The 55,492-nt window shown below is 70.2% G+C and carries 61 protein-coding genes and 1 riboswitch (1 of these 62 cut by a window edge); of the genes, 12 read left to right on the top strand and 49 right to left on the bottom strand.

What is annotated here, in order from left to right:
• Together ABNF93_RS29975 and serB are read left to right on the top strand one after the other, a co-directional pair.
• Nucleotides 1-458, top strand: the 3' portion of a protein-coding gene (locus tag ABNF93_RS29975) for an anthrone oxygenase family protein (protein ID WP_349331592.1). Its footprint begins 49 nt before the window's first position; only the last 458 of its 507 coding nucleotides appear in the window; its start codon lies beyond the left edge, outside the window; it ends in the stop codon at nt 456-458.
• Nucleotides 459-496: 38 nt separating this feature from the next.
• On the top strand, nt 497-1,735 hold the full coding sequence (gene serB / locus ABNF93_RS29970; protein ID WP_349331591.1) for a phosphoserine phosphatase SerB: 1,239 nt from the start codon (nt 497-499) through the stop codon (nt 1,733-1,735).
• On the opposite strand, the gene ABNF93_RS29965 is transcribed toward serB, so the two are convergent.
• Nucleotides 1,736-2,242 (bottom strand): SixA phosphatase family protein, encoded by a 507-nt coding sequence (locus tag ABNF93_RS29965; protein ID WP_349331590.1) that lies wholly within the window; start codon nt 2,240-2,242, stop codon nt 1,736-1,738.
• Between the two features lie 145 nt (nt 2,243-2,387).
• Between ABNF93_RS29965 and ABNF93_RS29960 the strand changes: the two genes are divergently transcribed.
• Complete coding sequence (locus ABNF93_RS29960) at nt 2,388-2,954, top strand: pyridoxamine 5'-phosphate oxidase family protein (RefSeq protein WP_349331589.1); 567 nt, start codon at nt 2,388-2,390, stop codon at nt 2,952-2,954.
• Between the two features lie 30 nt (nt 2,955-2,984).
• On the opposite strand, the gene ribH is transcribed toward ABNF93_RS29960, so the two are convergent.
• The 10 genes from ribH to ABNF93_RS29910 form a co-directional block, all read right to left on the bottom strand.
• Nucleotides 2,985-3,470, bottom strand: coding sequence for a 6,7-dimethyl-8-ribityllumazine synthase (gene ribH, locus ABNF93_RS29955; protein ID WP_349331588.1), 486 nt, complete (start codon nt 3,468-3,470; stop codon nt 2,985-2,987).
• Entirely contained in the window at nt 3,467-4,732 is a 1,266-nt protein-coding gene (locus ABNF93_RS29950) for a bifunctional 3,4-dihydroxy-2-butanone-4-phosphate synthase/GTP cyclohydrolase II (RefSeq protein WP_349331587.1), read from the bottom strand. The genes ribH and ABNF93_RS29950 overlap by 4 nt, the downstream gene beginning before the upstream one ends.
• Nucleotides 4,729-5,433, bottom strand: coding sequence for a nicotinamide riboside transporter PnuC (gene pnuC / locus ABNF93_RS29945; protein WP_349331586.1), 705 nt, complete (start codon nt 5,431-5,433; stop codon nt 4,729-4,731). The genes ABNF93_RS29950 and pnuC overlap by 4 nt, the downstream gene beginning before the upstream one ends.
• Nucleotides 5,430-6,059: a riboflavin synthase gene (locus ABNF93_RS29940; protein ID WP_349331585.1), complete on the bottom strand. Its 630-nt coding sequence runs from the start codon at nt 6,057-6,059 to the stop codon at nt 5,430-5,432. The genes pnuC and ABNF93_RS29940 overlap by 4 nt, the downstream gene beginning before the upstream one ends.
• A gap of 127 nt (nt 6,060-6,186) precedes the next feature.
• Nucleotides 6,187-6,333, bottom strand: a riboswitch (FMN riboswitch).
• Nucleotides 6,334-6,485: 152 nt separating this feature from the next.
• Nucleotides 6,486-6,863, bottom strand: a complete 378-nt coding sequence (locus ABNF93_RS29935) for an NIPSNAP family protein (RefSeq protein ID WP_349331584.1) — start codon at nt 6,861-6,863, stop codon at nt 6,486-6,488.
• Nucleotides 6,863-7,549: a ribulose-phosphate 3-epimerase gene (rpe, locus tag ABNF93_RS29930; RefSeq protein WP_349331583.1), complete on the bottom strand. Its 687-nt coding sequence runs from the start codon at nt 7,547-7,549 to the stop codon at nt 6,863-6,865. Before rpe ends, ABNF93_RS29935 begins: the two co-directional genes overlap by 1 nt.
• A gap of 44 nt (nt 7,550-7,593) precedes the next feature.
• Complete coding sequence (locus tag ABNF93_RS29925) at nt 7,594-8,997, bottom strand: RsmB/NOP family class I SAM-dependent RNA methyltransferase (RefSeq protein ID WP_349331582.1); 1,404 nt, start codon at nt 8,995-8,997, stop codon at nt 7,594-7,596.
• Nucleotides 8,997-9,923 carry a methionyl-tRNA formyltransferase gene (fmt, locus tag ABNF93_RS29920; RefSeq protein ID WP_349331581.1) on the bottom strand — a complete coding sequence of 309 codons (927 nt, stop codon included), beginning with the start codon at nt 9,921-9,923 and terminating at the stop codon, nt 8,997-8,999. Before fmt ends, ABNF93_RS29925 begins: the two co-directional genes overlap by 1 nt.
• 26 nt (nt 9,924-9,949) lie before the next feature.
• On the bottom strand, nt 9,950-10,495 hold the full coding sequence (gene def / locus ABNF93_RS29915) for a peptide deformylase (protein ID WP_349331580.1): 546 nt from the start codon (nt 10,493-10,495) through the stop codon (nt 9,950-9,952).
• Between the two features lie 41 nt (nt 10,496-10,536).
• Nucleotides 10,537-11,166 (bottom strand): exonuclease, encoded by a 630-nt coding sequence (locus tag ABNF93_RS29910; RefSeq protein ID WP_349331579.1) that lies wholly within the window; start codon nt 11,164-11,166, stop codon nt 10,537-10,539.
• A gap of 37 nt (nt 11,167-11,203) precedes the next feature.
• On the opposite strand from ABNF93_RS29910, the gene ABNF93_RS29905 reads away from it, so the two are divergent.
• The gene (locus tag ABNF93_RS29905; RefSeq protein ID WP_349331578.1) at nt 11,204-11,743 is read left to right on the top strand and encodes an NUDIX hydrolase; all 540 of its coding nucleotides are present in this window, start codon (nt 11,204-11,206) and stop codon (nt 11,741-11,743) included.
• Between the two features lie 6 nt (nt 11,744-11,749).
• Here the strand turns inward: ABNF93_RS29905 and ABNF93_RS29900 are convergent, their stop codons facing one another.
• The 4 genes from ABNF93_RS29900 to ABNF93_RS29885 all read right to left on the bottom strand — a co-directional run bounded on the left by ABNF93_RS29900 (nt 11,750) and on the right by ABNF93_RS29885 (nt 17,058).
• Complete coding sequence (locus ABNF93_RS29900) at nt 11,750-12,490, bottom strand: HAD family hydrolase (protein WP_349331577.1); 741 nt, start codon at nt 12,488-12,490, stop codon at nt 11,750-11,752.
• 21 nt (nt 12,491-12,511) lie between these two features.
• On the bottom strand, nt 12,512-14,680 hold the full coding sequence (locus tag ABNF93_RS29895) for a primosomal protein N' (protein ID WP_349331576.1): 2,169 nt from the start codon (nt 14,678-14,680) through the stop codon (nt 12,512-12,514).
• 42 nt (nt 14,681-14,722) lie between these two features.
• On the bottom strand, nt 14,723-15,919 hold the full coding sequence (gene metK / locus ABNF93_RS29890; RefSeq protein WP_349331575.1) for a methionine adenosyltransferase: 1,197 nt from the start codon (nt 15,917-15,919) through the stop codon (nt 14,723-14,725).
• Between the two features lie 425 nt (nt 15,920-16,344).
• The gene (locus ABNF93_RS29885; protein ID WP_349331574.1) at nt 16,345-17,058 is read right to left on the bottom strand and encodes a 4a-hydroxytetrahydrobiopterin dehydratase family protein; all 714 of its coding nucleotides are present in this window, start codon (nt 17,056-17,058) and stop codon (nt 16,345-16,347) included.
• 127 nt (nt 17,059-17,185) lie between these two features.
• Between ABNF93_RS29885 and ABNF93_RS29880 the strand changes: the two genes are divergently transcribed.
• The gene (locus ABNF93_RS29880; protein ID WP_349331573.1) at nt 17,186-18,343 is read left to right on the top strand and encodes an Rv2578c family radical SAM protein; all 1,158 of its coding nucleotides are present in this window, start codon (nt 17,186-17,188) and stop codon (nt 18,341-18,343) included.
• A 46-nt stretch (nt 18,344-18,389) separates the two neighbouring features.
• Here ABNF93_RS29880 and ABNF93_RS29875 read toward each other — a convergent pair whose 3' ends face one another.
• The 13 genes from ABNF93_RS29875 to pyrR all read right to left on the bottom strand — a co-directional run bounded on the left by ABNF93_RS29875 (nt 18,390) and on the right by pyrR (nt 31,159).
• A complete protein-coding gene (locus ABNF93_RS29875) occupies nt 18,390-18,665 on the bottom strand; it encodes a hypothetical protein (protein WP_349331572.1) in 276 nt (91 codons plus the stop codon).
• A 72-nt stretch (nt 18,666-18,737) separates the two neighbouring features.
• Nucleotides 18,738-19,985 (bottom strand): bifunctional phosphopantothenoylcysteine decarboxylase/phosphopantothenate--cysteine ligase CoaBC, encoded by a 1,248-nt coding sequence (gene coaBC / locus ABNF93_RS29870; RefSeq protein WP_349331571.1) that lies wholly within the window; start codon nt 19,983-19,985, stop codon nt 18,738-18,740.
• 10 nt (nt 19,986-19,995) lie between these two features.
• Entirely contained in the window at nt 19,996-20,286 is a 291-nt protein-coding gene (rpoZ, locus tag ABNF93_RS29865) for a DNA-directed RNA polymerase subunit omega (RefSeq protein WP_349331614.1), read from the bottom strand.
• A gap of 2 nt (nt 20,287-20,288) precedes the next feature.
• Nucleotides 20,289-20,858 carry a guanylate kinase gene (gmk, locus tag ABNF93_RS29860; RefSeq protein ID WP_349331570.1) on the bottom strand — a complete coding sequence of 190 codons (570 nt, stop codon included), beginning with the start codon at nt 20,856-20,858 and terminating at the stop codon, nt 20,289-20,291.
• A 46-nt stretch (nt 20,859-20,904) separates the two neighbouring features.
• Nucleotides 20,905-21,225, bottom strand: a complete 321-nt coding sequence (mihF, locus tag ABNF93_RS29855; protein WP_349331569.1) for an integration host factor, actinobacterial type — start codon at nt 21,223-21,225, stop codon at nt 20,905-20,907.
• Between the two features lie 207 nt (nt 21,226-21,432).
• Nucleotides 21,433-21,804 (bottom strand): hypothetical protein, encoded by a 372-nt coding sequence (locus ABNF93_RS29850; RefSeq protein ID WP_349331568.1) that lies wholly within the window; start codon nt 21,802-21,804, stop codon nt 21,433-21,435.
• Nucleotides 21,805-21,906: 102 nt separating this feature from the next.
• A complete protein-coding gene (cysQ, locus tag ABNF93_RS29845; protein WP_349331567.1) occupies nt 21,907-22,683 on the bottom strand; it encodes a 3'(2'),5'-bisphosphate nucleotidase CysQ in 777 nt (258 codons plus the stop codon).
• Nucleotides 22,684-22,765: 82 nt separating this feature from the next.
• Nucleotides 22,766-23,641 carry an orotidine-5'-phosphate decarboxylase gene (gene pyrF / locus ABNF93_RS29840; RefSeq protein WP_349331566.1) on the bottom strand — a complete coding sequence of 292 codons (876 nt, stop codon included), beginning with the start codon at nt 23,639-23,641 and terminating at the stop codon, nt 22,766-22,768.
• The gene (carB, locus tag ABNF93_RS29835; RefSeq protein WP_349331565.1) at nt 23,638-26,970 is read right to left on the bottom strand and encodes a carbamoyl-phosphate synthase large subunit; all 3,333 of its coding nucleotides are present in this window, start codon (nt 26,968-26,970) and stop codon (nt 23,638-23,640) included. Before carB ends, pyrF begins: the two co-directional genes overlap by 4 nt.
• Nucleotides 26,970-28,142, bottom strand: coding sequence for a glutamine-hydrolyzing carbamoyl-phosphate synthase small subunit (carA, locus tag ABNF93_RS29830; RefSeq protein ID WP_349331564.1), 1,173 nt, complete (start codon nt 28,140-28,142; stop codon nt 26,970-26,972). The genes carB and carA overlap by 1 nt, the downstream gene beginning before the upstream one ends.
• Nucleotides 28,139-29,452 (bottom strand): dihydroorotase, encoded by a 1,314-nt coding sequence (locus ABNF93_RS29825; protein WP_349331563.1) that lies wholly within the window; start codon nt 29,450-29,452, stop codon nt 28,139-28,141. Before ABNF93_RS29825 ends, carA begins: the two co-directional genes overlap by 4 nt.
• 85 nt (nt 29,453-29,537) lie before the next feature.
• Nucleotides 29,538-30,536, bottom strand: coding sequence for an aspartate carbamoyltransferase catalytic subunit (locus tag ABNF93_RS29820; protein ID WP_349331562.1), 999 nt, complete (start codon nt 30,534-30,536; stop codon nt 29,538-29,540).
• Complete coding sequence (gene pyrR / locus ABNF93_RS29815; protein ID WP_349331561.1) at nt 30,533-31,159, bottom strand: bifunctional pyr operon transcriptional regulator/uracil phosphoribosyltransferase PyrR; 627 nt, start codon at nt 31,157-31,159, stop codon at nt 30,533-30,535. Before pyrR ends, ABNF93_RS29820 begins: the two co-directional genes overlap by 4 nt.
• Nucleotides 31,160-31,411: 252 nt before the next feature.
• On the opposite strand from pyrR, the gene bldD reads away from it, so the two are divergent.
• Entirely contained in the window at nt 31,412-31,915 is a 504-nt protein-coding gene (gene bldD, locus ABNF93_RS29810) for a transcriptional regulator BldD (RefSeq protein WP_349331560.1), read from the top strand.
• Between the two features lie 125 nt (nt 31,916-32,040).
• Here the strand turns inward: bldD and nusB are convergent, their stop codons facing one another.
• The 4 genes from nusB to aroQ all read right to left on the bottom strand — a co-directional run bounded on the left by nusB (nt 32,041) and on the right by aroQ (nt 34,670).
• A complete protein-coding gene (gene nusB, locus ABNF93_RS29805; RefSeq protein ID WP_349331559.1) occupies nt 32,041-32,451 on the bottom strand; it encodes a transcription antitermination factor NusB in 411 nt (136 codons plus the stop codon).
• Between the two features lie 4 nt (nt 32,452-32,455).
• Nucleotides 32,456-33,013, bottom strand: a complete 558-nt coding sequence (gene efp / locus ABNF93_RS29800; protein ID WP_349331558.1) for an elongation factor P — start codon at nt 33,011-33,013, stop codon at nt 32,456-32,458.
• An 85-nt stretch (nt 33,014-33,098) separates the two neighbouring features.
• Complete coding sequence (locus ABNF93_RS29795) at nt 33,099-34,184, bottom strand: aminopeptidase P family protein (RefSeq protein WP_349331557.1); 1,086 nt, start codon at nt 34,182-34,184, stop codon at nt 33,099-33,101.
• Nucleotides 34,185-34,229: 45 nt separating this feature from the next.
• Nucleotides 34,230-34,670 carry a type II 3-dehydroquinate dehydratase gene (gene aroQ / locus ABNF93_RS29790; RefSeq protein ID WP_349331556.1) on the bottom strand — a complete coding sequence of 147 codons (441 nt, stop codon included), beginning with the start codon at nt 34,668-34,670 and terminating at the stop codon, nt 34,230-34,232.
• Between the two features lie 176 nt (nt 34,671-34,846).
• On the opposite strand from aroQ, the gene ABNF93_RS29785 reads away from it, so the two are divergent.
• Nucleotides 34,847-35,335, top strand: coding sequence for a hypothetical protein (locus ABNF93_RS29785; RefSeq protein ID WP_349331555.1), 489 nt, complete (start codon nt 34,847-34,849; stop codon nt 35,333-35,335).
• A gap of 141 nt (nt 35,336-35,476) precedes the next feature.
• Nucleotides 35,477-35,737, top strand: a complete 261-nt coding sequence (locus ABNF93_RS29780) for a metallothionein (RefSeq protein ID WP_349331554.1) — start codon at nt 35,477-35,479, stop codon at nt 35,735-35,737.
• Between the two features lie 125 nt (nt 35,738-35,862).
• Here the strand turns inward: ABNF93_RS29780 and aroB are convergent, their stop codons facing one another.
• The 8 genes from aroB to ABNF93_RS29740 form a co-directional block, all read right to left on the bottom strand.
• Entirely contained in the window at nt 35,863-36,999 is a 1,137-nt protein-coding gene (aroB, locus tag ABNF93_RS29775) for a 3-dehydroquinate synthase (RefSeq protein ID WP_349331553.1), read from the bottom strand.
• Nucleotides 36,996-37,496 (bottom strand): shikimate kinase, encoded by a 501-nt coding sequence (locus ABNF93_RS29770; RefSeq protein ID WP_349331552.1) that lies wholly within the window; start codon nt 37,494-37,496, stop codon nt 36,996-36,998. The genes aroB and ABNF93_RS29770 overlap by 4 nt, the downstream gene beginning before the upstream one ends.
• Nucleotides 37,496-38,677 carry a chorismate synthase gene (gene aroC, locus ABNF93_RS29765; RefSeq protein WP_349331551.1) on the bottom strand — a complete coding sequence of 394 codons (1,182 nt, stop codon included), beginning with the start codon at nt 38,675-38,677 and terminating at the stop codon, nt 37,496-37,498. The genes ABNF93_RS29770 and aroC overlap by 1 nt, the downstream gene beginning before the upstream one ends.
• A 91-nt stretch (nt 38,678-38,768) precedes the next feature.
• On the bottom strand, nt 38,769-39,473 hold the full coding sequence (locus ABNF93_RS29760) for a prepilin peptidase (protein WP_349331550.1): 705 nt from the start codon (nt 39,471-39,473) through the stop codon (nt 38,769-38,771).
• Nucleotides 39,474-39,510: 37 nt separating this feature from the next.
• On the bottom strand, nt 39,511-40,728 hold the full coding sequence (locus ABNF93_RS29755) for a cation:proton antiporter (protein ID WP_349331549.1): 1,218 nt from the start codon (nt 40,726-40,728) through the stop codon (nt 39,511-39,513).
• 4 nt (nt 40,729-40,732) lie between these two features.
• A complete protein-coding gene (locus tag ABNF93_RS29750) occupies nt 40,733-41,221 on the bottom strand; it encodes a cation:proton antiporter regulatory subunit (RefSeq protein ID WP_349331548.1) in 489 nt (162 codons plus the stop codon).
• Nucleotides 41,222-41,328: 107 nt separating this feature from the next.
• The gene (locus tag ABNF93_RS29745; RefSeq protein WP_349331547.1) at nt 41,329-42,849 is read right to left on the bottom strand and encodes a potassium/proton antiporter; all 1,521 of its coding nucleotides are present in this window, start codon (nt 42,847-42,849) and stop codon (nt 41,329-41,331) included.
• Nucleotides 42,850-42,912: 63 nt separating this feature from the next.
• Nucleotides 42,913-43,209, bottom strand: coding sequence for a DUF3040 domain-containing protein (locus tag ABNF93_RS29740; RefSeq protein ID WP_349331546.1), 297 nt, complete (start codon nt 43,207-43,209; stop codon nt 42,913-42,915).
• A 238-nt stretch (nt 43,210-43,447) separates the two neighbouring features.
• On the opposite strand from ABNF93_RS29740, the gene ABNF93_RS29735 reads away from it, so the two are divergent.
• The gene (locus tag ABNF93_RS29735; RefSeq protein ID WP_349331545.1) at nt 43,448-44,401 is read left to right on the top strand and encodes a HAMP domain-containing sensor histidine kinase; all 954 of its coding nucleotides are present in this window, start codon (nt 43,448-43,450) and stop codon (nt 44,399-44,401) included.
• A gap of 3 nt (nt 44,402-44,404) precedes the next feature.
• Nucleotides 44,405-45,058, top strand: a complete 654-nt coding sequence (locus ABNF93_RS29730; protein WP_349331544.1) for a response regulator — start codon at nt 44,405-44,407, stop codon at nt 45,056-45,058.
• Here the strand turns inward: ABNF93_RS29730 and ABNF93_RS29725 are convergent.
• The 8 genes from ABNF93_RS29725 to ABNF93_RS29690 form a co-directional block, all read right to left on the bottom strand.
• A complete protein-coding gene (locus ABNF93_RS29725; protein ID WP_349331543.1) occupies nt 45,018-45,578 on the bottom strand; it encodes an RNA polymerase sigma factor in 561 nt (186 codons plus the stop codon). The two genes, ABNF93_RS29730 and ABNF93_RS29725, sit on opposite strands and share 41 nt — an antisense overlap.
• A gap of 67 nt (nt 45,579-45,645) precedes the next feature.
• Nucleotides 45,646-47,217, bottom strand: coding sequence for an FAD-binding oxidoreductase (locus tag ABNF93_RS29720; protein WP_349331542.1), 1,572 nt, complete (start codon nt 47,215-47,217; stop codon nt 45,646-45,648).
• A 37-nt stretch (nt 47,218-47,254) separates the two neighbouring features.
• Complete coding sequence (locus ABNF93_RS29715) at nt 47,255-48,127, bottom strand: shikimate dehydrogenase (protein ID WP_349331541.1); 873 nt, start codon at nt 48,125-48,127, stop codon at nt 47,255-47,257.
• A complete protein-coding gene (mltG, locus tag ABNF93_RS29710) occupies nt 48,111-49,214 on the bottom strand; it encodes an endolytic transglycosylase MltG (RefSeq protein ID WP_349331540.1) in 1,104 nt (367 codons plus the stop codon). The genes ABNF93_RS29715 and mltG overlap by 17 nt, the downstream gene beginning before the upstream one ends.
• Complete coding sequence (gene ruvX / locus ABNF93_RS29705; RefSeq protein WP_349331539.1) at nt 49,211-49,714, bottom strand: Holliday junction resolvase RuvX; 504 nt, start codon at nt 49,712-49,714, stop codon at nt 49,211-49,213. Before ruvX ends, mltG begins: the two co-directional genes overlap by 4 nt.
• A 19-nt stretch (nt 49,715-49,733) precedes the next feature.
• Nucleotides 49,734-52,415 (bottom strand): alanine--tRNA ligase, encoded by a 2,682-nt coding sequence (alaS, locus tag ABNF93_RS29700; RefSeq protein ID WP_349331538.1) that lies wholly within the window; start codon nt 52,413-52,415, stop codon nt 49,734-49,736.
• Nucleotides 52,415-52,717 (bottom strand): DUF6167 family protein, encoded by a 303-nt coding sequence (locus tag ABNF93_RS29695; protein WP_349331537.1) that lies wholly within the window; start codon nt 52,715-52,717, stop codon nt 52,415-52,417. Before ABNF93_RS29695 ends, alaS begins: the two co-directional genes overlap by 1 nt.
• Nucleotides 52,714-53,130 carry a DUF948 domain-containing protein gene (locus tag ABNF93_RS29690; RefSeq protein ID WP_349331536.1) on the bottom strand — a complete coding sequence of 139 codons (417 nt, stop codon included), beginning with the start codon at nt 53,128-53,130 and terminating at the stop codon, nt 52,714-52,716. Before ABNF93_RS29690 ends, ABNF93_RS29695 begins: the two co-directional genes overlap by 4 nt.
• Before the next feature lie 104 nt (nt 53,131-53,234).
• On the opposite strand from ABNF93_RS29690, the gene ABNF93_RS29685 reads away from it, so the two are divergent.
• Nucleotides 53,235-53,528, top strand: a complete 294-nt coding sequence (locus tag ABNF93_RS29685; protein WP_349331535.1) for a hypothetical protein — start codon at nt 53,235-53,237, stop codon at nt 53,526-53,528.
• Complete coding sequence (locus ABNF93_RS29680; RefSeq protein ID WP_349331534.1) at nt 53,525-53,932, top strand: type II toxin-antitoxin system VapC family toxin; 408 nt, start codon at nt 53,525-53,527, stop codon at nt 53,930-53,932. The genes ABNF93_RS29685 and ABNF93_RS29680 overlap by 4 nt, the downstream gene beginning before the upstream one ends.
• Before the next feature lie 4 nt (nt 53,933-53,936).
• Here ABNF93_RS29680 and ABNF93_RS29675 read toward each other — a convergent pair whose 3' ends face one another.
• Nucleotides 53,937-55,355 carry a replication-associated recombination protein A gene (locus ABNF93_RS29675; protein ID WP_349331533.1) on the bottom strand — a complete coding sequence of 473 codons (1,419 nt, stop codon included), beginning with the start codon at nt 55,353-55,355 and terminating at the stop codon, nt 53,937-53,939.
• Nucleotides 55,356-55,492: the final 137 nt, after the last annotated feature.

The following is a 55,492-nucleotide window of genomic DNA, read 5'->3' as shown; positions in this document are numbered from 1 at the left end:
CGGGGCTGAGTGCCGGCTTCTTCTACGCCTGGGCCTGCTCGGTCATGGTCGGCCTCCGGCACACCGATGACCGGACCTTCGTCAGCGCGATGCAGTGGATCAACCTGAAGATCATCAACCCGTGGTTCCTTGCCACCTTCCTCGGTGCCTTCGTCCTGACCCTGCTCGCCGTGGTCCTGCATCTCGGCGACCGCCGGGTCCTGCCGTGGGTCGCCGCCGCCCTCGTGCTCTACAGCGTCCAACTCGGTCTCACCCGAGGGATCAACATCCCCCTCAACAATGCGCTCGCGGCAGCCGGTGACCCGGACGGGATCCCCGATCTCGCGGCCGTCCGGGCGAGCTTCGAGGACCGGTGGGTGCGCTGGAACGTCGTACGGGCCGTGACGGTGACGGCGGCGTTCGGTTGCCTCGCATGGGCACTCGCGCTGTCGGGGCAGGACGTCACCGGTGGGGTCTGAGCCCGGCCTCGTCGCGGGGCACCGCTAACGTTGCGGGAGTGCCGAGTGCGCTGCAGCCCGATCGAACCCTCCTTCTCACCCTCACCGGACACGATCGTCCCGGTGTGACCTCTGCTGTCTTCCACGCCCTGTCGCCGTTCTCGGTCGAGGTGCTGGACGTCGAACAGGTCGTCCTGCGCGGCCGGCTCGTCCTCGGCGTCCTGGTGACCACGCCACGGGACGACGCCCGGCTGCGGAAGGCGATCGAGGACGTCGCGCGCGACCTCTCGATGGATGTCGAGGTGCAGTCCGGCGCCGGCGACAACCTGCCGCGGGCACACGGACGTAGCCACGTCACCGTCCTGGGCCGTCCGCTCGACCCGGGCGCGGTCGCCGCCATCGCGGGGCGGATCGCCGACACCGGCGGCAACATCGACCGGATCATCCGGATCGCCCGCTATCCCGTGATCGCCATCGAACTCGACGTCTCCGGCGCCGATCCGCTGCAGTTGCGCAGCGCTCTTGCGATCGAGGCAGCCGCACAGCAGGTCGACGTGGCCGTCCAACCCGCCGGGCTCTACCGCCGCGCCAAGCGCCTCGTCGTCCTCGACGTCGACTCGACCCTCATCCAGGGCGAGGTCATCGAGATGCTCGCCTCCCGGGCCGGCTGCCTGGACGAGGTGACGCGGGTGACCGCCGCCGCCATGCGGGGTGAACTGGACTTCGCCGAGTCCCTCCGCCAGCGGGTGGCGCTGCTGGCCGGTGTCGATGCCCGGGCGATGGACGAGGTCCGCCAGGAGATCAGGCTCACGCCCGGTGCCCGGACCCTGCTGCGTACTCTCCACCGCCTCGGCTACCAGGTCGGCGTCGTGAGCGGTGGGTTCGCCCAGATCGTCGAACCGATCGCGGCCGAACTCGGGATCGACTTCGTAGCGGCCAACCTGCTGGAGGTCGCCGACGGCGTGCTGACCGGCCGGGTGGTCGGACCGATCGTCGACCGACCCGGCAAGGCCGAGGCCCTGCACGGCTTCGCGGAGCAGGCGGGCGTGCCGCTGTCCCAGACCGTCGCGATCGGAGACGGCGCCAACGACCTCGACATGCTCGCCGTCGCGGGACTCGGGGTGGCCTTCAACGCCAAGCCGGTCGTACGCCAGGCGGCGGACACGGCGGTGTCGGTCCCGTATCTCGACGCGATCCTCTACCTCCTCGGCATCACCCGCGAGGAGATCGACGCCGCGGACGGGGAGCTCGGCGAGCCAGGCCATGACACGCTCGACGGGTCCGGGTACGGCGGCTGATCAGCGCCGTACGACCGCGCGCAGGCGACCGGTCCCCGGTGCCACCAGCGCCCACGGCACGTCGACGTCGAAGATCGTCAACGCCCCCGTGGGATACCCGTCCGCGACGGCGGTGCCGCGTCGACGGGACTCGTCCTCGTCCAGCAGGCGTGAGAGGTCGCCGATCGACGGGTTGTGACCCACGATCATCAGCGTGTCGAGTTCCTCCGGTGTACCCGTGATCACGTCGAGCAGATCCTCGATCGTGTTGGCGTAGACGCGGCGGTCGATGTCGACCTCCGGCTCGACCCCCAGGCCACGGGCGAACTCCACCCACGTCTCCCGAGCGCGCAGAGCCGGCGACACCACCACCAGGCCGGGAACGACTCCGCTCGCCCGGCACGCGGCACCCGCATGCTCGGACTGGCGTCTCCCCCTGCCCGCGAGTGGACGGTCCCGGTCGGCGATCCCGGTCGGCGACTCCGCCTTGCCATGGCGCAGCAGCAACAGCGTTCGCGAGCCCGTCATCGCGTCAGTGTCCCAGACGGCCCGCGGGCGGCGCGCCTTACCTACGTTCAGAGAACGGCGGTGCCCCCGCCTACCGTCTGGTCCCCGGTGCCGACAGCACGTAGTCTGCTCAAGGTCAACTTCCGTGCCATCTCCCGGAGGTTCCATGCGGGACGTCGAGCCGACCGAGAGTGCCACGTCGATCCGCCGGGACGAACTCGCCGCGACCGCCCGGGCGATCCTCGACGCCACCCTCTACATGACGCTCGGCACCGTCGACAGCGACGGCAACCCCTGGACCACGCCGGTGTACTACGGCACCGCCGACTACACCGACTTCTACTGGATCTCCACACCGGAGGCCGCCCACTCACGCAACCTTAGCCGACACCCGCGCCTCAGCATCGTCGTCTTCAACTCGGCGGTGCCCTTGGGCGAAGGTCAGGCCGTCTACATGTCGGGCGTGGGCGAGGAGCTCACGGGGCCGGAACTCGACCGCGGCCTCGAGATCTATCCCGGAGCGCCCGAACGTGGTGCCTATGCCATGACGCGTGAGCAGGTCCAGCCTCCCGCGGCGTACCGCCTCTATCGCGCCAGGGCCTGCGAGCACTTCGTACTCTGTCCGCGGGAGTCCGGCGGACCGTGCTCCGAGCACGGCCTCACCACGAACCACCGAACCGCGGTGACCCTCTCCCAGGACGTCACCCGAGGAACATCCCGTCGCGGTCAGTGAGCCGTTGCCTCGACCGTCGCCGTGGATCGTTCACCGATCGAGGGGCGCCACCGTACGCAAGGTGGCCGCCGTCGCGAGCGCGGCCTGCGTCGCTTCGTACCCCCGGTCCTCCCGCGAGCCCGGCAGACCGGCACGGTCGATGGCCTGCTCGGCAGTGTCACAGGTGAGGACGCCGAACCCGACCGGCACCCCGGTCTCCACGCTCACCTGGGTGAGGCCCACCGTGGCCGCCTGGCAGACGTACTCGAAGTGCGGCGTACCACCGCGGATGACGACACCGAGCGCCACGACGGCGTCCATGCCCGCTCGGGCGAGGCGCGCGGCAGCGACGGAAAGCTCGAACGATCCCGGGACCCGGATGATGCACGGGTCGGCGATGCCGGCCTCGTCCAGTGCGCGGACCGCGCCGGCGAGCAAGCCGTCCATGACCTCGTCGTGCCACGACGCCGCGACGACGCCGACCCGCAGGCCCTCCACCGCGGCCGGCCGGATCGTGGGCGCGCCACTCCCGCTCACTGTGCCCTCCCTGCGATCTGCTCGGTGGGGACGGGTTCCTGTACTGGGAGCAGATGGCCCAGTCGGTCCCGCTTGGTCTGCAGGTAACGGAGGTTCTCCCCGTTGGGCGGTATCGCCAGCGGTTCGACCGCTGCCACCGTCAGACCGTAGTGCTCCAGGCCCGCGCGCTTGGCGGGGTTGTTGGTGAGGAGCCGGATGGTGCGTACGCCGAGGTCGGTGAGAATCTGGGCGGCCACCCAGTAGTCACGGGCGTCCGCGGGGAACCCGAGCGCGAGATTGGCCTCCACGGTGTCGTGCCCCGAGTCCTGCAGGTCGTAGGCGGTCAGCTTCGACAGCAGGCCGATTCCTCGACCCTCGTGACCGCGTAGGTAGACGACGACGCCGCTGCCGGCCCGATCGATGGCGGCGAGGGCTCGCTGGAGCTGCGGACCACAGTCGCAACGCAGCGACCCGAGGACGTCACCGGTGAGGCACTCGGAATGGACCCGCACGACGATCTCGTCGCCAGAGGCCGCCGCGGCGGCGAGGTCGCCCTTGACGAGAGCGACGTGCTCGGACGTGTCGATCGTGTTCCGGTAACCGATCGCCTGGAACTCACCGTGGGCGGTGGGCAGCCGGGCGGTCGCCATCCGGTCGACGAGGCGTTCGTGGCGGCGCCGATACGCGATCAGGTCGGCGATCGAGACGAGGGCGAGGTCGTGCTCGTCGGCGAACGCGCGCAACGCCGGCCCCCGCATCATCGTGCCGTCGTCGTTCACCAGTTCCGCGAGCACGCCCGCCGGCGGGTGGCCGGCGAGACGCGCCAGGTCGATGGCCGCCTCGGTGTGGCCGGGCCGGGCCAGCACCCCGCCCGGTCGGTAGCGCAGCGGGAAGACGTGCCCTGGCCGGACGAGATCGGCGGGGCCGGTGTCGGGATCGGCGAGGAGCCGGATCGTCCGGGTACGGTCGGCCGCCGAGATCCCTGTCGTCACGCCGTCCGCCGCATCCACGGTCACCGCGAACGCCGTCCGCATCGACTCCTGGTTGTCCGCCACCATCGGCGCGATGCCCAACTGGTCCAGGCGTTCGCCCAGCAGTGGTACGCACACCACGCCGCTCGTGTGCCGGACCGTGAACGCCAGCAACTCCGGCGTCGCCGAAGAAGCGGCGAAGATCAGGTCGCCTTCGTTCTCGCGGTCCGCGTCGTCGACCACCACGACCGGCCGGTCAGCTGCCAGATCGCTCACGGCACGGTCGATCGGGTCCAGGCGTAGGTCTGTCACGGCTGCTCACCCGCCAGCGCCTCCGCCGTTGGTGCGGGTCTCGGTACGCCGACCAGTCGTCGCTCGACGCGGAGCCAGGTGAAGAAGCCCAGGAGACAGAAACCGCCGTAGACGACGTAGAGGATCGCCGACGGATAGAACCCGGCCAGGAACAGCAGCGGCACCCCCACCGCGTCGACCGCGATCCAGATCAGCCAGAACTCCACCCAGCCACGGGCCATGCCGTAGGTCGCCAGGATGCTGCCGGTGAGGATCCACGCGTCGGCGAGCGGGCCCCACGAGCCGAGCAGGCTGAGGGCGTAGGTGAACACCGTGACGCCGACCGCCGCCGCGGCGAGGAGTCCCAGCCGCTCCCGCCCGCTTGCCCAGCGGGGTGCCACCGCTCCCCCGTCGGCTGCCTCGTGGCTGTCACGGGCCTGGCGCCACCGCCACCATCCGTACGCACTCACCGCGAAGAAGAACACCTGCCGGGCGGCCTGGCCCCACAGGTCCTTGTCCTGCGGAGTGTCGAAGACCCCGCCGAGGAACACCGTGAACAGCAGGACGTTGCCGATCATCCCGACCGGCCAGGCCCCGACCCGCCGGCGCATTCCGAAGATGGCGCTCGCGAGGCCGAAACCGTTGCCGATGATCTCGCGCCACAGGATCACCGAGCCGGCGATGTGCAGTTCGGCCCCCAGGAGCCAGGTCAGCCAGTTCATGCGCGTACTCCTCCAGGGACCAGTCTGCTGAGGTACTTCGCGAGGACGTCCACCTCGAGGTTCACGTCGTCGCCGGGTGTCCGCAGGCCGAGGGTCGTGAGCTTCAGGGTGGTCGGGATGAGAGCGACGGTGAACGCCGGCTCGGCGCCGTCGCGGATGCCCACGACGGTGAGCGAGACCCCGTCGACGGCGATGGATCCCTTCTCCGCCACGTAGCGCGCCAGCTCGACCGGCAGCCCGATCTCGACCAGATCCCAGCGGGCCGTGGACTGTCGGCTGAGGACTCGACCGGTGCCGTCAACGTGACCTTGCACGATGTGCCCGCCGAGCCGGCCGTCCACCGGGACGGAGCGTTCGAGGTTCACGGCGTCACCAGGCCGGGCGGACCCGAGGGTCGTGCGGGACAGGCTCTCGGCCATCACGTCGGCCGTGAACTCTCCGTCGTTTCCGCCAGCTCCGTCGGCACCCACGGCTATGACGGTGAGGCAGCACCCGTTGACGGCGATCGAGTCGCCCGGGCGTACGTCGCCGGTGACCAGCGGCCCGCGGATGGTGACCTGTGCGGAGTCCTGCAGGCGTACGAGGTCGCAGACCTCGCCGCGTTCTTCGACGATTCCGGTGAACACCGGTTCTCCCTCGCCTTCCGGTTCTGCCCGAGCGGGCACCGGGGATGAGGCGAGGGACGCGACGCGGGCCGCCCGGGTGAGCAGGCGTCATCGAACGCCTGAACGTAGGCGGACGCGCGGTCGCATCCCGCGTGCTGCCTCCCATCCGGACTTTCACCGTCGGTCCAGGAGTTCCACCTGGTCCACCGGCCACGTGCCAGAACGTCTGGCTGCTGTGGCCGGGTCGCGGACTGTCACCGCCGGTTCGGAATTTCACCGACCCCGGAGCACGCGCGAGCTTTCGCTCGTACGTCGTTCAGTGTGGCACGTCCCGCCAACTCCGGGGAGCCGTCATGGCCATGACCTGCACCACGTCGCCGTGGCTGGCCGCAATCGCTGTCGATCAGTACGTCGCAAAACGGACAGCCGGCGTGATCACTGCGCGGGCTAGCGGCGGGGCGCTCCGCCTCGGTCGGCGACGGGCTGGAACGACAGACCGGCCAGGACAGTCCGGTCCAGAGGCACCGTGGAATACAGCGGCATCTCGGCCACCTCGTGGAACAGCGGATCCAGGTAACGCTCTTGGAACGCCTGTGCCTCCGCCGAACCCGGGTCGTCACGGACGTGCTCGTCGACCTCCCCCGCGGCCTCCCGGCTCGCGAACGCCCAGATCGTCAGCACGTCGGCCTCGTCCTCGGTCTGCCACCGTCCGACCAGCCGCGCACCGTACTTCTCCCGCAGCGGAAGCAGCTGCCGGAGGAAGAAGGACGCGAAGGCATCGGCCTTGCCCTCCGCGACGATGTAGCGCTCGCAGCGGAAGTACATCAGCGTGCGAACTGCCAGGACGCCCGTGCGGTCGCCTCCGACGCGCGGCGGCGGAGCTCGTCGATGACGCGGCCCGGGTCGTCGGAGGAGAAGACCGCCGAGCCCGCGACGAACACGTCGGCGCCCGCCTCCGCACACCGCTCGATGGTCTCGGCCGAGACACCGCCGTCGACCTGGAGCCAGAGCTCGCCGCCGTGCTTGGCGATCAGCTCGCGGCTCCGCCGGATCTTGGGTACGCAGGCATCGAGGAACTTCTGCCCCCCGAAGCCCGGCTCGACCGTCATGACCAGAAGCAGGTCCAGCTCTGCGAGCAGGTCTTCGTACGGCTCCACCGGGGTCGCGGGCTTCAGCGCCATGCCCGCCCGCGCACCGAGGGCACGAAGCTCCCGCGCGAGCCGGATCGGCGCGCGCGCCGCCTCGATGTGGAACGTCACGCTGGCGGCACCGGCCTCGGCGTAGGCGGGCGCCCAGCGGTCCGGATCCTCGATCATCAGGTGGCAGTCCATCGGCAACGTCGTCGCCGCCCGCAGTGACTCCACGACGGGCAGGCCAATGGTGAGGTTGGGCACGAAGTGGTTGTCCATCACGTCGACATGGAGCCAGTCGGCGTTGGAGACGCTGGCGGCGGCATCGGCGAGGCGCGCGAAGTCGGCACTCAGGATGCTCGGAGATATCTGTACGGCCATGACGTCGCCGAGTCTACTGTTTCGGCCCGCGGCGGTTGGCCTGCTCAGGTACGCCGAAGCAACGTGAGATACATCGCGTCCGTGCCGTGCCGGTGCGGCCACAACGTGAGGTCGGGCCCCTCGCCGAGATCGGGTACGCCCGGCAGGTACGGCCTGGCGTCGACGCGTTCGACATCACCGCGGTCGCGAAGGACGGTCGCCACGACCTCGCGGGTCTCGGTCAGGTGCGGCGAGCAGGTCGCGTAGCCGACGACCCCGCCGATCCGAACGGCGTCGAGGGCGGCGTCCAACAGGCGGATCTGCAGCGGTCTGAGCTCCGCGGGATCACCGGCCGACCTCCGCCAGCGCGCCTCCGGCCGGCGGCGTAGCGCTCCGAGGCCCGAGCACGGCGCGTCCAGCAGCACCCGGTCGAAGGTTCCGTCGCGCCACGGTCCGGCGGTCCCGTCGGCGACGACGGTGCCGAGCACGCCGGCGCCGCCGCTCAGGGCGCGATTCACCATGGCGGCGCGGTGTGGCTGCAGGTCGGCGGCGAGCAGCCGTGCCCCGCGTTCGGCCGCGAGCCCGGCGAGCAGGGCCGCCTTGCCTCCTGGGCCGGCGCACATGTCCAGCCAGCGGGAGTCGGTGCCGGTCCCCGCTCCGTTCAGGGGCACACCGGCGAGGGCCAGAGCCACCAGCTGGCTCCCCTCGTCCTGGACACCCGCACGCCCCTGCGCGACGGCGCGAATTCGGCGCGGATCACCTGCCTCCAGGATCGCGGCGTACGGAGACCACCGCGCGGGACCCGCGCCGTCGCGACGAAGCTCGTCGACCGTGCATCGCCCCGGGCGGGCCACCAGAGTGACCCGGGCGGGTGCGTTGTCTGCGGCGAGGGCGGCGGCCGTCTCGTCAAGGGACCCGTCCAGGGCAGCGCGGAACGCCTCGACGATCCACCTCGGATGCGCGTGGACCGCAGCGAGATGCCCGACCGGATCGACGTCGTACGCCGGTGCCGCCATCGCAAGCCAGCCGGCAAGATCGCGGGTCGCCACCTTCCGCAACACGGCGTTGACGAACTTCGAAGCGCCGCCACCGGCGACGTCTCGACCGAGGTCGACGCTGGTCGCCACCGCCGCGTGGGCAGGGACCCGCATGCCCAGGAGTTGGTGCGTACCGATCCGCAGGACGTCGAGGACCTCCGGGTCGAGGTCGGGCAAGGGGCGGTTGACGCACCGCGCGAGGACGTCGTCGTAGCCGCCGCGCCAGCGGAGTGTCCCGCCGACCAGCTCGGTGGCGAACGCCGCATCCTGACCGGACAGATCGCGTTCACGCAGGATCGACGCGAGGGTGAGGTTGGCGTAGGCGTCCCGGGCCGACACCGCGTGCACGACGTCGTAGGCGGCCCGCCTGGCGCTGTCCGCCGTCCCGGTCCGGCGCTGCCGCCGCCGTGTGCCGGACGCGGGTCGCGGCATCAGCCGACCCGCTCGGCGGGTTGCGGATGGACCCCTCGCGCCCAGGCGTCGGCCGCCATGGGCCGCTTGCCGTGGGGTTGCACCTCGCCGAGTGCCACCGGGACGCTGCCGGTGCCGACCAGGACGCGGGACTTCTCGGCGACGATCTCGCCCGGCGGCACCTCCACCGCCTCGGTCGCGACCGTGACCGGACCCACTTTCAGGCGCTCGTCCCGGAACGTCGTCCACGCCCCGGGCGCCGGAGTGCCCGACCGCACGAGCCGGTCGATGGCGAACGCCGGTCGTGACCAGTCGATGCGTACGTCGTCGACACCGACCTTGCTGGCGTAGGTCACATCCTCCGAAGGTTGGGGACGCGGCTCGAGAGTGCCGGCCGCGATCCCGTCCAGCGTCTCGACCAGCAACCTCGCTCCGCTGTGCGACAGGCGTTCGAGCAGATCACCGGCGGTGTCGGTCGGACCGATCGGCTCGGTGACCACGCCGTAGGTGGGACCCGCGTCGAGCTCCTCCACGATCCGGAACGTCGTCGCACCGGTCAGGGTGTCACCGGAACGGATCGCGTGCTGCACCGGCGCCGCGCCGCGCCACGCCGGCAGGACGGAGAAGTGCAGGTTGATCCAGCCGAGTGGGGGCACGTCCAGCACCGCCGTCGGAAGGAGTCCGCCGTAGGCGACGACCGCACAGCACTCCGGCGCGAGACCGCGCAACTGCTCGAGGAACTCCGGATCCCGTGTCGAGCCCGGCTTGAGAACGTCGAGTCCCTCGGCCTCGGCCCGCTCAGCGACCGGTGAAGGGTGCAGCTTGCGACCCCGGCCCGACGGCGCGTCCGGCCGGGTCAGCACGGCCACGACGTCGTGATCACTTGCCAGGACCGCCTCGAACGAGGGCAACGCGACATCGGGTGTACCCGCAAACAGCAACCGCACGAGCTGACTCCCCCTACTGTTCGCCCTTACAGGGCCCGTCCCATGGTCGCGTGCGGGGAGAGCCGCACCTGAGGTGGCTCGGCGCCTGCCCACTCGGCTTCCCGGATGAGCCGCAACGCGTCCTTGCGGGCCTGCCGGTCGAGCCGGTCGACGAAAAGGATGCCGTCGAGGTGGTCCGTCTCGTGCTGGATGCAGCGGGCCAGCAGCTCCGAACCCTCGAGGGTCACCGGCTCCCCGTGCATCGTGAAACCCTTCGCCACGACCCGCATCGCGCGCATGCAGTCGAAGCTGAAGCCCGGGATCGACAGGCAACCCTCGGGGCCGAACTGCTCCTCCTCCGACAGCTCCAGCTGGGGATTGACGAGGTGGCCCACGACGTCCTCGACGTTGTACGTGAACACCCGCAGCCCCACACCGATCTGCGGCGCGGCGAGACCGCTGCCGGGCGCCTCGAGCATCGTCTCGGTCAGATCGCGGACCAGGTTGCGCAGCTCCTTGTCGAAGTCCGTCACAGGTTCGGCCGGCGTCCGCAACACCGGGTCCCCGAACAGGCGGATGGGCTGGACGGCCACGCGGGTCTCCTTGATCTTTCTCGGACGGCGTCGCCGCCAGTCTACGGACCGCAGTCCGCGTGCTGATCCACCCGACCATCCGTACCGTCCCAGGTGAACAGCTTCGCCGCCAACTCCGCCTGCTCGACGGCGTCGTCGAGCGCATGGTGGGTGTGCCGGCGCCCCGATCGCAGCGCCTTCGGCAACCGGGACTTGCTCGCCATTCGGACGCCGACGCCGGCCTTGATGGCATAGGTCGTCTTCAGGTCGATGCACCAGGAGTGCCCGAAAGGTGAGCCCCCGGCAGCGAAGCGGATGAAGTACCAGTACATCCACATCCAGTCATAGCTCAGCGGGAACGCCACGAGGACCGGGGTGGCCTCCCCGGCAAGCGCAGTGACCTCGCCGATCCAGCGGGCCGCGGCGTTCATCGCCTCCGCGGGATCGCGACCCTCACGTACCAGCCGGTCCCGATCCAGGCCGCTCACCGCGAGGGACTCTGGCACGAAGTCATCGGAGATCGGCCGCAGCTCGGCGTAGAACGTGCGCTCAGTCGGGTCGGCCGCGCGGAAGGTCGTTCCGTCGAAGGTGCCGGCGACCGCGAGGCCGAAGCTCAGCATGGAATAGGGCCCGGGGATCGGCCCGTCGGCCTCGACGTCTGCGCTGAAGTAGAGGTCTGGCCGGCTGGGCATGGCCCGCACCGTAGCAAGAGTCATCTAGGGTGCGGGGGTGCGATGGACGGTTCACGGTGAACGCCCGATCTACGAGAGTGAGTGGGTTCGACTCACGCTTGCCGACGTGGAGCTTCCCGACGGAAAGCGTTTCGACCACCACGTCGTACGCACGCCCAGTGCCGGCGCCGGTGTCGTAGTCCACGACGACGAGCGAGGCGTGCTGATGCTGTGGAGACATCGCTTCATCACCGACACGTGGGGATGGGAGATCCCGGCAGGTCGCGTCGATCCGGGCGAGTCCGCCGTGGAAGCCGCCGCGCGTGAGGTGCTGGAGGAGACCGGCTGGCGTCCCCACGCTCTTCGCCCGCTCGTGCACTACCACCCGAGCAACGGCATCTCCGACCAGCGCTTCGACATCTTCGCGGCAGAAGGCGCCACTCACGTGGGCCCTCCCACCGATCCGAGCGAGGCGGAACGGATCGAGTGGGTGCCGACAGGCGACCTGCGGGAGATCGTCGCCGCCGGACTGATGGGCGACGGACTTTCCCTCACGGCCGTTCTCTACGCCCTGGCCTTCGGTTTCGACCAGGAGTAGGGCGCCTCACGCCCTGACGTCGACCGGCACCAGTCCGGCGGCGGCCAGCTGGCTCCGAAGGGTGGCACCGTCGACGAAGACCTCGGCCTGGATTCCGACCCCGCGGGCGCCTTCGACATTGGCCGGAACGTCGTCGGTGTAGAACGTCGTCGCTGCGCTGAGGCCATGCCGATCCAACAGGAGCTGGTAGATCGCCGGATCGGGCTTGCTGACCCGCTCCACGCCGGAGACCACCGCACCGTCGAAGTCGCGGAGGAACTCCCACATGTCCAGCGTGATGTCCCACTTCTCGGCCGAGAAGTTCGTCAGTGCGTACGTGGGAACGCCTGCCGCGCGGAGATCGGCCAGGACCGCGACGGTCTCCTCGAAGACGCCCGCCACCATCTCCGGCCAGCGCTCGTCATAGGCGCGGATCAGCTTCGCGTGATCGGGAAACCTCGCCGTCAGTTCCTCCACGGCCGCGGCCCAGGTGCGGCCGGCGTCCTGCTCGGCGTTCCACGCAGGTGTGCAGACCTCGGACAGGAACCGCTCGACGCTCTCCTCGTCTGGCAGGAGCGAGCGGTAGAGGTGCCTCGGGTTCCAGTCGAGGAGCACACCGCCCACGTCGAAGACGACGGCCTCGATGCGTTCGGGCGGGGACGCCGCGCGACCAGGAGGGGAGGCAGGCTGGGCGACGCCGGGTCGACCGCTGGACTGGGCGGTCTGGTCGGAGTGGTGGGCGGCGTGGGGCTGGTGCGACTGACTCACGTCTGCCGACCCTATCGGGGTTCAGCCGAAGGCGATCGGATCGATCTGGACCCGCGCCGTTCCGGCCGACTTCCGCGCGCTGCGAGACGCCTGCGCCGTCTTGAGTGCCTCCGCCAACTGGACGCCGTCGCGCCGCGGTGTGCGGATCACCAGGCGTACACCGTCCTCCCCGTGAGGGACGGGACCGAGTACCTCAGCGGTCTCCGGCAGCTCCGCGAACTCGGTCAGTTCGCTCACGGCCGCGCCGTCGCCCTCGATGACGGCGAGCCGGACGGTAGGTGGAAAGCCCGCTATCCGGCGGTCGGCGAGCTCTCGCTCCGCGTGAGCGACCGGACTCCACCGGACGAGTGCCTGGATCGACGGCACGCTGGGTTCCCCCATCACGACGACGGCGCCGCCCTGGTCGGCACCGCGGACGAGTGCGGCGGCGTTGAGCCAGCGCCGCAGCGTCTCCTCGCCGGCCCGCAGATCCGCCCGCGCCAGCGCCAGCCAGGTGTCGAGCATGAGGGCGGCCGCGTAGCCCTCGGCCGGCAACGGCTCCGCGCCCGGCGTCGCGACGACCAAGGCTGGTTCGGCACCCACCGACTCCAGAACCCGTTGCCCACCGGACGTACGCACCGGAACGCGAGGGAACGCCCGACCCAGTTCCTCCGCGGTACGCCGGGCACCGATGACGGGCGCGCGCATCCGGGTACCTTCACAGGTCGGGCAGCGCCAGGCGACGGCGGGCCGGCCACACCACCCGCACGCCGGGACCTCCCGGCCCCCGGACTGCTGCACCGGTCCCGCACACGCTGTGCACCGTGCCGCGGCCCGGCAGTTCTGGCAGGCGAGCGCCGGGAGGTACCCGGAGCGAGGCACCTGGACCAGGACCGGTCCGGTGGTCAGGGCCTGGCGGGCGACCTCGAACGCCCGGTGCGGCAGCCGAACCGCCCGCGCCGCCGGGTCGCGTGCCAGTTCGGCCGCGCTCTCTCCCGCCACGGACACGCGCGGCGCCCGCGCCCGGACCGTCGACCGGCTCCCTGCGACCGGATGCGCCCAGCCGGTCGCGAGGAGCTGCGCGGCCTCGGCGGTGCAGGCGTACCCGCCGATGAGCGCACCGCATCGCTGCTCATGGGCGCGTAGCAGGAGGACCTCGCGGGCGTGGGGATATGGCGCGCGAGGCTCGGCGAGCAGGTCGTCACCGTCGTCCCAGCAGCCGACCAGGCCGAGCGCTTCCACCGGCGCGAACGCCGCCGCGCGGGTCCCCACCACACAGCGCACGGACCCGCGACGGACCGCGAGGAACCGTCGGTAGCGTTCGGCGGGACCGAGTTCGGCGGTGAGCACCACGTGCTGGCCGGCGCCGAGCACCTCCGCGCAGGCCGCATCGAGCCGCGCCACGTCACGGTGGTCTGGTACGACGATGAGGGCACCCCGCCCACCCGCCAGGGTCACGGCCGCCGCGGTGGCGAGAGCGCGTGGCCAGTCCTCGCCCGGCAGAGCGCTCCACACGGCGCGCGGCGCATCACCCCGACGCAGCGCCTGGAGATAGGCCGGGCCAGCCTCATAGCTCCCCCACGGCCCTTCGCACCGAGTCGCGCCGTGGTCCGCGTCGCCCGCCAGTTCGTGTTGTGCCGGTCTGTCTGCCGGTTCGTCGCCTGCCGCCGGCTCCGACCGGTCCGCACCCGACCGGTCCGTCTCGTCCCCGACGTGCGCGGGCCGCGACTCACCCTCGACCCGCGCGTGCCGTGGCGGTACGGCGAGGCGCAGGACGTCGGCGAGTGTCCCGGCGTACCTGTCGGCGACCGACCTCGCCAGCCGGGCCACCTCGGGCGCGAGCACCGGCTCCGCGGACACGACTCGACGCAGCGGAGCCAACCGGCCCCGATGCGCCGACTCGGCCACCCGATCGAGAACGTAACCGTCAAGGTCCTGACCGGCGAACCGGACCCGCACCCGGCAGCCCGGCACGCAGGTCTCATGCATGCGCTCGGGCACCGTGTAGTCGAACGGCCGGTCGAGATGGGCGAGCGGTGTGTCGACCGCCACGCGCGCGATCGGCAGGGAGGGCGCGGGCGCCTGTGACGGGCGGGCGCGGGTCCGTCGGACCCGCGCCCGCACCAGTGCCAGTTGGCCACCGTCGTCCGGCTGATCGCCGTCGTCTGGGTTGCTCTCGCCGCCCGGTCGGCCCCCGTCGTCGGTGGTCATGCCGAGAGGTTAGGCCACCTCACGGACACGCCCACTCAGGTGTCAGCCGACGCCGGCGACGCTACGAAGGTCCGCGGCGCGGTCGGTCTGCTCCCAGGTGAACTGCGGCTCGAGACGCCCGAAGTGACCGTACGCAGCCGTCTCGGTGTAGATGGGGCGCCGCAGGTCCAGATCGCGGATGATCGCCGCCGGGCGAAGGTCGAACACCTGGAGCACGGCCTTCTCGATCACGTCGAGCGGCGCCTGTTCGGTGCCGGAGCAGTCGACGTAGAAGCCGACCGGCTGGGCCTTGCCGATGGCGTAGGCGACCTGGCATTCACAGCGCTTGGCGAGCCCAGCCGCGACGATGGTCTTGGCCACCCATCGCATGGCGTAGGCAGCGGACCGGTCGACCTTTGTCGGGTCCTTGCCGCTGAAGGCGCCACCGCCGTGCCGCGCGTAGCCGCCGTAGGTGTCGACGATGATCTTGCGGCCGGTGAGCCCGGCATCGCCCATCGGTCCCCCGAGCTCGAACCGCCCGGTCGGGTTGACGTAGAGCCGGTAGCTCGACGTGTCGACGTCGAAGTTGCCGAGCACGGGCTCGACCACCTGCGTCCGGATGTCGGGCGTGAGCATGTTGTCGAGGTCGATGTTGGCCGCGTGCTGGGTGGAGACGACGACGGCATCGACGCGGACCGGACGGTCGCCGTCGTACTCGACCGTGACCTGCGTCTTGCCGTCGGGCCGAAGGTAAGGGAGTGTGCCGTCCTTGCGTACGTCGGACAGTCGCTTGGACAGCCGGTGGGCCAGTGTGATGGGCAACGGCATCAGCTCGGGTGTCTCGTCACAGGCGAAGCCGAACATCATGCCCTGGTCGCCTGCACCCTGCTGGTCGATCGGGTCGGTGGAACCGTCCGTGCGTTCCTCCCAGGCACCGTCGACACCCTGGGCGATGTCGGGCGACTGCGTGCCAAGAGCGATGGCCACCCCGCACGACGCACCGTCGAAGCCCTTGTTCGAAGAGTCGTAGCCGATGTCGAGGATGCGATTGCGGACGATCGGGGTGATGGCGGGCTGGGCCTTCGTGGTGACCTCACCGGCAACCACCACGAGGCCGGTGGTCACCAGAGTCTCGACCGCGACCCGACTCAGCGGGTCGTCCCGCAGGAGGGCATCGAGGACTGAATCGCTGATCTGGTCAGCGATCTTGTCCGGGTGACCCTCGGTGACGGACTCGGAGGTGAACAGGCGTCGCGACACGGGCGTCCTTTCTGTTGGCACTGTTCCGTCAGGTGGCACCGTGCCTCCGCGGCGGTGCGAAGGCGCGGACGGCGTCGCCCGCGGTGCGCTGGACCAGCGCGACGAAGGTGTGCTCGTCTTGTGGGTGCAGCCCAGCGTAACGAGAGACACCGGCACTGGCGTACCAATGGGGTGCGTTTCATCCTGAATGCCGCCGGCCGAATGCTGAGCGTGACGACACCTTCAGTGGTCCGGTTGGTACGAATCGTGAGGAAATCAGCGAAGCCAGGCGGACCGGCGAGAGGGACCACACCGGCCCGGTCCACACGTCAGCGTGGGAGAAAATGTCGAACGCGGCCGTTCGAGAGGTGAGACACGACGACCGGAGACCTCTGGAAACCACGACTCGCGCGGGACCACACGACGGCTGGGCCGCCGGAATCGACCTAGCCGTCCCGTCCTTGCCACGTGCAGACGCAGGCCTCGTTGCCTTCGGGGTCGGCCAGCACCCAGAAGGCCGGCGCGGCCGCATCGGAGAGCACCCTGCCGCCTGCGTCCATCGCAGCCTGGATCCGAGCCGCCGCCTCGTCGTGTGGGACCGAGACGTCGAGATGGATGCGGTTGCGCTGGGGGCGTGGCGCGTCCATCTGCTGAAACCAGATCGCGGGACCCTGGCCGATCGGATCGACGAGCGGGTCCTGCGGACCTGACGCGCCAGGCTCGTCGGCGTATCCCATCACCGCCTTCCAGAAGGGGCGGATCAGCGCGATGTCGAGCGCGTCGATTCCGAGCTCCACGAGCTGGACCGATCGTGGCGCGTCCGTACCGACGTCCGGGGTCGTGGACAGCTGCAGCTCACCTACAGTCGACGAGATGCGGCCGGCCAGTTCGATCTCGCGCGACGTGATCGAGGCCGTGGCCGACGACTGCAGGGACAGCACCACGCGGAAGCGCCGCACGTCGATCGTCAGGCGACCGTCGACGTCGCCACCACAGGCGTCGACCACGGTGGCCGCGACCCTGGCCGCCTCGGCGAGCGACCGCACCTGGATCGAGGTGCGCACCACCCCGAGGACATAGCGCCATCCCCACCCGCTCACTGCAGCGGAGATCTCCTGGCGGGTGAGTACTTGGCCCGCGGCGTCGGAAGGTTCGTCCATGCGGCGCATCCTGGCACCAGGCACCGACGCCGGACGGACACCGCGTGAGCGGCGTCCCGGCTCCTGACGGCGGGATTCACCCGAGTCGGCGTTGGACAAGTGCTCGTACGTGTGTTCGAATGCCTGTGTGCGCTGGGACAACCTCACGTTCGCCGACCCCGAAGGTCGCGACCTCACCGACAGCTCGGTCGGAAGCGGCAGTCCCCACCAGAACGGTGCCGGCTCAGCCACCGGACCGGCCATCCGCAACGCGCCGGCCGACGCTCTTCCCTTCGCTCTCCCGGGCGCGGTGACGCGTACCTTCGACACGCCGGGCTTCGCCGGGATGACGTTCTACGAGATCCGGGCGAGGTCGGTCATCAACAGGGTGCCGGGGCGCTCCCGGGTGCCGTTCGAGTGGACGATCAACCCCTACCGCGGCTGCTCCCATGCGTGCACCTACTGCTTCGCCCGCAATACCCACACCTACCTCGACCTCGACGCCGGACGTGACTTCGACACCAAGGTGATCGTCAAGGTCAATGCAGGTGAGCTCGTACGCCGGGAGTTGGCGGCACCGAAGTGGCGTGGCGACCACATCGCGATGGGCACCAACGTCGACTGCTACCAGCGCGCCGAGGGGCGCTACCAGCTGATGCCGCAGATCATCAGTGCGCTGCGCGACTTCCGCAATCCCTTCTCGATCCTCACCAAGGGGACGCTGATCCTGCGCGACCTTCCTCTGCTCCGCGAGGCCGCGGAGGTGACAGCTGTCGGACTGTCGTTCTCGGTCGGCTTCGTCGATGACGCGCTGTGGCGCTCGGTCGAACCCGGGACGCCGAGCCCGCGCCGTCGCCTCGATGCCGTCCGTACGCTGACCGACGCCGGCTTCACCGTAGGTGTCCTGATGGCGCCGATCCTGCCGTTCCTCACCGACACCGACGAGTCCATCGACGCGACCGTCGCGGCGATCGCCGAGTCCGGTGCGGCCAGCGTCACTCCCCTGCTCCTGCACCTGCGCCCCGGTGCCCGCGAGTGGTACGCCGCCTGGTTGGACCAGGCGTTTCCGCACCTGGCACCGCGCTACCGCGCGCTCTACCGGCGAGGTTCGTACCTGCCGAAGGACTACCAGCACGACGTGACCGAGCGGGTCAAGAAGGCCGTGAGCCGGCACGGCATGGACAAGGCCGAGCGCAACCGGGCGCGCCAGGTGCCGGCATCACCCACGGAGGCGAGAGCGCTCGCGGCCGCGACCCCGAGCCGGCCGAGTGGGGCGGACGAACCCGAGCAGCTCACCCTGCTCTGAGGCATCGCCTGGTCGAGCAGCAGGCACCGACGGCGACGTCCGGCGTCTAGCGCCTGCTCGCAGTGGGGCTCGGCGATGGTCCTGGCTCGCCGGCGCCGCGACCGTCGATGGCGAGGTTGAACACGCCGACGAGATAGGCGACCAGCAGAACGACGATGACCACGGAGGCGCGGAACGACAACCACTTGTTCCGACGCATCGTGCGGACGCCCGTGCGGGCGAGCTTGTGATCGGCGACCGCGCGCCGGCTGTGTTGCCATCGCTTGCCGGCTCCGAACGCGATGACGACGCCGAGTAGCGCCAATCCCACTGTGAGAGCCATCCGCCGCATGATAACGATCAGTGGGCGGCCGATACAGGTTCGGGTGCTGCCGTGGTTGCCGGTGCCGGACGCTCAGCTCGACCAGCGTTGGACAACGAGGTCCCAGATCCGGTGTGCCAGCGCGTCCTTGGGCCCGCGGGGAACCTGCGTCTCCGGCCCGCCGGCGTCGAGGATGACGGCCTCGTTGTCAGGTTCCTCGAACCCCCGACCGGCACCCACCTCGTTGACCACGAGGAGGTCGCAGCCCTTGCGGGCGAGCTTCGTACGCCCGTGCTCCAGCGCCGTTCCATGTGCGTCGCCAGTCTCTGCGGCGAACCCCACGACCACGAGACCCGGGCGCGGTCGATCGTGGGAGATCTCGGCGAGCACGTCGGGATTCTGCACGAGCTCGATCGTGGGTGCGGAGACGTCGTCGGTCTTCTTGATCTTGTGATCGGCGTACGCGGCCGGCCGGAAGTCAGCGGGTGCTGCGGCCATCACCAGCGCATCCGCGTCGCGGACCGCCGCGAGCACGGCGTCACGCAGGTCCCGCACCGACACCACTGGGACGACCTTGACGCCGGCCGGGTCCGGGAGGGTGCTGTTGGCCGACACCAACGTGACGATCGCTCCGCGGGCCGCGGCGGTGCGGGCGAGTGCGTAGCCCTGGCGGCCGGACGAACGATTGCCGAGGAAACGCACCGGGTCGAGGAACTCGCGGGTGCCACCGGCGCTCACAACGACATGGCGCCCGGCCAGGTCAAGGTCGAGTACGCCCCCGCCGCGGGAGAGCACCGTCTGGCACACCTCGAAGAGCTGCTCCGGCTCCGGCAACCGGCCCTTGCCGGTGTCGGCGCCGGTCAGGCGTCCCTCGGCCGGCTCCACCACCAGGGCACCGCGGGCACGCAACGTCGCGACATTGGCCTGCGTCGCCGCGTGCTCCCACATCTCGGTGTGCATCGCCGGCGCATAGACGATCGGGCAGCGGGCCGTCAGCAGTGTCGACGTCAACAGGTCGTCGGCGAGCCCATGCGCGGCCTTGGCGAGCAGGTCGGCGGTGGCCGGAGCGACCACCACGAGGCCGGCCTCCTGGCCCAGGCGCACGTGCGGAACCTCGTGCACGTCGTCCCACACCTGGGTGTGGACGGGCTGGTGGGACAGAGCGGCCCAGGTCGGCGCGCCGACGAAGCGCAACGCACTCTCGGTCGGGACGACCCGCACGGGATGGCCGGACTCGACCAACAGACGGAGCAGGGAGCAGGCCTTGTAGGCCGCGATGCCCCCGGTGACGCCGAGGACCACCGGTGCGGACGGAACGGCCGCTGACGAGGCCACGGTCATGGGGCCACGGTCAGGACGCGGCCGGCGGTGCCTCGTCCGTTGGCTCGATGTCCTCGACCGAGAGAAGGTTCTCGTTGATCTCGCGGAGCGCGATCGAGAGCGGCTTCTCCTGGACGTGGGTATCGACCAGTGGTCCGACGTACTCGAGCAGGCCCTCGCCCAGCTGGGCGTAGTAGGCGTTGATCTGGCGAGCGCGCTTGGCGGAGAACAAGACCAACTTGTACTTCGAGTCGGTCTTCTGGAGCAGGTCGTCGATGGGCGGGTAGGTGATGCCCTCGGCCGCTGGCTGGGTGCCGGACACGCTCATGCCTCCGAAGAGTTGGGGTGGGAGCTGATTAAGGCTACCAACTCTTCCGCCGCAGTATGGACATCGGTATTGACAACCGTGACGTCGAACTCCTTCTCCGCCGCAATCTCAGCGCGCGCGGTCTCGAGCCGGCGCGCCTGCTCCTCGGCGGTCTCCGTCCCGCGACCGGTGAGGCGGTGTACCAGTTCGTCCCAGTCTGGTGGGGCCAAAAAGACGAAAAGCGCCTCCGGCATGGTCTTCCGCACCTGCCTTGCACCCTGCAGGTCGATCTCCAGTAGCGCCGGCCGGCCCGAGGCGAGCATGTCCAGTACCGCACGCCGAGGGGTGCCGTAGCGGGCGTGGCCGTGAACGACGGCCCATTCGAGCAGCTCGCCCTCGGCGACCATCCGGTCGAACTCCTCATCGGAGACGAACCAGTAGTGCAGCCCCTGAATCTCACCCGGCCGAGGCCGCCGGGTGGTCGCGGACACAGAAATCCAGATCTCTGGGTGATGCCTGCGGATATCTGCCGCAACTGTGCCTTTGCCGACCGCGGTGGGACCCGCAAGCACCGTGAGCCTCGCCAACCGGGCATCAGTGGCGGGAGCCTCGGGGGTCCCCTCCTGCACGGTTTCAGGATTCGCCGAACTCACGCTTCAGCGCAGCCACTTGGTTGGCTCCGAGCCCGCGCACGCGGCGAGTCTCGGAAATACCGATGCGTTCCATGATCTGGCGTGCCCGCACCTTGCCCACGCCGGGCATCGCGCAGAGCAGGTCGTGGACCCGCATCTTGCCGATCACTTCGTTGGAGTCCTGCCCTGCGCCGACGACCTCGCCCAGCGAGGCGCCGGAATTCTTGAGGCGGTTCTTCACCTCGGCACGCTCCCGGCGGGCCTCTGCGGCCTTTTCCAGGGCGGCCTGGCGAGCTTCGGGGGTCAGGTGAGGTAGCGGCACGGACGGTCACCTCGAGGCTGTGCGACGGGTCGTAGGTGCGGCGATTCTTCCTGGACGGACATATCGCCCGCTCAGCGGGGTCCACCCCTGCCCTCGCCAACTGCCACGACACCTGCAGGAGCGCTGCTCGACCTCGCCGAACGTGCACGATGAAGGCGAACCTACCCAGGTCAGACCTACTCAGCAAACAGGGGTCGCCGCTACGCGCTAGGAGACCTCCAGGTTGCACCGCTGCTTCGCGTCGACGGACACGGCGTTCACGGCTTCCTCGGCCGCCTGGCGGTTCTGCTCCAACTGCGCCTTGTCGGCGTTGCCCGGATCGTCCATGGCTTGACGGGTGGCCTTCATCGTGGTCGAGAGGGTGACCCAGTGCTCCTTGATCTCGTCCGGTGCGGCATCGGCGGCCTTGTCCAGTTGCTTCGACAACGCGGTGAAACCCTTGTCGTCGGAGGGGTCGGCGCTCGCGAGATCCACGCCTTCGGTGAGGACGTCACAGTAGGCGGCATCCTGGCCGCCGCATGCGACGAGCGCACCCAATGCCAGGCCGAGTGCACACATGACCGCTGCCGAACGTCGCACCGACATCTCCTCCCATACCGGACAACAGTGCGCATATGACGTCGCGGTGGCGGAGGATGGTTCCAAGATCCTGGTGGGGAGTACGCCGTTGTGGCGAACGGCTCAGCCCGGCGAGGTACGCCCGTACGCGACGAACGGCGGGTTGTCGAAGCCCGGTTTGCCGTACTGGAGCGGCGGACCGGCCGCGGTCCGTACCGTGCCGCCCGCCGCCCGGACCACGGCATGGCCGGCGGCGATGTCCCATTCCATCGTCCGGCCGAACCGCGGATAGACGTCCGCTGTGCCTTCGGCGATGCGGCAGAACTTCAGCGAGCTCCCCGCCTGGACGAACGACGCGACCCGAAGGTCGGCAAGCCACTTCTCGGTGTCCGGATCCAGGTGGCTGCGGCTCACCAGGGCACGGAAGCCCTCGGGGGGTGCGGGTACGACCTCGAGCGGCCGGGTGCCATCGGCGTCGGTCCGCTCGGCCAGTCCGGGCGCCCCGACATAGGTGAGCCCGATCGCCGGCGCGTGGACGACACCGAGCACTGGTACGCCGTCCTCGACGAGGGCGATGTTGACGGTGAACTCACCGTTGCGGGACAGGAACTCCTTCGTGCCGTCGAGGGGGTCGACCAGCCAGAAGACCGTCCCCAGCTCGGCGGGAATCCGACCGGCGGCGACGCTCTCCTCCGCGACGACGGGAATGTCTGGTGCCAGCTCGGCGAGCCCGGCAAGGATCACCGCCTCCGCGCGGACGTCGGCCTCCGTGACCGGCGTCCGGTCGGCCTTCTCCCGCGCGCCTGGATCGTCGGCGGCGTAGACCTCGAGGATGACCTCGCCGGCCTTCAGGGCGAGCTTGCGGACGGGGTCGACCAGTGCGGCGGTAGGGGGAGACATGGCGCCCATGGTGTCAGAACGCCTTCTGCGGGACGGCGTGGCCATGCGTACGACCGCGCGGGCTTGCGTACGGCCGTGGGCGTCAGGTGAGGACGGCGGCAAGCTCTCCCGCGGTGCGGGCGGCCGCGTCGCGAAGGCCCTGCATGGACGGCCCCGCCTGGAGGAGTCCGCGGGAGGTGGCCGGAAGGACGTGGGGCAGGCCCGCCCCGAAGATCCGTTTCAGGTCCGCGGCGGTCCCGCCCTGAGCGCCGAAGCCCGGCGCGAGGATGGGCCCGTTGAGTCGGGCGAAGTCCTCCCCGGTCTCCCCCACGGTGGCGCCGACGACGGCGCCGACCGAGCCCAGCGGGTCTGCTCCGGCGTTCGCGGCGGCGATCCGGTCGAGGAGGCTCCCTGCGACGGTGCGTCCGTCCGACTGACGGGCCGCCTGGACCTCGGGGCCCTCCGGGTTGGACGTGAGCGCGAGGACGAAGACACCGCAACCGAAGCGGTCGGCACTGTCGAAGAACGGCCGCAGGGAGCCGTACCCCAGGTATGGGTGTGCGGTCACGGCGTCGACGAAGAGCGGGGACGACGGTTCGAGATAGGCGTCGGCGTACGCCCGGACGGTCGAGCCGATGTCACCGCGTTTGCCGTCCAACAGCACGATCGCGCCAGCCTCGCGGGAGAGGGCGATCACCTGCTCCAGGACGGCGATCCCGCGGCTGCCGTGGCGTTCGAAGAACGCCGACTGCGGCTTGACCATTGACACCTGGGGCGCCAGGGCTTCCGTGGCGGTCAGGGCGAAGCGTTCGAGACCGCTCGGGTCGTCAGACAGGCCCCAGGCGGCCAGCAGCGACGGGTGCGGGTCGATGCCCGCGCACAAGGGTCCGCGCGCGTCCATGGCGGCACGCAGCCTGGTCCCGAACGGCGTCACATCCGATCCCACCGTGCGGTCCTCCTCGAGGAGCTGTCGACTCACTGGTCCTCCCGTAGTGCTCGTGCCCAGTCCTGCAACGACCGCACCCCGATCTCGCCGGCTCGCAGCGCCTCGATCCCCTGCACCGCCGCGGCGAGACCCTGCACCGTGGTGATGCAGGCGATGCTGCCCATGATGGCGGCGGTCCGGATCTCGTAGCCGTCGATGCGCGGACTACCGCCGGACGTCGTGCCGCGCGGGGTGTTGACGATGAGGTCGACCTCGCCGTCGATGATGCGCTGGACGATGGTCGGCTCTCCCGCCGGGCCCGGTCCCTGCGTCGCCTTGCGGACGACGGTGGCGACGACGCCGTTGCGGCGCAGCACGGCCGCGGTTCCTTCGGTCGCGAGGATCTCGAAGCCGAGGTCCGCGAGGCGCTTGACCGGGAAGATCATGTGCCGCTTGTCGCGGTTGGCCACGGAGACGAAGACCCGCCCCTTGGTGGGGAGCGCACCGCCGTAGGCGCCGGCCTGAGACTTCGCGAAGGCGACGCCGAAGCCGGCGTCGATGCCCATGACCTCGCCGGTGGAACGCATCTCAGGGCCGAGCAGGGTGTCGACGGTGCGGCCGTCGGGGGTACGGAAGCGGTTGAACGGCATGACGGCTTCCTTGACCGCGATGGGGGCGGTGGGTGGGAGGTGGCCGCCGTCGCCGGACGCCGGCAGCAGACCCTCGGCCCGCAGGTCGGCGATGGTCGCGCCGAGCATGACCCGGGCCGCCGCCTTGGCCAGCGGGGTCGCGGTGGCCTTCGAGACGAACGGGACCGTGCGCGAAGCCCTCGGGTTGGCTTCGAGGACGTAGAGCACGTCGCCAGCCAGTGCGTACTGCACGTTGAGCAGGCCGCGGACGCCGACACCGCGCGCGATTCCCTCGGTCGAGACGCGGATCCGGTCGATCTCCTCCCGGCCGAGGGTGATCGGTGGCAGGGCGCAAGCCGAATCGCCGGAGTGGATACCGGCCTCCTCGATGTGCTCCATCACGCCGCCGAGGAACAGCTCCTCGCCGTCGTAGAGCGCATCCACGTCGATCTCGACCGCGTCGTCGAGGAACCGGTCGACGAGTACCGGATGCTCCGGCGAGATCGCGGTCGCCCGGGCGATGTAGGACTCCAGCGCCTTGTCGTCGTAGACGATCTCCATGCCGCGCCCGCCCAGGACGTACGAAGGACGCACGAGCACGGGGAACCCGATCTCGTCGGCAATCGCCTTCGCCTCCGCGAAGGACGTTGCCGTGCCGTGCTTCGGCGCGGGCAGTCCGGCGTCGGCGAGGACGCGTCCGAACGCTCCGCGTTCCTCGGCGAGGTGGATCGCCTCCGGCGTGGTGCCGACAATCCGGACGCCCTCGTCCTCGAGTCCCTGGGCGAGGCCGAGCGGCGTCTGGCCGCCGAGCTGGCAGACGACACCGGCGACGGGGCCGGCCTGCTGCTCGGCGTGCACGACCTCGAGCACGTCTTCGAGCGTGAGCGGTTCGAAGTAGAGCCGGTCACTCGTGTCGTAGTCGGTCGAGACGGTCTCCGGGTTGCAGTTGACCATCACGGTCTCGTAACCCGCACCGTCGTTGTCGGGACAGTCGGCGAGGGCCAGTGCGGCGTGGACGCAGGAGTAGTCGAACTCGATGCCCTGGCCGATCCGGTTGGGACCCGAACCGAGGATGATGACCGCCGGCCGGTCGCGGCTCGGGACCTCGGTCTCCTCGTCGTAGCTCGAGTAGTGGTACGGCGTCTTCGCCGCGAACTCCGCCGCACAGGTGTCGACGGTCTTGAAGACCGGCCGGATGCCAAGGGCCCACCGCACGCCGCGTACGACGTCCTCGCGCATGCCCCGGATCGCGCCGATCTGCGCGTCGGCGAACCCGTGCCGCTTTGCCCGGCGTACCAGGTCGGGTGCGAGCTGGGGCGCCTCGGCGAGGTCGGTCGCGATCTCGCCCAGCAGGACCAGCTGGTCGAGGAACCACGGGTCGATCCCGCTCGCGGCGTACAGCTCCTCGACGGTCGCGCCCGCCCGGATGGCTTCCACCACGACGCCGAGCCGCCCGTCGTGGGGTGTACGAATGAGCGCGAGCAACTCGTCCTTGTCGCGAGGTTCACCCACCCAGGACAGGATGGCGGCGCGCTTCTCGATCGACCGCAGCGCCTTCTGCAGCGCCTCGGTGAAGTTCCGCCCGATCGCCATCGCCTCACCGACGCTCTTCATGTGCGTGGTGAGGGTCGGGTCGGCGTGCGGGAACTTCTCGAACGCGAACCGCGGCACCTTCACCACCACGTAGTCGAGCGTCGGCTCGAAGGACGCGGGCGTGCCGTAGTCGCCCGCAGAGGTGATGTCGTTCGGAATCTCGTCGAGGGTGTAGCCGAGCGCCACCTTCGCGGCGATCTTGGCGATCGGGAAGCCGGTCGCCTTGGAGGCGAGCGCACTCGACCGGGACACCCGCGGGTTCATCTCGATGACGATCATCCGGCCGTCGCGTGGGTCGACCGCGAACTGGATGTTGCAGCCACCGGTGTCGACCCCGACCGCGCGGATGACCCCGATCGCGATGTCGCGCATGTGTTGGTACTCGCGGTCGGTCAGCGTCATGGCCGGAGCGACCGTCACCGAGTCGCCCGTGTGCACGCCCATCGGGTCGACGTTCTCGATCGAGCAGACGATGACCACGTTGTCCGCCCGGTCGCGCATGACCTCGAGCTCGTACTCCTTCCAGCCGAGGATCGACTCCTCCAGCAGGACCTCGGTGGTCGGACTCGCCGCGAGGCCCGCGCCCGCGATCCGGTGCAGGTCGTCGGCGTCGTAGGCCATGCCAGAGCCTGCCCCGCCCATCGTGAACGACGGACGGACGACCACCGGATAGCGCAGCTCCTCCGCCGCGGCGAGGCACTCCGCGAGGGTGTGACAGATCCGGCTCTGCGCCACCTCGGCGCCGAGTTCCTCGACGATCCGCTTGAACGACTCGCGGTTCTCACCCCGCTGGATCGCCTCGATCGACGCACCGATCAGCTCCACGCCGTACTTCGCGAGGACGCCGGACTCGTGCAGCGCGACCGCGGCGTTGAGGGCCGTCTGGCCGCCGAGGGTCGCAAGCAGCGCGTCCGGGCGTTCGGCCGCGATGACCTTCTCGACGTACTCCGGGGTGATGGGCTCGACGTAGGTCGCGTCCGCGAACTCCGGGTCGGTCATGATGGTCGCCGGGTTGGAGTTGACCAGGACGACGCGCAGACCCTCGTCGCGCAGGACCCGGCATGCCTGGGTTCCGGAATAGTCGAACTCGCATGCCTGGCCGATCACGATCGGCCCGGAGCCGATGACGAGAACCGAGGAGATGTCCGTACGCCTGGGCATCAGCCTGCACTCCCTCGGGTTGCCATGAGATCGGTGAAGCGATCGAAGAGGTACGCGGCGTCGTGCGGGCCGGCCGCGGCCTCGGGGTGGTACTGCACCGAGAACGCCGTCAACGCGCCCTTGCCGTCGCGGAGCTCCAGACCCTCCACGACCCGGTCGTTCAGGCACACGTGGCTGACGGTCGCGGTGCCGTATGCCGTCTCCGTGGGACGGTCCGCCGGCGCGTCCACGGCGAAGCCGTGGTTGTGGGCCGTCACCTCGACCTTGCCGGTCGTCCGGTCCTGCACGGGCTGGTTGATGCCGCGGTGGCCGAACGGGAGTTTGTACGTACCGAAGCCGAGGGCCCGGCCGAAGACCTGGTTGCCCAGGCAGATGCCGAAGAACGGCTTGCCCGCCGCCAGGACTCCTCGGAGGACTCCCACGGCGTGCTCCAGCGGCTCGGGGTCACCGGGTCCGTTGGACATGAAGACACCATCGGGCTCGACCGCGAGCACGTCGTCCAGCGTGGACGTCGACGGCAGGACGTGCACCTCGATCCCCCGCTCGGCCATCCGGTGCGGGGTCATCGCCTTGATACCGAGGTCGACCGCGGCGACCGTGAACCTCTTCCCGCCCTGCGCGGGGACGACATAGGGCTCGGGAGTCGTCACCTCGTCGACCAGCGCCGCGCCCTTCATGGTGGGCGCGCCGAGCACGCGCGCCAGCAACGCCCGCGGATCGCGCTCGACACTGGAGATGCCGACCCGCATCGCACCTCGCTCGCGCAGGTGCCGGGTGAGCGCGCGGGTGTCGATGCCCGCGATCCCGACCACACCGTCGGCGGCCAGCGCGTCGGCGAGGCTCCCCCGCGACCGCCAATTGGACGGCACCCGCGCGGGGTCGCGCACGACGTAGCCCGCCACCCAGATGCGGCGGGACTCCGGGTCCTCGTCGTTGACCCCGGTGTTGCCGATGTGGGGCGCGGTCTGGATCACGACCTGCCGGTGGTACGACGGGTCGGTCAGCGTCTCCTGGTAGCCCGTCATGCCCGTGGCGAAGACCGCCTCGCCGAAGGTCTCTCCCTCCGCGCCGTAGGCATGACCGCGAAAGACCCGGCCGTCCTCCAGGACGAGCAGCGCCGGCGGCCCGGTGGTCCTGGACTGCCTGCCGCCCTCGTCCGCGTACGCCGTCACTGGGGCTTCCCGTCAAGCACCGTCGGCCGTCCCCGCAGGAACGTCGCCACAACCTGGCCCGGCAGTGTCGTACCGGCGTAGGGGGTGTTCCGTGACCTGCTCACCAGGTCGGCCGGCTCGACCACCCAGGGCGCGGCCGGATCGTAGAGCGTCAGGTTGGCCGGCGCCCCGACCTCGAGCGGCTGGCCCTGTCCACCGAGGCGACCGATCAGCGCCGGTTGGTAGGCCATCCGGTCGGCGACCCCCGACCAGTCGAGCAGCCCGGTGTCGACCATCGCCTGCTGGACCACGCTGAGCGCCGTCTCCAGCCCGACCATCCCCATCGCCGCGGCGGCCCACTCGCACTCCTTGTCCTCGACCGGATGTGGCGCATGGTCGGTTGCCACGCAGTCGATCGTGCCGTCGGCCAGGGCGGCGCGAAGCGCCTCCACGTCCGACGCCGAACGCAGCGGCGGATTGACCTTGTAGATCGGGTCGTAGCTCGCCACCAGGTCCTCGGTGAGCAACAGGTGGTGCGGTGTCACCTCCGCCGTCACCGGGTAACCACGGCTCTTGGCCCAGCGCACGATCTCCACCGATCCGGCGGTCGACAGGTGGCAGACATGCACCCGGGAGCCGACGTGTGCGGCCAGCAGGACGTCGCGGGCGATGATCGCCTCCTCCGCCACCGCCGGCCAGCCCGGCAGGCCGAGAGTGGCGGAGAGCGCACCTTCGTTCATCTGGGCGCCCTCGGTCAGCCGGGGTTCCTGCGCGTGCTGAGCGATCACGCCGTCGAACGCCTTGACGTACTCCAGCGCCCGGCGCATCAGTACCGCATCGGAGACGCAGTCTCCGTCGTCGGAGAAGACCCGCACCCTGGCCGCTGACTCCGCCATCGCCCCCAGCTCGGCGAGTTGCCGGCCCGCTCGACCGACCGTGACGGCACCGATGGGTTGGACGTCGCAGTGCCCGGCGTCCTGACCCAGCCGGTAGACCTGCTCGACGACCCCCGCCGTGTCGGCCGCCGGATCGGTGTTGGGCATCGCGAACACCGCGGTATAGCCGCCCCTCGCGGCGGCGACCGTGCCGGACTCGACCGTCTCGGCGTCCTCCCGGCCGGGCTCACGCAGGTGCGTGTGAAGGTCGACCAGACCTGGCAGCACGACGAGACCGGTGACGTCGACCGTGCCGGCGCGCGGCCCGGACAGGTTCTGCCCGATCTCAACGATCACGCCGTCCTTGAGGACCAGATCGGTGGGATCGCCGCCGTACGGGCGTCCGCCGCGAAGAACGTAGGACTTCCTGCTGTGCCTACTGATTCGCTCGCTCATGCCGTTCCCCTTTCGCATGACCGCTGCGGTGCCTCACTCCGGCACACCTCGTACCTCGGCGTACCTCGGTGGGGGCTCCTCGCGCTCATGCTTGCTCTCGCCTTCGCTGCTCGGGCACGGTCTCGTCCGTGGCCGGAACCCCACCGGCCAGCAGCAGGTAGAGCACCGCCATCCGCACCGCGACGCCGTTGGTGACCTGCTCCACGATCACCGACCGGGAAGAGTCGGCCACGTCGGCCGAGATCTCCATGCCACGGTTCATCGGACCCGGATGCATGACGAGGGCATGCTCCGGCAGCGCGGCCATCCGGGCGGCGTCCAGCCCGTAGCGGCGGCTGTACTCGCGTGCGTTCGGGAAGAACGCCGGGCTTGGAGGTCCGGGGGCGCTCCCGGGGGGATGCGGCATGCGTTCGCGCTGGACCCGCAGCATCATCACGACGTCGGTCTTCGGGAGCAGGGAGTCGAGGTCGTACGACGTCGCGCATGCCCAGCTCTCCACGCCCACCGGGAGCAGTGTCGGCGGCGCGACGAGCGTGACGTCGGCGCCCAGGGTGGCGAGCAGTAGGACGTTGGAGCGCGCCACCCGGCTGTGCAGGACGTCGCCGACGATCGCGACCCGACGCCCGTCCAGGGCGCCCAGGTGGCGGCGCATCGTGAACGCGTCGAGGAGCGCCTGCGTCGGGTGTTCGTGCGTACCGTCCCCAGCGTTGACCACGCTGCTGCGGATCCATCCGGATGACGCGAGCCGGTGTGGTGCCCCGCTTGCCCAGTGCCGGACGACGACGGCATCGGCCCCCATGGCCTCGAGAGTGAGCGCGGTGTCCTTGAGGCTCTCGCCCTTCTCCACACTCGACCCCTTGGCGGAGAAGTTGATCACGTCCGCGGACAGGCGTTTGGCGGCCGCCTCGAACGAGATCCTCGTGCGGGTCGAGTCCTCGAAGAACAGATTGACGACCGTACGCCCGCGCAAGGTGGGCAGTTTCTTGATCGGCCGGTCGGCGAGCTCGCGCAGCTTCTCTGCCGTGTCGAGCACCAGCAGGGCTTCGTCCCGGTCGAGATCGCCTGCCGAGAGCAGGTGCTTCACGGTGTCGCCTCCCCCGCGGTCGGGTCCTTCGCGATCACGACGGCCTCGCGGCCGTCGGACTCCCGCAGGAGCACGGTCACGCGTTCCTGTGCAGCGGTCGGGAGGTTCTTGCCCACGAAGTCGGCCCGGACCGGCAACTCGCGGTGCCCCCGGTCGACGAGAACGGCGAGCTGGACCGCCCGGGGACGGCCGATGTCGTCCAGGGCGGTGAGTGCGGCGCGGATCGTCCGGCCCGAGAAGAGGACGTCATCGACCAGGACCACCACGCGGCCGTCGATGCCGCCGTCAGGGATGTCGGTGTAGCCGAGGGCGCGGGTGGGGCGCATCCGGAGATCGTCGCGGTACATCGTGACGTCGAGGGCGCCGATCCCGCCGAAGGAGCCCTCCACCGCGGCGATCCGCTCGCCGATCCGGCGGGCCAGCTCGACCCCGCGGCTGGGTATGCCGAGCAGGACGACCTCGCGGGCGCCCTTGTTGCGTTCGAGGATCTCGTGGGCGACGCGGGTGAGCGCGCGGGAGATGTCGGCCTCGTCGAGGACCTCACGCGCCGTGCCGTCACGGGCGTTGACCGGGGCGCGGGACGCGGCGGCGGTCCTGTGCTGCGGATCATGGGCAGCAGGCACCTGCCGAACCTCCTTCCCCGCCTCTCTGGACGGGTCGTTAAAGGATGTCGGACAACGATTGAGACGGTAGCAGCCAGCCGGCCGAAGTCGGGTACCGCCGGCGTGTCGCCAGGCGCGTGAAGATCGTCAGAACGGTCCAGTTCCGTCGCGTCGGCTTGACGTGGAGGTCGCTCCGGGTTACCGTCACGCTCCGTGACCATCTTGGACGCGGCGTCTCCGTGTCCCTCGAAGATCAAGGATGAGTGAGCACGGATGCCGAGCGACTACGCCAGGTCCCTGGGTGCGAAACTCCGCGCCATCAGGCAGCAGCAGGGGCTCTCCCTCCACGGGGTCGAGCAGAAGTCCAAGGGCCGCTGGAAGGCGGTCGTGGTGGGCTCCTACGAGCGCGGAGACCGCGCCGTGACCGTCCAGAAGCTGTCCGAGCTAGCGGAGTTCTACGGCGTACCGATCACCGAGCTGCTCCCCGGCGTCGGTCCGATCGGCGCCGCCGCCGAGCCGCCGCCGCGGCTCGTCCTCGACCTCGAACGCCTCGGCCAGCTCGAAGGAGTCGAGGTCGCCCCGCTCGCCCGTTATGCCGCGACCATCCAGGCACAGCGCGGCGACTACAACGGGAAGGTGCTCTCGATCCGCCAGGAGGACATGCGCACCCTGGCCGTGATCTACGACGAGCGGCCCAGCATCCTCGCCGACCGACTGGTCGCGTGGGGCGTGTTGAACGCCGAAGCGGCCGAGGCCGTCTCCGACGACGAGAGCTGAGCGAGGGCCGCGCCGCGCACCCTGCTCCCTCTGCGGCGCCCTTGGCCCGTCCAGGTAAGTGCGTCGGCGGAGCGATCAACACAGCCGCCCTGCCACGGGTTCGTGGCGGGGCGGCTGTCCCATCGTCAGGTCAGCAGGGTTGGCTTGAGCTCGAGCAGCCGCGCCAGGAGCCCGTTGACGAACGCTGGAGCCTCCTCGCCGGACAGCTCCCGCGCCATGCGTACGGCCTCGCTGATCGCCACCGGGTCAGGCACGTCGTCGGCGTAGAGAAGCTCATAGGCCCCGAGCCGGAGGATGTTGCGGTCGACGGGCGCCATCCGCGCGAGGCTCCACCCCTTGGCGTGCTCGCCCAGGAGCTCGTCCAGGCGTTCGGCGTGTGTCTCCACCCCTTCGACGAGCCGGACGGTGTAGTCCGAAATGGGCGGATCGGCGGCGTCACGCCGATCCGCGAGGGTGCTGAGCCGTGACCGGTCGCGCAGCTCGGCCTCGTAGAGGACCTCGAGCGCCCGCTGCCGCGCCTTCGTCCGTGCCGACACCGGACTACACCCTCCCGAGGTAGTCGCCTGAGCGGGTGTCGACCTTGACCTTCTCGCCGGTGGTGATGAACAGCGGCACCTGGATCTCGTACCCCGTCTCCAGTCGGGCTGGCTTGGTACCGCCGCTGGACCGGTCGCCCTGCAGCCCCGGCTCGGTGTACTCGATCGCCAGCTCCACCGAGGCGGGAAGGTCGATGTAGAGCGGCGTCCCCTCGTGCACCGCCACGGTCGCCGACTGGTTCTCGAGCAGGAAGTGCGACGCCTCGCCCACGACGTCGGGCGAGAGCGGCAGCTGGTCATAGGTCGTCGAGTCCATGAAGACGTAGGACTCCCCGTCGTTGTAGAGGTAGGTCATCTCGCGCCGGTCGACGGTGGCGACCTCGACCTTCACGTCTGCGTTGAACGTCTTGTCGACGACCTTGCCGGAGAGCACGCTCTTGAGCTTCGTACGGACCACAGCGCCGCCTTTGCCCGGCTTGTGGTGCTGGAACCACAGGACGCTCCAGAGCTGCCCGTCGAGGTTGAGAACCATGCCGTTCTTGAGGTCGTTCGTGGTGGCCACTGCAGTCTCGCCTCTCAGCTCCTGGTTGGTGCGTGTCGGTCCGGCGGGTCTGCCGGGCACGCGCTCATCGACTCCCGCGTCCGGCTCAGTCGAGGACGAGCAGGTCTCTGGTGGTCGGGGTGAGCAGCTCCGGTCGGCCACCGCGCACGATCACGGTGTCCTCGATGCGGACGCCGCCGCGGTCCGGAAGATAGATACCGGGTTCGACGGTGACGGGAGCGCGACCGCCGAGTTTACCCTCCGCGGTCCTGGCGAAGAACGGGTCCTCGTGGATCTGAAGCCCCACCCCGTGGCCCAGACCATGGGTGAACCGCTCGCCGTAGCCTGCCTCGGCCACCACGTCTCGGGCGGCGGCGTCGACGTCGGCGAGCTTGGCCCCCGGCGCGACCGCGTGCCGGGCGGCGCGTTGTGCGGTGCGTACGACGTCGTAGATCTCCCGCTGCCATTCGACGGGCTCGCCGCCCACCACGAAAGTGCGCGTGCAGTCGGCGTGGTATCCGGCGTGTCTGGCGCCGAAGTCGATGGTGAGGAAGTCGCCGCGCTCCAACTCGCGATCCGTGGGCTGATGGTGCGGGATGGCTGCGTGCGGGCCGGATGCGACGATCGTGGCGAATGCGAGGCCTTCGGCGCCTTCGGCGTACATCCGATATTCGAGGTCCCGCGCGATGGCACGCTCGGTCCGTCCCAGCAGCGTGGTGCCGAGCAGTCCCTCCAAGGCCCGGCACGACATCGCGCAGGCGGTACGAATGTGGTCCAGCTCGGTATCGTCCTTCTCGATCCGCAACCCCTCGACGGCCCGCGCGAGCGTCGGCGTCTCGAGCCCGGCGTGGTCGCTATGGATCGCGGCCAGAGCGTCGACGGTCAACGCATGTGTCTCCACGCCCAGCCGGGTGACGGGTATCTCCACCGCGTGCTGGACCAGGACAGGCAGCAGGCGCCGGTCGACCACGATGTCGAGGTCAGGGCACTCCGCCGCCGCCTGGTCGCCGTAACGGCCGTCCGTGGCGAGGACGCAGGTGCCGTCCACCGCCACCAGCAGGGCAGCGTTGGAGCCGGTGAAACCGGAGAGGTAACGGACGTTGACCAGGGCGCTCACCAGCGCGGCCGGAACGTCCGTGCCGGCCAGGACGCTGCGAAGCCGCTCTCGTCGGGCGGCATGGATGTCGGGCACGACATCCAGCCAAGCGCGGGAGTGAGGTCCCCGCAAGTCGAAACGTCAGCGAGGTGTTCCGGGCAGGTTCACCAGGGCGCGGAGCGCGAGCCGGTAGGAGTCGAACCCGAACCCCGCGATGGTGCCGGTCGCGACCCCTGAGACGACGCTCGTGTGCCGGAACTCCTCGCGGCGCCCGGGGTTCGTGAGGTGCACCTCGATGAGCGGCGCCGTGAGCTGTGCACACGCGTCGCGGACGGCGTAGGAGTAGTGCGTGAAGGCCGCGGGGTTGAGGACGACCGGTGTGGAGGCGTCGGCCGCCTCGTGCAGCCAGCGGATCAGCTCGGCCTCGCTGTCGGTCTGGCGTACGTCGACGTCGAGGCCGAGTTCCGCTCCGGTCTTGCCGCATTCGGCGGCCAGGTCGGAGTAGGACAGCGAGCCGTAGACGTCCGGTTCCCTGGAACCGAGGCGGGCGAGGTTGGGGCCGTTCAGGACGAGTACGCGCACGTGCTCAGCCTAGTGTCCGCCCCGGTGATCATGATCGGCTCACAGGGGCAGGCGCGGCCGGCCTGACCCGGTTTCCGCCGGAGTGCTCGCCGGAAATGCTCCATTGGCACCAGCCGGACATGGCGCCTACCGGTCGCCGTGGCGACTCCCGGCGTCACGGCGGCTAGCATCCTCTCGTGAACGATCTGCTGCTCATCCTTCTCGTCGGGGCGGTGATCGTCGTCGTCCTGTTCGTCCTCCGCTCGAGAGACGCGAAGCAGCCGAGCGTCGAGGAGCAGCAGAGACCAGGGCCGACCAAGCTATTGTCGCAGCCGATCGACCCCATGGTGCTCTCCGTCGTGGTCGGCCTGCTCGGACGGAGCAGGAAGGTCCAGGCGGTGAAGGAGCTCATGCGGGCCACCGGCCTGGGCCTCGCCGACGCGCGGGCCCTTGTCGATGCGATCCAGACCGGCCACCGCCCGCCGGCGACCGTGATCACGGGTGAGGCAGTGGACGTCAGCCCTCGCGCCGACGACGGGATGCCGGCCGCCCCCGGAGCGCGCGGACTCGCCGAACGCGCCCGCAGCATGCGCGCCGCCGGGCGGGAGGTCGAGGCGATCCGGCTGGTCTGCGACGAGACTGGCATGGACATCCCGGACGCCCAGAAGTTCGTCCGCTCCCTCTGAGTGGCTCTTTGCCCGACCGGACTCCCGGTTGCCTCGGCCCGATGCCGGGCAGGTAGCCCAGGGGAACCATCCGGACCGGCCACCCATTCCGACCCCTCCACGCGACGCTGCGCGAACGCCGGCCGGGAAGGAGGAGGATCGATGGCGATCTGCGAGGTATGCGGCAACGACTACTGGATGGCCTTCGAGGTACGCACCACCGCCGGCAAGGCGCACACCTTCGACTCGTTCGAGTGCGCCATCCATCGACTGGCACCGGTCTGTGAGCAGTGCGGGTGCCGCATCGTCGGCCACGGCGTCGAGGTCGCCGGACAGTTCTTCTGCGGCGCCCACTGTGCCCGCGTGTCGGGCATCGAGCACGGCGACGAGGTCAGGGACACCGCGGGAGCACGCCCGTCCTAGCACTGTGGCCGCTGCGCGGATCCGGCGCGGCCTGGCTCTGGGGCCGGTCCACCCGGAGTCAGGTGGCTTGGGAGTCAGGTGGCTTGGGAGTCACGTGACTTGCGAGTAGCCGCCCGGGAGCCAGGTCATCCGGTCAGTGCGTCGTAGGCCTCTCGGAGCATGGTGACGTCGGGACCTTCGAGGATGCCCGGCTTGGCCAGCCCGTCCAGGACGACGAACCGCAGCATGTCTCCCCTGGCCTTCTTGTCGACCCGCATGCCGGCGAGAAGCGTCGGCCACTGGTGGAGACGGTAGGACGTGGGGAGGTCGAGGCTGCCCAGGATCTCCCGGTGCCGCTGCGCTGTCCCGGCATCCAACCGGCCGGCCAACCTGGCCAGTTCCGCGACGTACACCAGCCCGACCGAGACCGCCTGCCCGTGCCGCCACTGGTAGCCCTCGGCACGTTCCAGGGCGTGGCCGAACGTGTGACCGTAGTTGAGCACCTCGCGGCCGAGCCCTCCCCCGCTGGTGGCGGCCGTCTCGGTGAGGTCGTCTGCCACGACCGCGGCCTTCACCCGGACCGAACGCTCGACGAGGTCTTGGGTGACCGGGCCGTCGGGACGTAGGGCGGCAGCCGGATCGCGTTCGATGAGGTCGAGGATCACCGGGTCGGCGATGAAGCCGCACTTGACGACCTCCGCGAGGCCGCTGGCGTAGTCGTCGGCAGGGAGCGTACGCAGGGTGGCCAGATCGCAGAGCACCCCGGCGGGTTCGTGGAAGGCGCCGACCAGGTTCTTGCCCTCAGGGGTGTTGATCCCGGTCTTGCCGCCCAGTGCGGCGTCGACCATCCCCGCCAGTGTGGTCGGGACCTGGACGACGCGGACACCGCGCAGCCAGGTGGCCGCGACAAAACCCGCGAGATCGGTCGTCGCACCACCACCCACCCCCACCACCACGTCTGAGCGGGTGAAGCCCCAGCGCCCGAGTGAGGACCAGCAGGTGGCGGCTACCTGAGCCGTCTTGGCCTGCTCGGCGTCGGGTACGTCGAGCAGGTGCACGACGTAGCCGTGTCCGGCGAGGTCGTGCCAGAGCGCTTCGGCGACGTCGATGAGCGCGGCCTGGTGGACGAGGGCGACCCGGCGGGTCTCCGGCCCGAGCAGGCCGGACAGTTCCTCGAGGACTCCCGTGCCGACGACCACGTCGTAGGGCTTCGCCGTCTCGACCCGGACCCTCGTCGGTTCGGGTGCGTTCCGGCCCGACTTTTCCGCCCCCGCGTCGGTCATGACAGGAACCTCACGATCTCGTCGGCGATGTCGTCGGGCTCGCGCCCGTCGGTGCTGACGGCCACGGTGGCCACCTCGGCGTACAGCGGGCGCCTCGCGTCGAGAAGCTGCTTCAGCTGTCCCCGGACGTTGCCCAGCAGCAGCGGTCGGGAGGTGGCCAATCCGACCCGGCGAACCGCGTGGGTCAGCGACACGTCGAGGAAGACGACCCGCTGGGAGCACAGGTCCTTGCGGGTGCGGTCGTCGAGGACGGCGCCGCCGCCGAGCGCGAGGACGCCCGCGTGCTCGGCGAGAGCCGTCTTGACCGCGGTCCGCTCGAGCGCCCGGAACGCCGGCTCGCCCTGCTCGACGAAGATGTCGGAGATCGCGGTGCCGGCCTTCGCCTCCACGTCGGCGTCGGTGTCGCGGAACTCCACCTTCAGGCGCGCGGCGACGAGCTCTCCGATGGTGGTCTTGCCTGATCCTGGCGGGCCGATCAGGACGACCTTCGGTGCCATCACCGGATCTTCAGCTGGTCGAGGTAGGCCTGGGCGTTGCGGCGGGTCTCGGTCACCGAGTCGCCCCCGAACTTCTCCAACGCCGCGTCGGCGAGCACGAGCGCCACCATCGCCTCGGCCACGATCCCGGCGGCGGGGACGGCACAGACGTCCGATCGCTGGTGGTTCGCGCGGGCCTCCTCGCCGGTCGCGACGTCGACCGTCCGCAGCGCCCGCGGCACGGTCGAGATCGGCTTCATCGCCGCGCGGACGCGCAGGGTCTCTCCGGTGCTCATACCGCCTTCTGTTCCGCCTGAACGCCCGGAGGTCCGCCTGATCCCGTCCGGCGTGGCGGTGATCTCGTCCTGTGCCGCCGATCCGCGGCTCCGGGCGAGTTCGAACCCGTCACCGACCTCGACGCCCTTGATCGCCTGGATGCCCATGAGGGCGGCCGCGAGGCGCGCGTCGAGGCGGCGGTCCCAGTGGACGTGGCTGCCGAGCCCGGGCGGGAGCCCCCAGGCGACGACCTCGACGACGCCGCCGAGCGTGTCGCCCTCCTTGTGGGCGTTGTCGACCTCGGCCACCATCGCGGCGCTGGTCTCGGGGTCGAGGCAGCGCACCGGGTCGGCGTCGATCCGCTCCCGGTCCGCGGCGGTGGCGGGTACGCTGCCGGGCTTCGCGCGGACGGTGCCCAGCTCGACGACATGGCTCACGAGGGTGATGTCGTAGGCCTGGTCGAGGAAGGCGGTCGCGACCGAGCCCAACGCGACGCGGGCCGCGGTCTCGCGGGCACTCGCGCGTTCGAGCACCGGGCGGGCCTCGTCGAATCCGTACTTCTGCATTCCCACCAGGTCGGCGTGCCCAGGTCGTGGGCGGGTGAGCGGTGCGTTCCGGGCGAGACCCTCGAGGATCTCCGGGTCGACCGGGTCGGCCGCCATCACCTGCTCCCACTTGGGCCACTCGGTGTTGCCGACGCGGATCGCGACCGGGCTGCCGAGGGTGCTGCCGTGGCGGAGGCCGCCGACGAACTCCAGGTCGTCGCGTTCGAACGACATCCGCGCGCCACGACCGTAGCCGAGCCTGCGCCGGGCGAGGGCGTTGGCAACGTCGTCGGAGGTCAGGCGGACGCCAGCGGGCAGTCCTTCGAGGATCGCAACCAGGGCGGGGCCGTGGGACTCGCCCGCGGTGAGCCAGCGAAGCATGACAGAAGTCTGTCACGGGGGGTGAGCGCGGCCCGCTCGGGTCGGCCCGCCCCGCCGTTCGTGGCCGAGATCCCCGGCGGCTGCGCGCCCGCTATCGGATTCCGTACCAATGGATCAGATCGTCCCCGTACGCGACCGCCGCGACGAAACCGAGGATCAGGAACGGTCCGAACGGGATCGCGGACTTGAGGGTGCCCCGCCGGGAAGCGATCAGCCCGAGACTGACGAGCCCGCCGAACACGAAGGCGGCGAACGTCCCGAGCAGGACGTACGCAGGACCGAACCAGCCCAGGCACAGGCCGAGAACGCCACCCAGCTTGGCGTCGCCCAGCCCGATGCCCGACGGTATGAGGACCACGAAGAGCGCCAGGAATCCCCACAACGCGGCTCCACCGACCGCTGCCCACGCAAGGCTCCCCCAGCGGCCCGAGAAGACAGCGGCCAGGACGAGTAGGGCACCGACGACGGCGTACGACGGCAGAACGACCGCGTTGGGCAGCAGCCGCACCCGCAGGTCGACGTACCCGAGGAGGACCCCGGTGACGACGACGTAGAGCACGGCGGGCAGCACCGGGTCGGCTCCCACCCTCCAGGCCATGAAGCCCCAGCCCACGGTCAGCGCCAGCCCGCACACGACGGGGAGTGGGGGCCAGCGCGCCAGGTCGGCGTACGGCGTCTTGGTCTCGCCGTCGGCGAGGAGCGGCTCCGGCAGCCTGGCCAGCCACCGTGGGACGACCATGCCGGCCACTCCCCCGAGTACGGCGCAGGCCACGACCAGGGCCACGGAGAACGTCACGGGTCGCGAGCTTAGATGACGATGGGCCCGCTGATTCTCATCCCTGGGTGGGCGCCGCTTCGGCGGGTTCGGGTGCCGGCTCCGAGGGCCGGGTGACACGGGTCCTGCGACGGGTGACACGGGCCGCGATCGGGTCGGTGAACCGTGCGGTCAGCGGCCCGAGGATGACGAGGATCAGGACGTACGCCGTCGCCAGCGGACCGATGCGGGGCTCCACCGCGACGGCGAGTCCGGCGATGACGATCGAGAACTCCCCGCGTGCCACCAGCGTCCCACCCACCCGCCACCGCCCAGCCGGTCGAATGTCCGCCCGCCGTGCCGCGTACCAGCCGGTGGCGATCTTGGTCGCGGTGGTCACCACGGCGAGGATCAGGGCGGGAATCAGCACCGCCGGGATAGCGGCCGGGTCGGTGTTGAGACCGAAGAACACGAAGAACACCGCCGCGAACAGGTCGCGCAACGGGGTGAGGAGGTTCCGGGCCCCTTCTGCGACCTCGCCGGAGAGGGCGATGCCGACGAGGAAAGCTCCGACGGCGGCGGAGACCTGGAGTTCCTGGGCGACGCCGGCGACGAGCAGGGTCAGGCCGAGGACCACCAGGAGCAGCATCTCGGGGTTCTCCGACGACACCGCCCGGCTGATGATCCGGCCGTGCCGCAGCGCGAGGTAGAGCACGATGCCGACCGTGCCGAGGGAGATGAGGAGCGTGAGGCTGGCGCCGGCGAGCGTCAGTCCGGCCAGGATGGCGCTGAGAATCGGCAGGTAGACGGCCATCGCGAGGTCCTCGATGACCAGGACCCCGAGGATGACCGGTGTCTCGCGGTTGCCGAGCCGGCCGAGGTCGCCGAGGACCTTCGCGATCACGCCGGACGACGAGATCCAGGTGACACCGGCGAGGACGACGGCAGCGACTGGTCCCCAACCGAGAAGCAGGCCGGCGGCGGCGCCGGGCAGGGCGTTGAGGACGAAGTCGACAATCCCGGACGGGTACTGGGTCTTGAGGTTGGTGACCAACTCGGACGCGGTGTACTCGAGCCCGAGGAGAAGGAGCAGCAGGATCACGCCGATCTCGGCGCCGGTCGCGACGAACTCCTCGCTGGCGGCCAACGGGAGGAGCCCGCCGTGGCCGAAGGCGAGTCCGGCGAGCAGGTAGAGCGGGATGGGAGAGAACCCGATGCGTTCGGCGAAGCGGCCGATGATGCCGAGGGCGAGGATGATGGCGCCGAGTTCGATGAGCAGCGCTGTGGTGGCATGCACGCGGTTACCCTCCGGCGATCAGATCGGCTACCGCGTCCACTCCTTCGCGGGTACCGACGACGACGAGAATGTCGCCGGTGGCGAACCGGAAGTCCGGGGTGGGTGACGGGACGGCCGCGGTTCGCCGGATGACGGCGACGATGGAGGCGCCGGTTCGGGTGCGCGCCTGGGTGTCGCCGAGAGTACGCCCGCTGTAGGGGGTCCCTGCCGTGAGGGGAATGTGCTCGGTGACCAGGTCGATCTCGATGGTGTCCTGCAGATGGGCCACCGGATCGTCCGGGGTGAGGAGCTTGGCGATGGCCCGAGCCTCGTGCGGGGCGAGCTGGACGGCATCGCGACAGACGTCGTCGTCCTCGGGGTCGTGGAAGCCCAGGACCCGCAGCCCGTCGTGCTTGACGACGACTGACAGGTGGTCGCCGTGGTCGGTGGCGAGATCGTAGCGGGCGCCCACGCCGGGCAGGACCGTCTTGCTGGGGTGGGCTGTCGGCTCCATGCGAGGACTCCGTACGAGCGGTCGAGGATGGACGGGCGCCCAGACAGTCTCCCAGCGCTCCGCTCACCGGCGTACGACTGGTACCTGCGGGGCCGAACGCATCCCCTTCACGCGGCGGGCGTCTCTCCGGACGGTTCGGGCTCGCCGGACTCTCCGAACCAGCGGGCGAGCTTGCCGCGCCGGCCGACCGCGCGGAGCCGACCCTCGGCCGCGTGACGCACCTGAGGTGTGGTGATCAGCAGGAGCTCGTCGCCCGCCCGCAGCACGGTCGCGGGATCCGGCACCAGGGTCGTCCCGTTGCGCACCACGAGTGTGACCACGGTGGGCTTGGGCAGGCGGAGTTCGAAGACTGTCACGCCGTGGAGCCGGGATCCGGGCGGGATGGACACGGTGAGCAGGTCGGCGTCCAGGACGTCCAATGGCGCCGACTCCACCTGGACCTCCTGGAGCGTGCCGGGGCGGGTCAGGCGGAGCAGCCGGGCCGCGAGGGGAAGGCTCGGCCCCTGGACGAGGGTGAAGATCACCACGAGGACGAAGACGATGTCGAGCAGATACCTGCTCCCTCCGACACCGGCGACGATGGGAAACGTCGCCAGCACGATGGGCACCGCGCCGCGCAGCCCGGCCCAGGAGATGAAGGCCTGCTCGCGCCATGGCACCCGGAACGGCACCAGGCAGGCAACGACCGAGGCAGGTCGGGCCACCAGCAGCAGGACCAGGCCGACGGCGATGGCCGGTACGACCGCCGACGGCAGCTCGCGGGGGTTGACGAGGAGTCCGAGCATGACGAACAGGCCGATCTGTGCGAGCCACCCCGCACCCTCGGCGAACGAACGGGTCGCCGCGCGGTGCGGCAGGGACGAGTTCCCCAGGACCACGCCCGCAAGGTAGGCGGCGATGATGCCACTGGCGCCCACCGCCCCTGCCGCGGCGAAGGCGCTGATGCCGTAGCCGACCGTGGCGAGCGGGTACAAGCCCGCCGCCGGCAACGCGAAGCGCCGGAGGGCAGCGGCGCCGAGCCACGCCAGGACCAGTCCGATCGCGGCGCCGACGGCCAACTGGTAGAGCAGGCTGCTGATGAGGAACGTCGGGCCGGGCAGTCCCACGGCGGTGCTGAAGACCAGGACGAGGATGATCGTGGGTGCGTCGTTGAATCCGGACTCGGCCTCCAGGAGACCGGTGACCTTGCGCGGCAGCGGCAGCGCCCGAAGAACCGCGAAGACAGCCGCGGCATCGGTCGAGGACACGATGGCGCCGAGCAACAGCGCCAGCTGCCAGTCGACACCGAGCAGGAGATGTGCGCCCGCGGCGGTGACGACGACCGAGACGGCCACACCCGCCGTGGCGAGAATGCCGGCGGGCAGCAGCAGCCGTCGTACGTCTGACCACCGGGTGGTCAGGCCACCGTCGACGAGGATGACGCCGAGCGCGCCGGTCCCCAGCGCCTGCGCGACCTGGGCGTCGTCGAACTGAACGCCGAGCACGTCCTCGCCCAGCACGACCCCCACGGCGAGGAAGAGCAGGAGGCTTGGCAGGCCGATCCGGTTGGCCAGCCTGGCGGCCGCGATGCTGGCGAGCAGGACGGCGCCGCCGACGAGAAGGACGAGGTACAGCTGCTGAAGGGTCATCGTTCCGGCCCCGCCCTGTGCGTCGTCGTCTCAGTGGCAGGCGTCCCTGGACCCCTCCCGTCGTCAGCGACGGTCAGGGTGACGGGTGCCTGGGGCGTGGCCGCCGGTGCCGCGACCGTGATCGAGGAGGTGGACCCCGATCCCCGCCATGACCAGGCCGGCCGCGATAAGCAGGCCATGTCCGAGAGCGATGCCTGTCGACAGCGCCATGACGGCGACTCCCATCAGGAGCCAGCCCGGCCACCGTCGTGGATCCCGGAGGTCCTGCGGGGGCCCTGAACCGCACGCCCGAGCCACGCGAGGATCCTCCCGCCCCATTCGATCCTCAGGCTCAGCGAGGGGCGCCTCGTCGAGATCCATGCCCCCTCCTTTCCGCGGCCGGCCTGGAGGCGAGCTGAGCTCTGCGCAGCCGCACAGCCATCTCTCGCCTCAGCCTGCCCACTCTCGGTCTTCCGTCCCATCGGGTCCAGCACCCATTTCTCGAGGTGGACAGCATGTACGTGCGTCGATTGCCCTGGTACGTCCACGACTGTGACCGGGGGTGGATGAGCAGCTCCGGGGATAGTGGAGGCAACGAGATCTGAGGAGGTCGGGCGCCGTGTCCCTGTTCTGGCGGATTTTCCTGCTCAACGCCGTGGTCCTCCTCGCTGCCACCGCGCTTCTCCTGCTCGGACCTGTCACCGTGTCGACGCCTGTCCTCCTCACCGAGGCCCTGATCCTGTCCGTCGGACTCGTCGCCATGCTCATCGCGAACGGCGTCCTGCTCCGGTTCGGTCTCGCACCGCTGGAACGCCTCAGCCGGCTCATGACGACAATCGACCTGCTGCGCCCCGGCCCGCGTCCGCTCGTCAGCGGCCACGGCGTGATCGCGGACCTGATCCGGACCTTCAATTCCATGCTCGACCGACTGGAGGCCGAACGTGGGAACAGCAGCGCGCGGGTTCTGTCCGCGCAGGAGGCCGAGCGCAGCCGCATTGCGCAGGAGCTCCACGACGAGGTTGGACAGACGCTCACTGCCGTACTGCTCCAGCTCAAACGCGTGTCCGACCAAGCGCCTGCCCACATGCGGACCGAGCTGGCACAGGTCCAGGAGACCACCCGCGACAGCCTTGACGAGATCCGCCGGATCGCCCGCCGGCTCCGTCCTGGAGACCTGGAGGAGCTCGGCCTGCGCAGCGCCCTCAAGGCCCTTGCCGCGGAGTTCTCCACCCATGCCGGGCTCACGGTGCACGCGCGGCTCGACTCCGACCTACCCGAGCTCGGAAACGACGCCGAACTGGTCGTCTACAGGGTGGCCCAGGAGAGCCTCACCAACGCTGCGCGCCATGCGGAGGCGCGCCGCGTCGACCTGACTCTCCGGCACCGGCCTGCCGGTGTGGAGCTCCTTATCCGTGACGACGGGCGAGGCATCGGCCGAGCGGCCGAGGGCGCGGGCATCACCGGCATGCGCGAGCGCGCGCTGCTGATCGGCGCCGGCCTGACCCTCGGTCCCAGCCCGTCCGGCGGCACCGAGGTGTGCCTGCATATCCCCGCTACCAACGAAGGACAGTGACCAATGTCCGAGCGGAGGACGCGCATCCTGCTCGCCGACGACCACGCGTTGGTACGCCGGGGCGTCCGGCTCATTCTCGACAGCGAGCCTGATCTCATGGTCGTCGCCGAGGCGGGCGACGGGGCGGCGGCGATCGAGAGAGCCCGTGCCGTCCGGCCCGACCTGGCCATCCTCGACATCGCCATGCCTCGACTGACGGGGTTACAGGCGGCGCGCGAGCTCTCCCGGATCCAGCCGGACCTGCGCATCCTCATCCTGACCATGCATGACAACGAGCAGTACTTCTTCGAGGCGCTCAGGGCAGGAGCGTCCGGATACGTGCTCAAGTCCGTCGCCGACCGCGACCTCGTGGCGGCCTGCCGGGCAGCGATCCGGGGCGAACCCTTCCTCTACGCCGGCGCCGTCACCGCCCTCATCCGCCACTATCTCGACGACGTACGAACAGGCGGCATCCCCGAGCGGGCCATCACCGACCGCGAGGAGGAGATCCTCAAACTGGTCGCCGAAGGTCACAGCTCGAAGGAGATCGCTGACATCCTCGTCATCAGTGTCAAGACGGTGGAACGACATCGCGCGAACCTGCTGCAGAAGCTCGGCCTGCGCGACCGGATCGAGCTCACCCGCTACGCGATCCGGACCGGCCTGATCGAACCGTAGGCCTGTCGTCGTCCCCCTCCCGGCCCGGTTCCTGGTGCGTTAGATAAGTCGTCCGAAGGGCGGCTACGCCGTCAGCGGCGTTGCGGCGGGCCGCGGTCTCACTGATGCCCATCAGTGCGCCGATCTCGCGGTAAGGGAGGTCGGCGACATAGCGGTAGGCCACCGCGGCCCGCTGCTTCGGCGGCAGTGTGCGTACCGCCTCCCACAGAGCGTCGTCCCCTGCGGGCTCCTCGTGCCCGACGCCGGGCTCGGGCACCGTCGCTGTCGGCACCGGGTTCCTCGCGGCGGACCGGTGCCGGTCGATCGCCTTGCGGTGGGCGATCGTCACCAGCCACGCCCGGACGTTGCTGCCCGGACGGAGCCTCGGATAGGCCTCCAGGGCGGCCAGGAACGTCTCCGACCACGCGTCGTCGGCATCGACAGGATCGAGAATGGCCCGGCAGACCCGCAGGACCACGAGACCGTGCTCCTCCACCACCTGCTCGAACGGGACCACCTGCTCGGAGGGCTGCACGGTCATACCCTGTCAACGCGTGGCGGCCGTCGTTTCGTGAGGTTGCCCAGGGCGTCGGAGGGATGCCTCTCCCTCAGAGGGCGTACGGCAGCTTGAACACGTCTGTCGGGTCGTACTTCGCCTTGGCCGCCCGCAGCCGGTCGAGGTTGGGACCGAAGTAGAGCTTGCCGCTGGGGCGGCTCGCCTCGAGGTAGTTGACGTAGCCGCCGACGGCCGAGCCGGCCACCGCCTTGTGCCCGGCGGCGATCCATTCCCGGGCCTGTTGGCCGGTGGCGCCGCCACGCTCGGAATACCACTGGATCGACGCGAACGACCGACGCCACGGGAACGCGGTGGCGTCCACGGCGAGCCGCGAAACCGCACCACCCAGGGGGTCGAAGATCGCCGTGGCCGCGAGCCGCGTGTCGTGGGCCCTCGTGTTCATCGCGGCGAGGACAGCCGAGATGCCGGAGTCGGTGAGCGGGGTCCCGAGAATGTCGGTGCCGGCGTAGAAGACGGTGCGCGGGCCATCCGGGTCGGGTCCGAACCGTCGGTCGGGGGTGGACGAGTGCGTGTGCGGTTTGCGGCCCACCGCGCCGATCAGCCTGTCCAGCGCCTGGCCCGGATCGTTCGCCACGTCGACACCGAAGACGCTCGCGGTCTGCGAACCGGACGGGTTCGCGGTCAGCCGCAGCGACGGCCATACCTCGTCCGGCGCCGTCCGCAGATACCGCTGCCAGCCCTGCACCACCGCGGCCGCATCGGGCCAGTTCCACTGCACGCTGAAGGTCCCGATCAACGGCGAGGCGACCGTCTTGAACCAGAACTCCGTCACCACGCCGAGCGTCCCGCCTCCTCCGCCGCGGCAGGCCCAGTACAGCTCGGGTTCGCTCGTGGCGTTCGCGATCCGGACCTTGCCGTCGGCGGTGACGACCTGCACCTGTGTGACGGTGTCGCAGGTCATGCCGTACGCCCGGTTGCCGAGGCTGAGCCCGCCTCCCAGGGTGAGCCCGGCGACTCCCACAGTGGGGCATGATCCGGCCGGGATGATCCGGCCCTTGGCCTCGAAGTCGGTGTAGACCTGCTTGAGCGGTGTACCGGCGCCGACCCGCGCCGTTGTGCCGTCGAATGTGATGCCGGCGATCGGTCGTACGGAGATGACGATGCCGCCATGGTTGGTCGACGCGCCGACGTAGGAGTGGCCGCCGGACTTGCCAGTGAGCGGGAGCTTGAACCGCTCGGCGAACTTCAGCGTCGTCGCGACGTCAGCCGGGTCGCTGCATTCGGCGACCGCCGCCGGAAGCACACTGTCGTACGCGGGGTCGTACAGCTGATGGGCGACGGGGTACCCCGCATCACCGGGGCGGAGCAGCTTGCCCGACAGGCTCTCGGCGAGTGCCTTCCAGTCTGCCGGCGTGGGCGTGCCCAGGGGCGCGGGTGGGGTCGGCGGCTTCGGTGGCCTGGCGGTCGCCGTGCCACCGCCGGTGCCGTCGACGGGGGTGATGCCGTTCTTCTCGACCCCCTTGCCGCAGCCGACCAGACCGGTGACTCCGGTGAGCAGCGCTGCGCCCACCAGCGCCCGCCGCCGGAGCCCCTGCGTTCCTGCTAGCTGGGCGCCGTGTACGTGACTGTCGAGTACCTGTGCGTCGTGCTGGACCCCCGCCATGGTTCCCCCCGTGTTGTGTGACGCACCGCGGCGGCACCTATGTGCTGTCCGCGGCCAACCCCCTCGCCTCGAGCGCCCTCTCGCCCGCCGTACGCATCACGGCCACCGGCGCCGGTGAACGTCGCGTCATCAACTCCACCTGGACCCCCGCCTGGTGCACCAGCAGGTCGAGACCCCCGACAACCACCCGTCCGGCGTCCGCCGCCACCGCCGCCAGCCGGGTCGGCCACGGGTGGTAGAGAACGTCGAAGACGACCTCGGTCCGCTCGACGACCGCTTCGGCCAACGGGCCCGCCGCCCGGTCGGGCACCGTGGACACCGCTACGTCGACGGCGCGGCACTCGGATGCGACCTCCCACGACACCACGCTCGTCCGGACCCCCAACGTCGCGGCCAATGCCTGCAGCTCACCTGCCCGGGCGGGATCGCGAGCAACCGCGAGGACGTCGACTATCCCGATTTCGGCGAGCCCGGCAAGGGCGGAGCATGCAGTCGCCCCCACCCCCAGCAGCAGGGCACGACGGGCGGACGTCACGCCTCGCTCCCGCAGGGCGGAGACGATTCCGGGGACGTCGGTGTTCGCGCCGATGCGCCGGCCCTCGTCGAGGATCACCGTGTTGACCGCGCCGACCTGCCGTGCCTGGGAGGAAACCTCGTCACACAAGGGGATCGCGGCCCGCTTCAACGGCATCGTGAGCGACAGCCCCCGCCACTGCGGGCCGAGCCCGTCGAGGAATCCCGCGAGGCCCTCCTCGTCGACCTCGAACGCGTCGTAGCGCCAGTCGAGCCCGAGTTCGGAGTAGGCGGCCCGGTGGAGGACCGGCGACAGGGAATGGGAGATCGGCGAACCGAGAACGGCGCAACGCCGGACTGACCCGCCCTGCTCGGCCCCGTCAGCAGCGGTCGGCATTCGCCCGGCACCACTGCTGGAACTCGGCGACGTACTGGTCGTGCTCGCTGTAGGTCTGCGCGAACTTCGTCTCACCCGAGTCGGGATTGACGGTCACGAAGAACAACCACCCGCCGGGCGCGGGTTTGAGCGCTGCTTGCAACGCCCGCTCCCCGGGCGCGTTGATCGGGCCAGGCGGCAGGCCGACATGTCGATAGGTGTTGTACCGCGAGGAGACGGCACGCTCCTTCCTGGTCGTGGAGACGGTGTCGTACCGGTTGACCGCGTAGTGCACGGTCGAGTCCAGCTCCAGTCTCTGCTCCTCCGCCAGCCGGTTGTAGATCACCCGGGCGACCCGCGGAAAGTCCTCCGGCCGGCGCGCCTCGGCCTCCACGAGGCTCGCCACCGTGACCACCTGCCGTGGGCTGAAGCCGAGATCGCGCGCGCCTGCCGCGAGGCCGAGCCCTTCGGCCACCTCGACGTGCCGCGCCACCATCTCGCGGAGCAGCGAGTTTGCCGTGGTACCGGGGTCGATGTCGTACGTCGCCGGGAAGAGCATGCCCTCCGCGCCGCCCTTGGCGTACGGCGGAAGCTCGAGGCTCTCCGGATCCTTCAACGCCGCTGCGAACTCCTTCTTCGGGATGCCGGTCTCCTCCGACAGGATCGCGACCGTCCTCGACACCCGCCTCCCCTCCGGCACCGTGACCCGCTCGAGGATCCGCGCCGTCGGGTCGAGGATCAACGCGAGTGCCTCCTTGGCGCCCATCTGCTCCCGGAGGCGGTAGAACCCGGGCTGGATCCCGAGCGCACGGCTGTCCTTCCTGGCCGCCCGCGTGAAGGCCTCGGCACTCTTCACCACGTTCTTGCCCTCGAGCGTGTACGCGATGTCGCGGCTCGTGTCGCCCGGCGACACCTGCACGACGATCTCTCCCTGACCTGGCCCGGAGTAGTCGGGAACGGTGAACGCATTGGCCAGATAGGACTGGCCCTTGACCGCGACGAACGCGACCGCGCCACCGAGAATGACGAACGCCACGAAGACAGCCAGGCAACCGCGGCCCCGACGTGGCCGCACCCGAGCGGTGGTGCGGAACCCGAGCTCACTCACTGGTGGTCCTTCCCCTTCCCATCGCGCTTCTGACGGGGTTTCCTCCGGCCCTCGGTCAAGGACGTTCCTGGTGGCGCACCGCTGGAACGCTCGGCGTCGAGAGCGCTCTGGAGGATGATGGCAGCAGCGGCCTGGTCAATGCGTTCCCGCGTTCCGCGAATGGACAATCCCTGGTCCCGAAAGTTTCGCTGCGCGCCCACGGTCGACAACCTCTCGTCGACCAACCGGATCGGCACCGGGCTCAGCCGGGTGGCGAGGGCGAGGGCGAACTCACGGGCCTTCGCGGCGGCCGGGCCTTCGCGGCCGGAGAGCGAGATCGGCAGACCGACGATCACCTCGACCGCGTCCACCTCGGCGACAAGCGCGGCGATGCGGTCGAGGTCACCGCGACCACGGGCGACGGTCTCGACCGGAACTGCCACGCTGCCGGCCGGGTCCGACCGCGCGATGCCGATCCTCACGGTGCCCACATCGATCCCCAGCCGAACACCCGCGCGCATCGCCTAGGTCCTTCGTCGATCAGCCGCTCGTGACCCGGTCCCTGATGGCCTGCTGGACGCCTTGCAGCGCCCCTGACGCCTTCGCCGGATCGGTGCCACCGCCCTGGGCCACGTCGTCCTTGCCGCCACCTCCGCCGCCGAGGATGCCGGCCGCGATCTTGACCAGCTCACCGGCGCGAAGGCCGCGGTTGCGAGCCTCGTCGTTGACGGCGACCACCACCGAGGGGCGGCCGCCTGAGGCACCGACGACCGCGACGACACCGGGCCGGTCCCGCGGGATCCGGCCCCGGACGTCGAGGACGAGCTTGCGCAGATCACCAGCCGACGCGCCTTCGGGCACCTCGTGTCCGACGAAGGCGACGCCCGCGATGTCCTCCGGATTGGCTGCCAGGTCGCCAGCGGCGGCAAGCACCTGCTGGACCCGGATGCGTTCGAGCTCCTTCTCGGCGGCGCGCAGCCGGTCGACGATGCCGGCGACCCGCTCCGGGAGTTCCTCGGGTCGGGCCTTCAACGCCTCGGACAGCTGGCCGAGCAGGACGTGCTCGCGGGCGAGGAAGCGGTACGCGTCCGCGCCGACGAGGGCCTCCACCCGGCGGATTCCCGCACCGATGGACGACTCTGACAGCAGCTTGACCACGCCGAGCTGGCCGGACCGGCCGGCGTGGGTACCGCCGCAGAGCTCGCGCGCCCACTCACCGACCGAGATCACCCGGACGTCGGTGCCGTACTTCTCCCCGAACAGGGCCATCGCCCCGGAGGCGCGCGCCTCGTCGATCGGCATGACCTGTGCGGTGACCGGGAGGTCGGCAAGGAGCAGTTCGTTGACGCGCTCCTCGGCCTCGGCGAGGACGCTCGGTGGGACGGGACCGGTGGCGTTGAAGTCGAACCGGAACCTGCCCGGCGCGTTCTCCGAACCGGCCTGTGCCGCGGTCTCGCCGATAGCCTCCCGGAACGCCTTGTGCACCATGTGGGTCGCGGTGTGCGCGCGGGAGATCGCCCGGCGGCGTTCGACGTCGACCTGCGCGCTCGCCGTCTGACCGGCGACCGCCTCGCCGCGGAGGACCTTCGCCTGGTGGACGATGAGCCCACCGAGCGGCGACTGGACGTCGTGGACGGCGAGCCTGGCACCGTTGGCGAGTTCGATCACGCCTTCGTCGGCGAGCTGCCCGCCGGCTTCGGCATAGAACGGCGTGCGGTCGAGGACCAGCTCGACCGTCTCGCCCTCACGGGCGGCCTGTACCGGCTCGCCGTGCAGCAGGAGCCCGGCGACCTGCGCCTCGGACACCACCTCGTCATAGCCGGTGAACTCCACCGCCCGCCCCAGCGCGTCGGCGACACCGCGGTAGGCGGACAAATCGGCGTGCCCGCTCTTGCGTCCGGCAGCGTCCTCCTTCGCGCGAGACCGCTGCTCGGCCATCAACCGGCGGAACCCGTCATCGTCCACGGCGAGCCCGCGCTCGGCCGCCATCTCCAGGGTCAGGTCGATCGGGAAACCGTAGGTGTCGTGCAGCTGGAACGCCTTGTCACCGGTGAGAACCTCGCTGCCGGCCTGTCTGGTCTGTTCCACGGCGAGGTCGAAGATCTGCGTACCAGTCTTGAGGGTGCCGAGGAACGTCTCCTCCTCGGCGTAGACGACCGAGCTGATCCGGGCCCAGTCCTGCTCGAGCTCGGGGTAGGACAGCTTCATCCGCGACAGGCTGACGGGCAGCAGCTCGGGCATGGTGGGCACGTCGACACCGAGGAGCCGCATCTGCCGGACCGCCCGGCGGATGATCCTTCGGAGCACGTAGCCGCGCGCCTCGTTGCTCGGGGTCACGCCGTCGCCGACGATCATCATGGCCGAACGCACGTGGTCGGCGACGACCCGCAGGCGTACGTCACTGTCGTGGTCGGCGCCGTACTTGCGCCCCGACAGCTCCGTCGCCCGGTCGAGCACCGGTCGGATCTCGTCGTTCTCGTAGATGTTGTCGACGCCCTGGATGAGGTAGGCCATGCGTTCGAGGCCCATGCCGGTGTCGATGTTCTTCGCCGGCAGCTCACCCAGGATCGGGTAGCCCTCCTTGGCGGGGCCCTCGCCGCGTTCGTACTGCATGAAGACGAGGTTCCAGAACTCGAGGTAACGGTCCTCGTCGACCTCCGGCCCACCGTCGGGGCCGAACTCCGGGCCGCGGTCGAGGTAGAGCTCGCTGCACGGTCCGCAGGGCCCCGGCACGGTCATCGACCACATGTTGTCCGCCATGCCACGGCGGACGATCCGGTGCGGCGGCAACCCGATCCGACGCTCCCAGATCCGGGCGGCCTCGTCGTCTTCGAAATAGACCGTCGCCCAGATCTTCGACTCGTCCAGGCCGAACCCACCGTCGGAGACCGGGGTCGTGATCAGCTCCCAGGCGAGCTCGATGGCGCGTTCCTTGAAGTAGTCGCCGAAGGAGAAGTTGCCGTTCATCTGGAAGAACGTGCCGTGCCGGGTGGTCTTGCCGACCTCTTCGATGTCGCCGGTACGCACACACTTCTGCACGCTCGTCGCCCGTGGGTAGGGCGGCGTCTCCTGTCCGAGGAGGTACGGCTTGAAGGGCACCATGCCGGCATTGACGAACAACAGGTTCGGGTCGTCGAGCAGCAGGGACGCCGATGGGAGGATCGTATGTCCGCGCTCGCCGAAGAAGCGCAGGAAGCGCCGGCGAATTTCCGCCGTCTCCATCAGCGGGTGTCCCTCCAGGTCGTGTCGGGGTCGTTCGCGAACCGCGCGGCTGCGTCGGCGTCGAGCCCGCCGCCGTGACCGTTGGGGTGGTGGTCGTCGAGTGCGAGAGCTTCGCGCAGCTCCTGCTCGCGTGCCTCCATGCCGGCCCGGACCTCCGCACCGAACGCCCGGACGGCATCGCCGAGGCCGGAGAGCTGCTTGGCCACGCCTTGGGGGGTGAACTGGTCGGCCTTCTGCGAAAGCTTGCGGACGACCAGGATCCCGACGGTGGCGCCGACCGCCACCCAGAAAACTCGCTTCATCGGGCCCGTGCTCCCTTCCGGCGCTGGCCCTTCATCTCCGACCTGACCCGGCGTTCGACATCTCTGCGGTCGTGGGCGTTGATCGCCCGGCGGACGCCGTAGGAGAAGGCCGCAAACTTCACCAGTGGCCCGCCCAGGGTCGCCGCGAACAGCGACGACAGCCCGGCGACGTTGTCGGACACGGTCTCCGCCCGCGCGGTGATCGTGTCGACGCGGGCCAGCTGGGCGTTGGTGGTGCTCACCGTGGTCGTGACCTCACCGAGCAGGGGCAGGCTCTGGTCGGTGACACCGCGTACGAGCAGGCGGGTCTCCTCGAAGACCCTGCCCAGCTTGAGGATGGGGTAGGCGAGAACGCCCACCAGCAGCAGCAACGCGCCAGCTGCCATAAGTCCCGCAATCTCACCGGCAGTCATGGCGTCCAAACCTATAACCCCCGAGGAGCGTTCGTACGCCGCCCCATCGATGCCGTGTCGGACGACGATCTCTGCGTCCCCTCCTGTGCATGTAGAATGCATGCATGGTGGCCCTGCAGATTCGCGACGTTCCCGAAGAGGTCCGCGACGTCCTGGCCACCCAGGCCAAGATCCGCGGCCAGTCTCTGCAGGCCTATCTCCTCGAGATGGTCACCATGGAGGCACGCCGAGCAAGCACTGTCGGCCGGATTCTCCAGCAGTTCGAGGGGCGGACGGACGGCTCGCGGCTGACTCGAGGCGCAGCCGGTCGCCTCGTCGACGAAGTACGCGCCGGACGCGACCGTCGGGCAGGCCACGATGATCATGACGACGATGATCACGACACCGGTGCGCCATGATCATCGTCGATGCCTCGGTTCTGACCAACGCGTTCACCGACGACGACATCCTGGGCGACCGGGCACGAGCCGAGCTGGGTCGCGACCATCACTGGGCCGCACCCGAACAGCTGGTGGCCGAGACCTTCGCTGCCATCCGGGGCCGACTCATGGGCGGCATGATCGGCCCCGCGCGGGCTCACGACGCCGTCCGGGCGCTCATGCAGATCCCTGTCGACCTGCTCGCGGTCCAGCCGCTGCTGGCCAGGATGTGGGCAGCACGGGATCACGCCATCGGATACGACGCCGCCTATGTGGCGGCCGCCGAAGTCAACGACTGCGCGTTGGTCACCGCAGACACCCGCCTCGCCCAAGCGGCCAGAACGCTGCAATGCCGTGTGCGGCGTGCCTGGCCGCCCACCTGAGGCGTCACTCGTCGCCGGCGAGGATGCGGCGGATCCGTTCGAGCCGTTCGCCGTACGCCTTCTCCGCCCCACGGCCGGTCGGTTCGTAGTAGGTCCGCCCTGCCACGACATCAGGTGCATACTGCTGGGCGACGATCCCGCGGCGGTCGTCGTGGGCGTAGGAGTAGCTCGCTCCGTGGCCCAGCTTCTTCGCACTGCTGTAGTGCGCATCGCGAAGGTGCGCCGGCACCGACCCGATCCGGCCGGACCGGACGTCATCGAGTGCTGCGCCGATGGCCTTCACCACGGCGTTCGACTTCGGCGCCAGTGCGAGATGGATCACGGCGTGCGCCAGGTTGATCGCGGCCTCGGGCAGGCCGACGAACTGCGCCGCCTGGTGCGCCGCCACCGCCACGCCAAGCGCCGTCGGATCCGCCATGCCGACGTCCTCGCTCGCGAGGATGACCAGCCGCCGGGCGACGAAGCGCGGATCCTCACCGGCCTCGACCATCCTTGCCAGGTAGTGCAGTGACGCATCGACGTCACTCCCCCGGATCGACTTGATGAGCGCACTGGCGACGTCGTAGTGCTGGTCGCCGTCACGGTCATAGCGGACCGCGGCCCGGTCGACGGCCGTCTCCAGGGTCCCGAGGTCGACCTCGGCCGCGCCGAGGGCGATCGCGGCGCCCGCGCCCGCCTCGAGATAGGTGAGCGCACGGCGGGCGTCTCCCCCGGACATCCGGAGCAGGTGCTCCTCGGCATCCTCCGCCAGCGTGACCGTGCTGCCGAGGCCACGCTCATGAACCAGCGCGCGGTGGATCAATCCACGGATGTCGTCGTCGGAGAGGGGCTCGAGGCGCAGCAGCAGCGACCTCGACAGGAGTGGTGAGATCACCGAGAAGTACGGGTTCTCGGTCGTCGCGGCCACCAGCGTCACCCAGCGGTTCTCGACGCCGGGAAGCAGGGCGTCCTGCTGGGACTTGCTGAACCTGTGCACCTCGTCGACGAACAGCACCGTCTCGCGGGTGCGACCCAGCTCCCGGCGGGCCGTGTCGATCACCGCGCGCACCTCCTTGACCCCCGAGGTCACGGCGGAAAGCTCGACGAAGATCCGGTTGGTCTGTCGGCTGAGGATGGCGGCGATCGTCGTCTTGCCCGACCCGGGCGGCCCCCACAGCAGCAGCGACGGCACGCCGCCGTCGGTCGTCGGTGGCGTCCGGCCCTGATCACGATCTTCCGGACGATCACCCTCGATCAGCCGGCGAAGCGGCGCACCGGGCGCCAGCAACTGCCGCTGACCTACGAGATCGTCGAGGCTCTGCGGACGCATCCGGACCGCCAGCGGTGCCGACAGGTGGTCGGCGTCGGCCAGACTTCCAGAGGCGCGAGGAGCCGCCGGTCCGGCCGAACCTCCGGATACGTCGAACAGGGCGTCGTCCGTCACGGCCACGAGACTAGCCTCGATCTTTCGTGGGCTGTGGGTGAGTTCGGCGCGTAAATGTACGGAAGTGCCTGTCCGGCTTGGAAGAATTCGGCTTGTCGAAGGTCGAAGTCGTCCGAGCGGAAAGGCACTCCGTAGGT

This window comes from Actinopolymorpha sp. B9G3, from assembly GCF_040120725.1.
GTDB lineage: Bacteria > Actinomycetota > Actinomycetes > Propionibacteriales > Actinopolymorphaceae > Thermasporomyces.
Note: the sequence above shows the minus strand (reverse complement) of the source record. Positions and strands in the feature narration are given on the sequence as shown.

Coding starts and splice junctions, on each gene's coding strand:
- ABNF93_RS29965 (WP_349331590.1), bottom strand. CDS start 2,242: ATGACGGGCTCGCGAACGCTGTTGCTGCTGCGCCATGGCAAGGCGGAG.
- ABNF93_RS29960 (WP_349331589.1), top strand. CDS start 2,388: ATGCGGGACGTCGAGCCGACCGAGAGTGCCACGTCGATCCGCCGGGAC.
- pnuC (WP_349331586.1), bottom strand. CDS start 5,433: ATGAACTGGCTGACCTGGCTCCTGGGGGCCGAACTGCACATCGCCGGC.
- ABNF93_RS29935 (WP_349331584.1), bottom strand. CDS start 6,863: ATGTACTTCCGCTGCGAGCGCTACATCGTCGCGGAGGGCAAGGCCGAT.
- rpe (WP_349331583.1), bottom strand. CDS start 7,549: ATGGCCGTACAGATATCTCCGAGCATCCTGAGTGCCGACTTCGCGCGC.
- ABNF93_RS29925 (WP_349331582.1), bottom strand. CDS start 8,997: ATGCCGCGACCCGCGTCCGGCACACGGCGGCGGCAGCGCCGGACCGGG.
- ABNF93_RS29910 (WP_349331579.1), bottom strand. CDS start 11,166: ATGCCCAGCCGGCCAGACCTCTACTTCAGCGCAGACGTCGAGGCCGAC.
- ABNF93_RS29895 (WP_349331576.1), bottom strand. CDS start 14,680: ATGACCACCGACGACGGGGGCCGACCGGGCGGCGAGAGCAACCCAGAC.
- ABNF93_RS29885 (WP_349331574.1), bottom strand. CDS start 17,058: ATGGACGAACCTTCCGACGCCGCGGGCCAAGTACTCACCCGCCAGGAG.
- ABNF93_RS29875 (WP_349331572.1), bottom strand. CDS start 18,665: ATGGCTCTCACAGTGGGATTGGCGCTACTCGGCGTCGTCATCGCGTTC.
- coaBC (WP_349331571.1), bottom strand. CDS start 19,985: ATGACCGTGGCCTCGTCAGCGGCCGTTCCGTCCGCACCGGTGGTCCTC.
- cysQ (WP_349331567.1), bottom strand. CDS start 22,683: ATGTCTCCCCCTACCGCCGCACTGGTCGACCCCGTCCGCAAGCTCGCC.
- carB (WP_349331565.1), bottom strand. CDS start 26,970: ATGCCCAGGCGTACGGACATCTCCTCGGTTCTCGTCATCGGCTCCGGG.
- ABNF93_RS29825 (WP_349331563.1), bottom strand. CDS start 29,452: ATGAGCGAGCGAATCAGTAGGCACAGCAGGAAGTCCTACGTTCTTCGC.
- bldD (WP_349331560.1), top strand. CDS start 31,412: ATGCCGAGCGACTACGCCAGGTCCCTGGGTGCGAAACTCCGCGCCATC.
- ABNF93_RS29780 (WP_349331554.1), top strand. CDS start 35,477: ATGGCGATCTGCGAGGTATGCGGCAACGACTACTGGATGGCCTTCGAG.
- aroB (WP_349331553.1), bottom strand. CDS start 36,999: ATGACCGACGCGGGGGCGGAAAAGTCGGGCCGGAACGCACCCGAACCG.
- ABNF93_RS29770 (WP_349331552.1), bottom strand. CDS start 37,496: ATGGCACCGAAGGTCGTCCTGATCGGCCCGCCAGGATCAGGCAAGACC.
- aroC (WP_349331551.1), bottom strand. CDS start 38,677: ATGCTTCGCTGGCTCACCGCGGGCGAGTCCCACGGCCCCGCCCTGGTT.
- ABNF93_RS29750 (WP_349331548.1), bottom strand. CDS start 41,221: ATGGAGCCGACAGCCCACCCCAGCAAGACGGTCCTGCCCGGCGTGGGC.
- ABNF93_RS29745 (WP_349331547.1), bottom strand. CDS start 42,849: ATGACCCTTCAGCAGCTGTACCTCGTCCTTCTCGTCGGCGGCGCCGTC.
- ABNF93_RS29740 (WP_349331546.1), bottom strand. CDS start 43,209: ATGGATCTCGACGAGGCGCCCCTCGCTGAGCCTGAGGATCGAATGGGG.
- ABNF93_RS29730 (WP_349331544.1), top strand. CDS start 44,405: ATGTCCGAGCGGAGGACGCGCATCCTGCTCGCCGACGACCACGCGTTG.
- ABNF93_RS29725 (WP_349331543.1), bottom strand. CDS start 45,578: ATGACCGTGCAGCCCTCCGAGCAGGTGGTCCCGTTCGAGCAGGTGGTG.
- ABNF93_RS29720 (WP_349331542.1), bottom strand. CDS start 47,217: ATGGCGGGGGTCCAGCACGACGCACAGGTACTCGACAGTCACGTACAC.
- ABNF93_RS29715 (WP_349331541.1), bottom strand. CDS start 48,127: ATGCCGACCGCTGCTGACGGGGCCGAGCAGGGCGGGTCAGTCCGGCGT.
- ruvX (WP_349331539.1), bottom strand. CDS start 49,714: ATGCGCGCGGGTGTTCGGCTGGGGATCGATGTGGGCACCGTGAGGATC.
- alaS (WP_349331538.1), bottom strand. CDS start 52,415: ATGGAGACGGCGGAAATTCGCCGGCGCTTCCTGCGCTTCTTCGGCGAG.
- ABNF93_RS29695 (WP_349331537.1), bottom strand. CDS start 52,717: ATGAAGCGAGTTTTCTGGGTGGCGGTCGGCGCCACCGTCGGGATCCTG.
- ABNF93_RS29690 (WP_349331536.1), bottom strand. CDS start 53,130: ATGACTGCCGGTGAGATTGCGGGACTTATGGCAGCTGGCGCGTTGCTG.
- ABNF93_RS29685 (WP_349331535.1), top strand. CDS start 53,235: ATGGTGGCCCTGCAGATTCGCGACGTTCCCGAAGAGGTCCGCGACGTC.
- ABNF93_RS29680 (WP_349331534.1), top strand. CDS start 53,525: ATGATCATCGTCGATGCCTCGGTTCTGACCAACGCGTTCACCGACGAC.